Source organism: Paenibacillus marchantiophytorum (assembly GCF_014640555.1).
Taxonomy (GTDB): Bacteria; Bacillota; Bacilli; order Paenibacillales; family NBRC-103111; genus Paenibacillus_E; species Paenibacillus_E marchantiophytorum.
Genome location: NZ_BMHE01000019.1, coordinates 57,672 through 115,342 on the forward strand (window position 1 = coordinate 57,672; position 57,671 = coordinate 115,342).

Consider the following 57,671-nt stretch of genomic DNA (forward strand, 5'->3'; position numbering starts at 1 on the left):
TCTCCATCAAGCATATTAATCACATGACTGCGATGTGCAACCTGCATGGCTGGGGCATTCGCGTAGCGGTCGACAGCGATCGTCTCAATGCCGAGGCGCTGTGCTTCAATCACCACTTCTTTGCCTAGTTCTCCTGAACCTAATAGCATGATTTTCTTAGCTTTATTCGATAACGGAGCTCCGTACATGACGAACATTTCCCCTTTCATTTTGCCCAATCTCAGATCTTCTAACAAAGACGCGCTATATATGTAGAAAAAAACGAACAACTCAGAGATACAGGGTACTTCTCCCTATCATTCATAAAATACCCTGATCTATTGTAATGGATTTCGACATTAAAAGATAGATTTCAGCAGAAGTTTACGCAAAACCGGCACTATTTGCTCATGCAGCTCATCGACATGCGGAACGACAATGCTGCTGCGTCCATACATATTTCGCATCATAATCCGCTGTGTTTCATGAATAACCCCACTCGCCAGAAAAATACTAATGACTTCAATGCCTAGGCGCCTCGCATTCATCACGGCCTCATAGGTATCGAGAATGCCGATATCGTTGTAATTGGCTGCCGAAGGCTCCCCATCCGAGAAGACAATGAGGATGCGCTGCCGCTCTGTGCGGCGCAGCAGCCGCTCGGTCATCTGACGGATTGCGAAGCCGTCGCGATTGTCCTGCTGCGGCTCCAACTGCATCAGAGCTGCTCCGCTGCCGGACGTGAGCGAAGAGGAGAAGTCAACGGCTACCTGGAACAGGTTCGGCGCCTCCTTGTCGGTAACACGGTCCGCGTCCTCCCAGAAGCCCACGATTTCATGCGGGATTCGCAGGGTGTGCAGCGTCTCGTGAAACAGCACGAGACCTAGCTTGGTTTCGTCCATTTTGTCGTACATGGACGCGGAGCAGTCGACGAGCAGCGAGAACGCTGCGTCGAGCTGCGGAACCGGCGCGCGCTTCTTGTAGAAGAGGCGCGGCATCTCTTGCGTGAAGGCTCGCGTCAGCCGCTTGTCGAGCCGCCCGAATAAGCGATCGCCGCGCGGGGCGATCCGCTTCTGCTCCAGCGTGCGCCGGATCGCACGCTGCAAAGGCTTCGCGAGCGGCGCTGCGCGCTCGCTCAGGCGCCTGTAGGCGGCCTCCTGCGCAGCAGTGGGCCGCCCTGGCGCAAGCCACGTCGCCGTCGCGTACGCGGCGACAGCGCCCGCCCCGTGCCCCGCGGCAGCGGGCACGGCAAGGCTCTCGCGCCGGCCGGAGGCGGCGCCGGTGCGCTGGGCGCGCAGCGATCGCCCCTGGGCGATGGCGAGCGCCTGGTCGGCGGCATCGCCCTCGCGGGGCGCAGACCCTTGCGCGGCGGTGCGTGAGCCGCGCTCCAGCTCGAACCGCAGCAGCCCAGGGCTGCGGTCACTGGTCTCGCGGTGCCAGGTCGGCAGACGCTCCTGGCCCGGTAATTGACGCTCCCCCTCCAACTCGGGGAGCACATCCTCATTGGCGAGCCGCTTCGCGCGCTTGAGCTCGCCTTTGTAGCCCGCAGGCAGCGGCTCCGCCACGCCGCTGCCGCGCTGTGTCCAGAAGTAGGCAGCCACAGCGTCACGGTCCACCCAAACACTCAGCGAGTCCAACATCGCCTCGCAGCAAGCTGCAACCTCTGCCGTATGTTCAGCTTCTTCCATTTGCTCTAGCAAAGGAAATAACTGGACCATTCGAGTGCTCACTTCATCTGCCTCAGCGAATTTCCAGTCTACTCCTGTAAACCAGCCATAAGTAAATAGCACAACAGCGTCAGCGAACTCGCTTTTGTTCAAATGCGACTTCAACTTATGCTGAAAATAAGCGCATAGAATCCGATGCCGATGAGCAAAAACGCGCGCAGTTCCCGGTCGCCGAGCTCGGCAAATACGCTCCAAGCGCATGTCTTCACATAGTGCGAAGAGACTGTTCGCGAGTTTAGGATACTTCGATTGCTGGCAGAATTGTAAATACGCTTGGACAGCCTCGGCTCCTGTAAACCATGCACTGCCAATCCCGCGCAAGTAAACATCGCTTTTCATGCCAGCAGCTTTATCGATCGGCGGATAGTCCCACCAAAATTGACTCACCTTGATACGCGCGGCTTCTTCCTCATAATCCGCATGGAAAGCTGATTCCACCTCAACCTCTTTACGCTTGGTAAACATCCTCGCCAAATCTACAAGCTGCATCTGCAGCATGGCGTCCACTTTATCGTCTAACAAACTCAATTTCCCTACGAACATAGGCTTAGAATAACGTTTCCGCCGCATTAATGACGGCAGCACGTTCCCTTTCATCCTCCAATTTATCTGCAATTGCCCGAGCAACTGCCCGCAAGGGAGGAATGTACGCTGTCAAATCACAAGCATCCAACAGGGCTCGAATAGAGCCCGCTTCATCAGGAAGCTGCCCCATCTCAATGAGCGTCAATAAATCGGCCGAAAGCTGCACAAAGGTTTTCAACTGCTTCTCATCTTGCAGAACAGATTTGCTTTTAAGCAGATGATATAAAGCATCTCCCTGCAAATAGGGAACATCAATCGTAATAAAGCGATTTTTGAGAGCCTCGTTGAGCGGCACGGTTCCCATATACCCTTCGTTAATAGCTGCAACGACCCTGAAGTCAGGGTGGGCGGTAACGACTTCTCCTGTAAACGGATTTGTTATCGATCGCCGGTAATCCAGTACCCCGTTAATCAAGGATAACGTTTCTGGTTTAGCCATGTTAATCTCATCTATGTACAAAAAGTGGCCTTTGGTCATCGCCTTCATAATTGGCCCTGGGATAAATACGATATGCGCTTTCCCCTGTTCGTCGTGCGCAAGCGTCTTAAATCCGAGTAAAGCTTCGGCATCCAAATCTGTTGAACAGTTCACAGCGTGCATCGGTTGTTCAAAAAGTGCGGACACATGCTCTGCAAGCTTTGTTTTACCTGACCCGGTAGGACCCTTGAGCAGCACATTTTTGTTCAGAAAGAGCGCAATCAAAGCATCGGCTAAAATATCTTCATTAGGTACTTCAAATGCGGCTGAACCAATCAGTTTACGTTCGTCCTCGTCAGGAATTGAACTTCTGCTTTGTATCATTTGTTCCAATTGCTCATGTATGATTTCGGGTACTCCCGCTGTCCTTAGCATGATTCATAGTCCTCTCCTGAAACTTTCTGTTGTTCCTCTTACTATTTATCAGGAAAGGTTAGCTTGTCAAGCCTTCTGCCTAGAATGCTAAAACCCCCAGCCATCAGCTGGGGGAGACCTTGTAGTTTGTTAAGGCAATATGTTTTTCTGTCCTGTCGAATAGGTTGGAAACGTATATTGAACCATCGTATTAAACTCATTCAAAAAAGGGTCCATTCGTTTATTGCTGCGTTGTTGACCGTCATAAAACAGCATCCGATTCACATAATGCGGGTTCGTAGAAATAAAAATGTTGGCGTCCGGATAAATCCGCGTCAGCAAATGCTTAATGGCATTCGAACTTTCGGCAGGCAATGGCTTGGCAGATAGCCAATCCAACTGTGAACCTGCTCCGGAACCGAATAAACCTGCTCCAATCTCGGGATCATTGGTTTTGCTCAACATTTTAACGCCATCATCGGCGCTCATCGCCTGCATACCGCCCATATCAACGGCTACATAGATGTTGTTGTCCGTAAGGGCAATGGCTGTTGAGCCTAGATGCGCTGCTTGGATAACTTGATCCGCCAAATCGCGGTTCATCGTCAGATGTGTGTTCGTGTGTGCTTTAATGTTATCGATTGTAGCCACCTTCATGGAAGGCTGAGGAGATTGGTTCACACTTTTAGCGCCAAGTGAGGCATTTTCATTATTTCTAAGACTCGTGTCCCAGCTTCCAGCATGGGGATTGGAGGAGCTTGCTCCAGCCTGATTGTGCGGACTAGCTGCCCCGCAGCCTGTTACTAAACCGATGAGCACCGCGGATGCGACGAATTTGAATAGCTTTTTCCTCATAAGAACCCCTCTTTCTAACGAACATCAAGCCTTGGCCGTTTCTTTGATCTCCTGGGTATACGCAATCAGAGCAACTTCATAACCTAACTCGTCCTTCATACGCGACTCGAGGCTGCGTAGATCTTCTAGGAGATCTTCCCGCGCATCCAGATTAGCAAATTCATACGAATCTATCGGCATGATTCCCACATTCCCCCCTTCCAGATCAACTGACATAACGTTAATATGGACATTTAACCTGATTTTTACCAAAGAAAAAAAGCCTGCTGCCTTTTTGAGGCCATGCAAGCTTTTGGATAACGATATTCGGTTGATTACTCTTCCTTTTTGCGTGTTTGATCAATTTCTTCAAGCAATTTACGAACCGCTTCCGGATCTGTCACGCCGTTTTCTTTGAAGGATCGCAGCTTCTGCATTAAATCAGCAGCTATCGCTTCATCTTCTGATGCCTGCAGTTCGTGAGAAGGATCAAACCAGATATAAAATCCTTCTGGACCGTTACGCAGAAAAGAGCTGCGCCAATGCTCCGGATACGCATAGCCCTGTTCGCCAACAATCATCCCAATAACGTCATCATTCACAATAGGCAGCAAATAATGAAAGGATTCCGGTTCCCCTGTACTCGAAAAGTCGCGGTGCATATAAGCATAATGGAGATAATGTTCGCCCGTTTCGACATCTTTGGATACTTCATAGAGGTCCAGCTCCGTTTGGAGCAGCTCCTTCACCGAAGTGATGCGCGCGGCAATCACCTCTGCAGAAATCTTGTGCATGGTGGACAATGATGCTTCCAGATGAACCCCCTCCTTCCTAGCTTTGATTCAAACTAATTTAGAACTCCGACCTACGCGTTCCTTCAGGTAATGCATTTCGCAATGAACGCTTTGGCAGCTTCCATTTGTAGAAGACAGAGAGCATTCGTAAGGTTACGATTAGAACAAAGAGTACGGCAAGCTGCCAAGTTCCTTGCATCCAGCCAAGCCCGACTAATGCACCCGCGAGCATTCCCCAAACAGCATAAATCTCATCCTTGAGAACGAGCGGTTTGCGGCCTGCCAGAACATCCCGGATCATGCCTCCGCCAATCCCTGTGAGCACGGCAGCTACGATAATCGCGCTGAGCGGATGCCCCATATTCGTTGCGTAGATAGCACCTTGAATGGAGAATGCAGCAAGCCCGATGGCATCGAAAAAAGCTTCCCACGTTTTCCACATTTTGATATATCGAACAGGCATAAAGAAAACAAGTGTCATTGCGAACAAGGCAATCTGGAAATACAACCCCTGCTCCCATAGAAGAACGATCGGCTTGCCAATTAATAAGTTGCGGATAATCCCTCCGCCAAAAGCTGTCACCAGACCGAGAACATAAACGCCTAATATATCATATTCCTCTTCCATCGCAACAATGGCTCCACTCACCGCGAATGCAATTGTTCCAATGATGCTAAATAACTCCCAGTTCACTTGCTGCAGCTCCTATCTACTCGATGTTCCAGTCCAGTTTCACTTCATTGCCGGTCTGCGAAGAACGGTAAATCGCATCCAGTATTAAATTGTTCGTATAGCCAGTCATAACTGACGTAATCGGCTGTAAGCCGCTTTCAATGCACGATAGGAAATGCCGGGCCATTCTGACGCGCGGACCTTCGTCAAGCTCCGGGACTGTAAGTTCAACGTCAGCTTCACGATCAAACATTTCTGCAAAAAGCTTGCCTTTTGTTCCGCGAATGGAAGCCCCGCCCTCGGTTCCGAGAAGCTGCACATAAGGCTGGCTATCTGTTTCAATAAGCGCTGCCCAGCTAACGTCAAGCGACAAAGTAGCTCCGTTATCTAATTTGATCAAAGCGGTTGCTAAATCTTCTACATCGTAATGACCTGCCCAATTCGGCGCTCCCCAGGAGCCAATGCCCTTTTTGCGAGGACCGAATTCCGCATAAGTCGCTCCATAGACGGAAACTGGCTTGGGATTGCCCATTAAATACAGCGATAAATCCAGCATATGGACACCAAGATCGATCAGCGGTCCGCCGCCTGATTTATCCATCTGGGTAAACCAAGTTCCCCAGCCTGGAATCCCTTTTCTTCTCAACCAACCAGCTTTTGCATGATAAATATGACCAAGCGCCCCTTTTTCCGCCTGCTGTTTCACAGCCATGGATAACGTATCCCAACGCAGTTGGTGAGGTATCATCAATATCTTGCCTGCTTTGCGCTCGGCTTCCACAATCTGTTTGGCTGATGCAAGATTCAATGCCATCGGCTTCTCCAGCATCACATGTTTGCCAGCTTCCAAAGCTTGTACCGCAATTGGAGCATGCCATTCATTTGATACAGCAATCACCACAGCATCGATAGAAGGATCCGCCAACAGCTTCTCTGTACTGTAATACACGCGTTCAATACCGTGTTCTTTGGCTCTTGCTTCGGCAAGCGGCAAATAGGCATCTGTAACAGCCGTGATTTGTGCCTCGGGCACTTTTTTCAATACTTCCATATGTACATTGCCTATATTTCCTGAGCCAATAATTCCTATGCGAATTGGTTTACCAGTCGTCATTATGCTAACCTCCAGAACTAGTTCAATACAATCTTATTTATTATAAGTGTCGTTAACTTTCCTCGCAACTGGAAAGTCCAATCCTTTTCAGAGGAAAGACATATTTATATATTATCTTGGAAAAAGGAGTTGAAACCAATGGAACGTACATTAAAATCAACCAAATGTATTCCACACCATAAACGTCATACGATTCGCGAAATCGCTCACAAAAATGTGGGGCGTATCGTCGTCGTCCAGTCATTAGCTGGAACGTTTACAGGCTGTATCGTGAGTGCTCACAACACTTTCCTTCGATTGCGAGTATTCAATCCAGTCATCGGACGATTCGTCATTATCCGAATTCCCTTTGCCATTATTATCCGCATCAGACTTTTCCCTTGTAAATCTTGTAATTAATCTTTGTGGAACTAGCCCACTTTGGGCGTTCCTTTACATATAATAAGTTGCTAAAACTTTTTTAATAGTTTGTCTCAAACATATCTAACATTTGAAATGTATGCTTACTATGTAGACCGGAAGTAAGAACGAATGCTTACTAGGTCAGTTTTCCTCCGGGAAAACGTGAAGGAGGGCTTAACATGCAAGCAATTCATATTAGATTCAAAAACAAATCCATCCCGGTTCATAATTTCACACATCGCCATTCCCACATAGAGATGCTGTCGAGTAAACTGAAAGAGTTTGAGCTTCATTTTGAATTTCGCAAGAAATTAAAAATGATCTCGATGATCGAGATCATTGGCGATGTGGCTATTTTCAAATATAACGATGGCACGAAATTATATCTGGAAGTTTCCTAATTTTTTTCAGGAAAATAGTCCTTTTGCAGCTGATCAAGCTCCTGCAGAGAGCGTCGCGACCATGCTTCCATGTCCGACAGCTTACTGATTTGCGCCGATAACGCTCTCTTCAGAGAATCTTGATACTCAGGCACGTTCCCCGCATATAGACGAATCGTTGAAATTGGCATCAAAGCAATCTCTTGGTTAGCCAGTGCTCTGCGCTGATGGAAAAAAGGCACGTTTGGATCCATCGGATTATGCAAATCTCCCTGTGTTGGATGTTCCTTTACAGCCAGGATACGGACAGCCGCTTTCATACTTGTCGTCAATTCCACAACTTCACCAAAATAAGTTCCTGTTTTGTATTCCGCGGTCACTCGATCTCCTATTTGAAAACTACTCATCGTTATCCATCCCTTTCATTCGTTCGTTATGCTTTCAATAATGGCAATAATCTGCGGTACAACTCATCTACCGACTGCATGCGATACATCATTTCTTTCTCTTTCCCTGCTTCTAAAATGACTATACACGGAACACTAGTAATTTGCCACTCACGGCTGATTTGCGGAAGAAAATTGATATTGCTTTTGACAAGCGGCAAAGCAGGCTGCATCGTCATAATAATTTCTAGCATTCGCTCCGTAATTTTGCAAGTACCGCAGAATGGTGTATACAGAAATACAGCAAAAGCGCCATCATCAAGGTTGTTGACTCGGTTCAATAACGCCTGCTGGGTCAAATCTTGCATCTTAATCCTCTCTTTCATCCAACCAAAACAGACTGTCAGCCGCATAGTTAATCAGGTCCGGGAAATCATCGATCTGGCTTTCATCCACTTTACGACCAAAAGACAATGTAATTTGATTGCTGTAATAACTCGCTTGGTTTCCATATTTGTATGAAATCAACTGGGTGATTTGCGGGCGATGCTCCCAGATCAAACCTAGTTCCTCTTCAATTTGCTTGCACGCCAAGGTCGGATCATTCACTTTGGTAAACAGCTTGATGGTTAACGTACAGCCAGGCTTGGCTGTTGGGTTTTCTAAAATTTCAGCCGCCAAATCGCTTAAATGAACCTTCAAATTTATTTCCGCTTTGCTGGGCTTATCCACTTTTCTGGCAAATTCAATCGCATAAGTGCGTGACATGGAAGACAAATCAACAAGATCTTCCCGCCTTGTAATTAAAATATGACCATCCAAATCGAGATCATAAACGGCTCCTTCCAACACGACTTTGATATTGTCATAGATCGTTGGATCAAACATCTGGGCACCTTCTTTCATCTTTTCGCTGATTCGATTATACTTAGAACATACCACGTAAAGAAGGTGTTCCTATGTCAGACAAGCCACAAGATCAACAAGAAGAACAACAAGGTCCCAAAAAAGTCAGTCTAGCTGATGCAATCAAACAAAAGCTCGCCCAAAAGAAAGCCGATCAAGCTGAGGCTAGAGCCAACCCGAAAGCAGCTGGAAATGGCAATCAAAGCGGTAAAAGTCAAATGACCAAAAAAGTCAACAATCAACGTCGTCGTACTGGCGGCAGCTAAATCACGCTTTGCATGCGTCAAAAGCGCCCTGAGAGTTTCACATCAGGGCGCTTTTTTATTGGCTTACGCGTATTGCGTTTCGCGTTGTTTCTTGACATCTTCACTTTCCAGATACTCATCATACGTAAGCATTTTGTCGATAAGACCTTTTGGCGTAATTTCCATTACGCGAGTAGCGATCGTTTGGATGAACTGATGGTCATGAGACACAAACAGCATCGTGCCATCAAAATCGACAAGTCCGTTATTAAGTGCTGTGATGGACTCCAAATCCAAATGGTTCGTAGGCTCATCGAGAATAAGCACATTGGCGCCGCTTAGCATCATTTTGGAGAACATACAGCGAACTTTTTCTCCTCCGGATAGGACATTTGTTTTCTTCAAGGCTTCTTCCCCTGAGAATAACATACGGCCCAAGAATCCGCGAATGAACGATTCGTCTGGATCTTTGGAGTATTGACGCAGCCAGTCTACCAAGTTCAGTTCCGAGTTGAAGTAATCTTGGCTGTCCTTAGGGAAATACGCTTGGGAAGTGGTAACCCCCCATGTAAATGTGCCTTCATCCGCTTCCATTTCACCCATGAGGATTTTGAAAAGCGTCGTTTTGGCAATCCCATCCGGGCCTACAAAGGCAATTTTGTCCCCTTTGTTAATCGTAAACGTCAAGTTATTCAACACTTTCACGCCATCAATCGTTTTGGACAAACTCTCAACGGCAAGCAGTTGTTTACCGGCTTCACGCTCACCTTTGAAGTGGATGAACGGGTACTTACGGCTCGAAGGACGAATATCTTCAAGTGTAAGCTTCTCGAGTTGTTTCTTACGGGACGTTGCTTGTTTGGACTTGGATGCGTTCGCGCTGAAACGTGCGATAAAAGCTTCCAACTCTTTGCGTTTCTCATCGGTTTTCTTGTTGGCATCTCTCGTCAATCGAAGCGCCAATTGGCTGGATTCGTACCACCAGTCATAGTTACCGACGTACATTTGAATTTTACCAAAATCAATATCTGCGATATGCGTACATACTTGGTTCAGGAAGTGACGATCATGGGATACCACGATAACAGTGCCTTCGAAGCGGGACAAGAAGTGCTCCAGCCAACGAATCGATTCCAAGTTCAAATGGTTGGTAGGCTCATCGAGGAGAAGAATATTCGGATTACCGAACAAAGCTTGCGCCAAGAGGACACGCACTTTCTCATTGCCATCAACGTCTTTCATTTTCGTATCATGAAGGCTTGTAGGAATACCCAGTCCGATTAGAAGCTCAGCGGCATCTGATTCTGCTTGCCAGCCATCTAAATCCTGAAATTCTCCTTCAAGTTCAGCGGCTCTCATGCCATCTTCTTCGGAAAAGTCATCTTTGGCATACAGCGCATCTTTCTCTTCCATGATTTTAAATAACCGCGAGTGACCCATTACTACTGTTTTCAAAACTTCAATTTCATCAAACTCATAATGATTCTGTTTCAGAACAGCCATACGCTCGCCTGGCGTAATGCTGACTTCACCTGTATTCGGCTCGATTTCACCGGAAAGAATTTTGAGGAAAGTAGATTTCCCTGCACCGTTTGCGCCGATCAGACCATAACAGTTGCCTGGGGTAAATTTAATATTGGCGTCTTCGAATAGGGCTCTCTTGCCGTAGCGAAGCGTCACGTTATTAACATTAATCATGTGGAATACATACCTGCCTTTATAGTAGTTTGTTCTATCATATCATAGATAGGGGTCTTAAATCGAAGATTAAACAATTACTTGCGTTCTATTTCTTCAACTAACTCGGATAAATAAGTCCATCTTTCCATCGCTGCTTCCAGATCAGCCGTGGTTTGCTGCTCTTGTTCATACAAATCACGCACCCGGTCAAAATCGCTGCCGGCTGATTCGATTTGTTGCTTCAAGCTCGCTGCTTTATCTTCCAAAGCGGCAATCGTCCCTTCGATTTCGTCCCATTCCTTCTGTTCTTTGAAGGAGAGCTTCTTAGGACGGTTCGATGAGGAAGAATTGCTTGTTGTTGGAGTCGTATTGGCTGCTGACGGCGCTGATTTCGCCGCACTTGCATTGCGAATGATTTCTTTGCGCGCCTGTTCCGCTTCTTCCTCTTCGCGCTTCTCCTCCAAATAGTCGGAGTAATTGCCGATGTAAGGCTCAATACGGCCGTTGCCGTCGAATGCGAATAGATGCGAAACCGTGCGATCCAAAAAGTAACGATCATGGGATACCGTAATGACGGCACCTGGGAATTGATCCAGATAATCTTCCAGTATGGTCAAGGTTTGGATATCCAAGTCATTCGTCGGTTCATCAAGCAGCAGCACATTCGGTTCGCCCATTAGTGTACGGAGCAAATACAGTCTGCGCCGCTCGCCACCGGAGAGTTTGCCGATGGGGGACCACTGCAAAGTAGGCGAGAATAAAAAGCGTTCGAGCATCTGGGAAGCAGAAATCGACTCCCCATCAGACGTGCGAATGACCTCCGCAGCTTCCTTGATGTACTCGATAACGCGCATTTTCTCGTCCATCTCGACGTTCTCTTGCGTGTAGTAAGCAAGCTTCACGGTCGTTCCCGTCTCGATCGTGCCGCTGTCCGGCTGGATGCGCCCAGCGAGCATGTTCAGCAGCGTCGATTTGCCGCTGCCGTTCGGTCCGATGATGCCTAGACGGTCTCTGGGCATCACGATGTAGCTGAAGCCGCTCAGCAGCGGCTTCCCGCTCTCGAAAGCTTTGGTGATGGCTTCCAGCTCCATCACCTTCTTGCCAAGGCGGCTGCCAGCCAGCGCCATGTCCATCTTCTCGCCGGGACCATCCACCTTGTGGTCCCGCAAATCTTCGGCGCGATGTATCCGCGCCTTCTGTTTGGTCGTGCGCGCCTTCGCGCCGCGACGGAGCCAGGCGAGCTCGCGGCGGAGTAAATTCTGCCGCTTGTCTTCGCTGGATGCTTCGGACTCCATCCGCTCTGCTTTCTTCTCGAGGAACGACTCATAGTTGCCCTCGTAGCTGTAGATCTTGCCCCGATCCAGTTCCAGCATGCGGTTCGTTACCCGCTCCAGGAAGTACCGGTCATGGGTAACGAGCAGCAAGGCGCCGCGCCACTTGCCGAGGAATTCCTCGAGCCAGATAGCGGTCTCGTTGTCGATATGGTTCGTCGGCTCATCCAGGATGAGCAGATCGGCGGGCTGAATAAGCACGCGAGCCATGGCGACGCGTTTGCGCTGACCGCCGGAGAGCTGGCCGACGGGCTTGTCGAACTGGCTGATGCCTAGCTTCATCAGCACAGTTTTGGCCAGGGTGCTGGCTTCCCAAGCACCCTGTTCATCCATGCGCGACTGTGCTGCGAACAATCGCGATTGTTTCTTCTCGTTGGCAGCGTCCAGCTCCAACTCGGCAAGTGCAAGCTCATAGTCGCGAAGCGTCTTCATGAGCGGTGTGTCACCGTGGAACACTTGCTCAAGAACCGTAGAGTTCGGATCGAACTCTGGGTTCTGCGGCAAGTATTCCACTCGGAAATGGTTCGCGTGCACGAGTTTGCCGCGATCCGCCGTTTCGAGCCCCGCCAGCAGCTTGAGCAGCGTGGATTTGCCTGTGCCGTTCACGCCAATAAGACCGATGCGCTGCTTCTCGTTCACCGTAAACGAGATGTCGTCGAACAACACTTTTTCGCCAAATGTTTTGGTTATGTTGACTGCACTTAGTATATTCATGCTTCTACCGGCTCCATGATGTAGGCTGCAAGCAGAGCTGCTGTGTTCACTACAGCATCCATATGCGTGCGTTCCATGCTGTGTGACGCATGAACGCCCGGTCCTATCAACGCGGCGCGAATATCGCGTCCGCCTCTAAGCGCAGCGGATGCGTCTGAGCCGTATCTTGGATATATATCGACGGCATAGCCAATTTCAAGCTTCTCAGCAAGCTCAATCATTTTCGAAGTCATCTGATAATCGTAAGGACCTGAAGAGTCTTTGGCACAAATCGAAACATCTCGTTCACTGCCGCTCAAATCATCACCCAGCGCGCCCATATCAACCGCGATAAAATCAGTGATATCCTCAGGAATGAAAGCCGAACCATGCCCAACCTCTTCATAATTAGAGAAAAACAGCTTTATGGTAAACCGTGGTTTCACGGCTGCTTCTTTTATCCATTTCAGCAAACCAAATATGGAAGCAACACTAGCTTTATCATCCAAATGACGCGACTTTACGAAGCCATTTGGTTTGATTTGCACGCGTGGATCGAAAGAGATGTAATCTCCAACACGGATACCCAAAGCCTGTACTTCTTTCTTGGATGTCACGAGTTCATCGATACGAACTTCCATATTCGCTTCATCCCGTTTAAATTCTCTCGCATCCTCATAAACGTGAACAGATGGACGTGATGTCAGAATAGTCCCATCGTAGGCCTGCTCATCGCGGGTATGAATCTGAACGTACTCATTTTCAATAGCCCCCATCATAAAACCGCCTAATGAGGTGATTTTCAAAGTGCCATTATCTTTGATCGATCGAACCATAGCTCCAAGTGTATCCACATGCGAAGATATTCCGATCACACGATCCTGGCTCGTACCAGGAATGGTGACAATACCGCAGCCTTTATTTGTATATGTAAGCTCATACCCGAGTTTGCCAACTTCTTGTTGAACTTTTTGCATAATATGGTGTGTATAACCTGTCGGACTTGGAGTCCGCAGCAGCAGCTCGAGGATATCTGTCATATATGTTTGATCAAATTTGGTCTTCACTTGGGATTCCTCCCTTTTCTATAAATTAATTACTGCCCTATAAACACACAAAAACAGTGCAGCTCTTCTAAGGATACTACACTGTTCCCTTATGTTTTTCAAACTCAATTAGCTTACAAAATCGACACAAATTGAAGTGCCATCAAGAACTGTCTTCATATGAGCCTTCACTGCTTCATGAACTGGATGCGTATCATAAGACTTTAAATCCTCGAGGGAGTCGAACTTCGTGATTAACGCAATATCATAAGAACGTTCCAAGTGAAGGATATCGGTTCCGACTTCAAGATGTCTCAGCACTTCAATTTTGCCTTCCATATTGGTGAGTACATTTTTCGTTATTTCTACGGCTTCCGGACTGCGGTCTTTCAACTTAAAAAATACAACGTGAGTTAACATGAATCAATTCCCCCTATGAATTTAATTAGTTACTTTAGCAGACCATTCTTCAACATCCCAAACTCTGGTTACCCAGCCTTCATAGAATTCAGGCTCATGGCAAACTAATAAAACAGTGCCTTTATATTCTTTTAAAGCGCGCTGCAGCTCTTCTTTGGCCACGACATCCAAATGGTTTGTCGGCTCATCGAACAGCAGCCAGTTGCTTTCTCGCATCAACAATTTACAAAGACGTACTTTGGCTTGCTCACCACCGCTAAGCTTGCTCATTGCACGAGTAATGTGCTCATTTTTGAGTCCGACCCGCGCAAGCGCCCCTCGAACCTCATTCTGCGTCATCGATGAGAACTCATTCCAGACGTCATCAATCGGTGTCATATTCGGTGCTTTAACCTCTTGCTCAAAATAAGCAGGGCTCAAATAATCACCACGAAATGTTTTGCCAGTGAATGGCTCAATTTTACCTAAAATAGTTTTGAGTAGCGTAGATTTACCTACCCCATTGCATCCGACAATGGCAATCTTCTCGCCACGTTCAATGGTCACATTCATCTCTGGCAACAAGGGGCGATCATAACCGATTTGCAGTTTTTCCGCCTCAAAAACGACCCTGCTGCTTGAACGTGATTCTTTGAACACAAAGGTTGGCTTCATAGCTGTCTCTGGGCGCTCAATTCGTTCAATCTTATCCAATTGCTTCTCACGACTCTTAGCTCGTGTAGAAGTTGATGCCCGCGCTTTGTTGCGCGCGATGAAATCTTCTTGCTTTTTGATAAACTCCTGCTGCTTTTCATACGCATCAATGTGCTGTGTTTTATTCATTTCAGCCATATCCAGGAATTTCTCATAATTCGCTGTATATCTAGTTAGTTTAGTAAATTCCAAATGATAGACCACATTGACAACTTCATTCATAAATTCCGTGTCATGTGAAATCAACATAAAGGCAAATGGATAATCTTTCAGATACATTTTCAACCATTCAATATGTTCGACATCCAAATAGTTGGTAGGCTCATCTAAAAGAAGTACTGTCGGCTTCTCTAAGAGAAGTTTTGCCAAAAGAACCTTTGTACGTTGTCCCCCGCTGAGGGAGGTAACATCACGATCAAGGCCAATCGCATTAAGGCCAAGTCCGTTACCCATTTCTTCAATTTTCACATCCAACAGATAGAAGCCGCCAATCTCAAGTCGCTCTTGGATTTCACCCATTTGCTCCAAGAGTACTTCAAGCTCGTCTGGCGAGGCATCTCCCATCTTCTCAGTGATGCTCATCATTTCTTTCTCCGCCTCAAAAAGCGGCAAAAAAGCGTCACGTAAAATATCCCGAATCGTTCTACCTGGTGTCAAAACGGAATGCTGATCCAGATAACCATAATGTACCCGCGGAGTCCATTCTACTTTTCCTGTATCCTTCAAAAGCTTTCCAGTCAATATATTCATCAACGTGGACTTCCCCACGCCATTCGCTCCAACAATACCAACACGTTCACCGGCTAGCAATCGGAAGGATACATTTTTGAATAATGTACGATCACCGAAACTGTGGCTTAAATCTTCAATTGTTAAAAGACTCATCTCGTAAACACAAACCCCTGTCTGTTAGAAAATAATCGCAACGATTCGCGACTTCTTATTATAACACTGCTTCTGCCAGACAGGAAGTAGTTAAATTGCCCTCGTAAGCGCATTCACAAGAAAAATACGGATTAATGCCTCTAAATAGGCTAAATACGAAATGCCATCTCTACTTTGACAATTCTAATTTCATCTCCATCCTTCAATGGATAGGATTGATAGGTCACGAGCGCTTCTCCATTTAAATAAGTCCCATTGGTTGATCCCGTATCTTGAATCTCATAGCCCTGATCTGTTTTCGTAATTTCTGCGTGGCTCCGGGAAACACCCGCTACTTCCACAGCATAGTCAACTTTAACATTGGCCCCACCTCTTCCTATTGTAAAATGTTCGCCAGGAATTAAAATCACTTTAACTTGGCCATTGATGGACTCTTCGATTCGCGGCCCCTGCGGCTGCAGCTTTGAATCCCCAAGAAATACGGTTTGATCTGGCTGCTTGTAAGCCAACAGCGCTGTGTGCCCTGGTAAATTCCGATAATAACTTTGTGCATCTAAGGGATCCACCTCTTGTTCAGGCTCAGGTTCCAATAACTGAGAAGAGATAGTGGGATTAGCCTGTTTGGAAGCAGCCCTGTTCAGCACTGGCTGCAACATACCCACACGTTTAAAACTCGGGTACCCAAGATATCGCAATACAAACCAACCATCAATTAATAAAATGGTAACACCGCATGTCATTTGCAATGTGCTGTTGGACAGATCCGTCATGTAATTTTGCCATAGAAATGCACACAATAAGAACAATAGGCCAATCGCAGCAAGATTCGTTTTGGGATTGATTGACTTCAAAGTGAGTGTTGATCCCGCAGCTTGTTCCTTTTCTTGTTCTTCAAGCTTCGACCATGCTTCTTCCTGGGCAGCACGTAACGTTTGCCAAGAAGAACCCAAATCATGTGAATGTGGTTTAGGCAAATTTTGGATTGGTTCTACTTCTTTTATTGGTGTTTGCACTGTGGAAGCAGCATCGCAATGAATGTTTTTATTTCCCATCAACATCAGTAAAAGTTCCTTGTAGGTTTGTAAACTTAGTTGAGATTGCAATTCACGATGATCCAAAACTGCCTTTACTGCTTCCCTTTCTTCCTCCTTTACAAATAATAAAAGCTGGCTCATTAACATCTCAAGCGAAGAGATGAAAGGGGTTTCTTCACTTAGAGTTTTTAAAGGCACATAAGTCAGACTAACATTTGACCAGTCACTTCCAATAAAAATGAAATTCTTATGGAGAACAAACCCCGATTCAACCAACATATAGTTTTTGCTTGTTTCCAAAGTACTAACAATAGAAAACAGGCACTGAGCAAATTGCTGCTTTGTCAGCCCTTCAACCTTCAAAATATGAGCTAACATCCGTTTCGCCGAAAGATTGTAGTACAAACTGATATCAAAATCTAATTCTTGTATCTCCAATGGCAAGAGATTGGGAATTTTATTGGTTTCAAGCATTTTGACTTGCAGCGATGACAAATCATTCGTGTTAAGGCCAGCATCATTGTACAGTTTCATATAATGACCATGCCGGTATACAAACTCATACCTAAGTCCAAAAACTTCCTGCGCCATGATTCACCTTCCTTATAAAAACGAATAATACCAAGTGAATACTGTGCTAGGCGCAACAGCATACATAAAAGGAAACTTGGTGTTGCTCTGGCGTTTCAAAGAAAATAGGCTGTCCAATTCTTGGCAAACTATTATTGTAAATAACCAGCCAGCTAACTTATTTCCTGTAGCTAACATTCGCTTTTGAATACAAAGTAAACCAAGACCAATCGCACCAGCGCACAATATCGCAAATACGGTCAATTGCAGAACGAACATGCCCCCCATAATTGCCCCTATTGCCGTAAAGAGTTTTACGTCGCCAGCACCTAACGCACCAAGCATATAAAGGATAAACAACATCATGAAACCTATCCCTGCACCAATTAGAGCAAAGACAAACCCGCTCCAGCCGGCTGTTGCAGCGTGGAATCCCAAGCCAATAATCGTTCCGCCTATAGTCAACTTATTTGGAATTATGGCGCACCTCACATCCGATATCAACGCGATTGCGATTACTATGAAAAACAGTAAATGAATGATGGTTTCCTCCACGTTAAACACCTACCCAGGCTCGCTCATAAGCTTTCTTTCTCAAAGTGATTGTGTGACTCATAAAAGGCAGCGGAAGCTTATACGTAATTTGAGCTTCTATTCCAATAAAAGCATCCCCTCCGCTTTCCATGCTTGGCAAGGTCATAGATGAAACCTTGAAACTATCTTTTCGGATGGTTCTACGATCACAAAAGGCATAAACAATAGGTGTAAACGCCGCATACATTCGCTCTAAAATTTGGTTTTCGTAGAGATCGCTCAGCTCAGCTCCAGCTTTGCTCTCCCCAAACTCACGCTTTTCTTTTTCCCAGCGTACTAACTCCATGAGGGAGTCGGGAATATACGCCGCGTACTCCTCCGCCAAGTCTTCAGTGTTCATAACCTGAGATCTGGCTGACTTCACACGTTCAATAGCTGAATTAAGCATCTCGCCACTTGAGCTTTGATCATATTTTGTTTTAGCTTCCAACATCAGGAGTCGAAGTGGGTATAACTGGCCTGCAAAGGTTTTAGTGGCTTCGGCCACCCCTGTTTGCAAAGCCAGTTCCAATAAAGCAATCTGGATACAAATGACCATCCCAACCACAAAAGCCAAAAAGAAAGGCAGCACCAAGGAGGCTTCCAAAACAATGCTGCCTCTCTGCTCTTTGCAAAAAAATCGCATCAATATAATCCCCTCATTTCTTCAGTACGAAGCGGCGGCTGTTTGTGTAAACCGACAGCGGTTACCCTGTACTTTGCAGCCTAATAATCCCGTCCCATCTATGGCCTTCATCATTTGTGGAATGAACCAAAGTTTAATTTCACTAGCCGCATTTCCCTGTACATAGGTTATTTCGTTCAATAAATCCTTGCCTGTGTTTAGTTCAATCAGAGCCTGCAATCTAGACATCAGTTTGGAGTTTGAGCTATGCAAAAGTAGAAAAATGCGCAAATAATCTTTATATGTCAGACTTAGAGCAGATTTAGTTATTTTTGCTGATAGTTCCACGGCTTCTCCTTTCGTAAGCTTCGTCATATCCTGAAAAGCCTTTAGTGCTCCTTCCACAGCAGCTACAAGAAGCACAAGCATCGGAGAACCCACATTTAGCAGTTCTTTTTTTGGATCCAAAAGTGCTTCTACCGCGCGAATCGCCATGCGGAAAGCGAACATTTCCGCATAAGCTGAGGCGATATTCGCCTTGCATGAAGAAAATCCATACAATAAATATTCCACTTCTTGATTTGCCAAAGGATGCGAGCCAGGATCAACCAGCTCATTGGAAATTTCCGCGTTTCCTGCCGCATCCAACTCTAGCCCATACGTACGGGAATTAAATTTGGTTAAGGCATATTCATTCACGTAGAGCTCGTCCCTCAGTTTCTCAGCTGCGTTATTAAAAGCCTCCAACATCCCCATTGCCTTTAAGCTCACAGGTTCAGATTTCTCAAGGTCATAAGCAATTTCGCTGCCAACTATTGCATTTTGTGCGTTTGCTTCCCGATATTTTTGATAATATCCCACTGTGCCTCCAGGCTGTTCACCCGTACCTTGAAGACGGTTGTACATAAAGGCATCATCCCCCGTTAACGAACATCCCCCAATTGCTTCTTTCGCTTGGTCCAAAACTGCTTGAATTTGACTTTGTTGTTTCTTCTTACTCGAAGCAATGGAAACGTTTCTGTCAATCCTCTTCTTTTCTAACAAACTTTGTTCACCATAAAAATCTGTTGATGCTTTAAAGAAAGCATCATTGGCCGAATTTGCTTTAACCGTTTGGTCAGGCGAATATAGATAAATCGAAGAAATGAGTTCTTGAAACGCCGCGAATAGTGCAGCAATACTAGCTACCGAAGTTTGAAATTTATAAAAGTAATCATCTCCGATGATCGGAATATTCTGAAACACCTCATTCACTTCATTCGCTGCTCCAACAACAGTATGCTCCTCATTTATTTTGGTACGTATCTCATCGTTTCGCTGTTTAGCTATCCTAAGATCAGATTCAATTGTTTGTTGCAACTGCCGCACTGTAAGTTCATTCGCCGACACTTCCAGCTTTGTTGCCATTAAAAGGGCGGTATACTCCATTATTAATTTCAATAACGTTTCTAGGTCATTTAATTTTTGATTAAGAATTTGCAGTTGCTCCCCAAGTTCACTTTTTGATGCATGGAGCGATTGGAGCTGAAGTTTCACATTCATTATCTCTTCTCTTACTTCATCAATCGTATGTATGCCAATTTGACCAGCCAAGCGATCTAATTCCGTCATTCGTGATTGATAATAAAGATGATAAGTTGAAGCCTTCTTAACTAGCTCTTCGCTGCTCTGCCAAGCATCATCCAGCGCAGCTTCCCGCTGTTCAATGAGTTTTTCCAGCTCAGCCGCTTGTTTCGCAAATTGCGACCCTAACTGAAACGGAGCTTTAGTTCCACTTTTGCGGAACTTGTCTGTAATCTCCAGTGTATATTCAATAGGGGCCTTGATTTTCATATCTTCAAGCACTTGCCTCTGGAAGATGTTATGACTAGCTAAAGAATAGACAGGAGTAACTTGCATACTTTGATCAACAGGGCGTGTATCGACATAATGAAAGGAACCTTTCGCAGCTGCAGACGACAAATTAGCCGTAAATACTTGCCGAAATAGTTCTTCACTTTCCGGTTGAGATATCCCTAAACCATAAAGTCCTAACGTCTGGATCTCTTGATCAAACGATGACATCACAGAACGTGTCGCTGCTTTCACCGCCGATTCACTCTCCCTCTCTGCTAATTTGATACGCGCAAAATCAATGAGTACCGCTTGAAACAAAAAGATAGGAACAATAATCAGAATTAAATAGACGGTTACGGCTCCATCCTCTGAATAAAAGAGTCTTCTCAAAAACTCCCCCCTTACTAGTTATGAATGACAATCACTATGCCTTTACTTTCCAATTCTTTTCGAAATGAACTAGATGGTATCCCCTTACCATTAGCCCCCTTTTTGAAAAAATGCCAAACCACGCCTTGAATTTGCGTACCTTGTTCAATCAGTTCAATATCCTTGGGCAATTGTTCCATGCGCAGTTGAAACTCTGTCATACTATAAAAAGCTTGATGTCCTATCCCTCGAGCATCCAAGGCATCTACAGTCCTGCTCTTACCAGATAGAGTCGTTAGCACAACTTCCTTGCCCCCTACCAGCGATCTCAAATAAGCAGCGGCTTGACGTTCAGACTGAATGGTTACTGAGGGCCCTGATAGGTCGGAGCGATCCGGTTCAACCAGAGCTTCCCTCGCCTTTTGCGGAGAAATTCTTCCTTTAATAGCTTTAAAATAAGTTCGTGTAATATCCGTTAAACGTATTAGCTCGATTGGCTCCACAACATGTGAAATCCCTTTTCCGGATGTAGTCTCCGCATCGAACCATTTTTCAATAAATACAGGTATCAAGAATGGCTTATTTAACTGCACCTCAACCTGTCTATCTAAGGCGTAATTTGTAAATTTGGCCGTCCCGGTGATGCCCTGTGGCAGGATCACAGCAGATTTAGCGAGTTTTCGTTCTACAAGATTGCTACTATCCGTAGCAGGTATTGCTATTTGTGTAGTACCTCCACCGACTAACAATCCGAATAAATCTGATATCTTGTCTTGTGTCAGCCTCCAGTAAAGCCCATCCGTCTCGTTTGGAGCATAATTGCCTGTGAGAATATCTTTGTGACTGTTATCCCAAGTAAATGCAAGCCGCTCTGCGATCGTTATTGCCGTCTGTTGGATATATACTCGCTGGTACATGTAAATACCTACAAATAGAAGCGTGATTGTGCATAGTAAAATGAAAGGAAAGACGAGTGCTGCTTCCAAGGTGAAACTCCCGCGCTCACTCGAAATCAGGCTTCGATGCCTTGAACTAAGGCGCACAACTAGTCGTTGGACTTGGCGCACAGGGAGCAACAGCACTGTTATCCTTTAAGTCAGTATTTGCGTCTCCAATAAGCTTTTGAAACCACGAGACTATCCATTTTCTAAAAATAATTGCTATCGCCACTAACACAGCTACAATCAATAAAATTTCCAATGTCCCCAGCCCTTCTTCATCTTCCCAAAAGCTTTTGAATCTCCTGCTGATTGTTTCCATCTATGTTCCTCCTAATATTGTTTCATCATGAGTAAGGCAGGCGCTGCAACGATCACCATAACAATTAAGAATATAAGCACCATGGGAAAGACCAGCTTTGATGAAGCTTCTTCACCTAATGTTCTCGAAACTGATTTCCTGCGCTGCCAAAGATCTAACGAGAGGGATTGGAGCGATAGGACAAATTCATGCCCTCCTCGTTTATGATTCAACAGCAGTGTTGATGTGAATAAGGAAACTTCATGAAGCGCACATCGCTTGCTAAAATCCTCCATAACTTTCGTGAACGATACATTCATCTCTAGCTCATGGACTGCTTGGGCTAGTTCCTTATAAAGCGGTGTATCACTTTCTTGAGGCCTTGCCTCCACGCAGCGTACCCAAGCGCGGTGAACCGTTTCTCCAGCGTTTACGAGCAATACAATCGTACTTAGAACCTCAGGCAATTCAAGAATGATCATTTGCCGTTTTTTGCGAATTTTCACGTCCAAATCACGAACCATTAACACAGGGATTATAGCGGATAGCAAATAACCAAAACCCAACAAAGACGCATCTTTGCCCGCTAGAACTGAAAGTAAAGTAAATGTCATACAGATTAACGTACTAGCTGAAATCATCTCTGTCATTAACCATTTACTGCCTTGTGCAGATAGGCTTCGCCCATGTAAAGCAATTAGTCTATGATGTAATTTCGCTGTAATGTCAGGCCATTTTTCCATGACACGCAGGGTATCTATGAGAAAATAACTGTAAGGTAGTAGTAACTTCAACCGATAGGGATATTGTATTTCCTTAAGTTGTTTGACATAACGCCAACTTCCCCATAAATAGATGAGTAAACACGTGCAAATTTGTACGATAAGCAACCATATCATCCACATGTTACACCTTAATATTCATGATTTTTTGAGTTAATAGAAAGCAAGCACCTAACAGCACTAGACTAACCGTCATGATCACAATTCCACTTCCGCTATACAATGGCACCATATATTCAGGCGATGAGAAGGCCAAAACGGCAACAATAGCAATTGGAGCAAAAAGCAGTACCCTTGACTCAAAACGTTTCTGGGCAATCATGACCGATATATCTTGTGAAATCTCAAGCTTCTCCCCAATGACTGTCGCCGTTCGTTTCATAACCTCTACCAAATTGCCTCCCGTTCGTTTGCATGTCATAAATACATCCATGAAGCTTCTTACATCTTCTAAATCACTTCGATCGGCAAAATTTTTCAATGCGACTTCCAGTGGCTCGCCATTTTCAACTTTGCGACAAATAATACTGAACTCCACTACAATAAAACAAGCAGGGTCGGGATAAAGCAGCCGCAGATCCTCTAACGCCTCTCCGAATGCCGTTTCTATCGACTTACCGACTGTCATTGAGGAAGACAGACAGCCAAGCGCTTGTTTAAACTGCACATATAGCTTATTTTTACGTATTTGAATCAGTTGCTGCTTGCGAACTCGTGGAAATAGGAAGCCAGTAACCGAAAGCGCTGTGGCGAGAATAAAGCTTTTGTAAAAAATATAGCCGATGACAAACGTTGGCAGTGCCATCATCAAGATGGCATACACTTTTTCTTTGGACGTTAATTGATAGTACGTATAATCAATTAATTGATTTATGGGGGCTATGGGAGTATTCACACGGGAAGATTCAGATTTCACGATTTGCTTTCTTCGTTCGAGGTAACCGAGGAATAGCCAGCTCAGAATAGCAACAATAATAAGTATCAGAATAATTCTCATATTGACTTGCTCTCATTCTGATAGGTGATCCACTCCGGCAATTTCTTTCCGGCCATTTGGGTTTTATGCCTATTCGTTAATTTGTTGCCTGTAAAGACAAGTTCGCCAACCACTTTCCCATCTGATGTTTCACCCTTTTCTTCAAAGAGGAATAAAGGATGAAGCTGAATCTCGCCATTTGCCAGCCCCAAAACTTCATGGATCTCAGTCACTCTGCGAGAACGATCACGAATGCGGCTAATATGAACTAAAATATCGAGCGCTGAAGCGATTTGTTTGCGGATAACTTCTACAGGGAGCGGCGCACTGCTGAGCACCATTGTCTCAAGACGACTTAACATGTCTAAGGATGTATTGGAATGCCCTGAACTGAGACTTCCATCATGTCCCGTATTCATCGCAGCCAGCATATCTAATGCTTCAGCCCCCCGGACCTCCCCTACAATTATCCGATTAGGCCGCATACGAAGCGACGAACGAATCAGGTCACGTATTGTGATTTCTCCCTTTCCTTCCGTATTTGCATTTCTGGTTTCCATCCGCACCAAATTGGGCACCGTTAGAATCTGCAATTCGGCAGAGTCTTCAATCGTAATAATCCGCTCATGAGAAGGTATCCAGGCACTCAGCGCATTGAGAAATGTCGTTTTACCAGATCCTGTTCCCCCTCCAACAAATATGTTGTAACCTGACTCAACTAAAACTTGCAAAACACTAGCCGCTTCTTGCGAGATGCTGCCCATTTGAATTAAATCTTCCATGAGCAGCGGTTTCTCCGGAAACTTACGAATGGTCAAAGTTGGACCACTTAAAGAAGCTGGAGGCAGTACGATATTTACTCTGGATCCATTCTGTAAGCGTGCATCAACAATGGGAGTTGATTGATTGACGATACGATTCACTTTGGAAACAATCATTTGAATTAAATCTTCTAATTTTTCTTCGCTCTCTAACACAACAGGGTATCTTTCAACAGCCCCTTTTCTCTCAAAAAAAATGTTCTTATGACCATTGACCATGATTTCCGTTACAGAAGGATCATCAACAAGCGGTTGAAGCACATCCAATCCTCGAAAAGAATCAAAAATTCGTTTGACCGCAAGCTGCATCTCATTGGATGTCCAGCTAATCTTAACCGCAGCGCTGAATACGGAGTCCTCTATAAGCTCTACTAACTTGGCGTCACTGACTGTACTTGATAAATCTAACCGCTCTTTAACTTCCTGCTTTAATGCAAGGAAAACCTCCTGATTCATGAAGCAGCAGCTCCTTCTAAGTGGGAAGCGGACTGCGAATAACTGCGACCAAGGATGACTAAAAACATTTCGTACACCTGACCCGAAAAAATAGCAGATTGCCACACCTGTTCAGGCGAACTTAAAGATTTCCATTCAGGAATGTAAGGCAATTTACATGTCAGCTTCTTATCCAAGGCTTGCAAATCATTCATTTGAGAACCTGTATATTTATTCATTACAAAATGCACATTTGACTTCAAACCCAGCTGCTTATACAGAGCCTTCGTTTTGAAAAAATCATTCAAATCATCCCGCACTAACCACAGAATGTAATCACTTAACTCTAAACTTTTCAAGATTCTAGGATAGATCGATGATTCCAAATCAATGAGGATAAAATCATAGGCATCAAGAGCGATTAATGCCTCAACGAGCAACTTGGCATGCTCACCGCTCATTTCGTACATTTCCCTAATCTGATCATTCGCTATTAAATAATCAAAGCGCAATCTGGCATCATGTGATTTGTATAATTGCAGTTTCGGGGCTAGTGAGTCTGGTGTCGATTTCAGATAATAGAGCAGTTGAGAAAATCCGCCCGAATCACCATTCAACCATAGTGAAGCCGCGCTTATGGACTCAAGACTTAAATAGAATACCCTTTCGCCTCGTAAAGAAAGTTGCTTGGCTAAGTGCAGAGCAGTTATCGATTTCCCACTGCTGCCGCTGCTGCTATAGAAAGAAAGCACCTTTGTTCGATTGGTGAGAGCTCCCACACAAGTTTGGCTCATCTCAGCGTAAAATGCTTGAAGACGCGAAAGCATTTGTTGCAGCGACTGAAACCGATAGAGAAATGGTACTTTCGTTTCAACGTCACTGGAATTCGCAATCGTTTCACTTAAAACCATTTTGCATAAACTCGTGTTCCGATGAATCATTATGGGGTAGTATGTCTCTGACATTAATAGCACTCCATCCAACTGCTGACTTTCCATCACATCTAGGATAAATTCCGGCTTGGAAAATAACTTCACTTGCCATCGATCAGCGAACTCCGAACATCGTATGAAAGCTGCGAGCCTATCGGCATATTCAGTATCATCGTCCAATATGTACAGTTGCATTTTATTCATAATTCCCTCCCTCTATTAGGATGTGAGCTTGGTATACATCCCGCTGCCAATTAAGAGCAGGCCTGTAATCATAAGCACAATGGCGATACGCTTAATTGTTTCAGTTGTCATATACCACCCTCCTTCAAGCTCCGGAAAACAAAAAAGCACCGCTGATGGAAGAGAACGAGTCTCCACGATCAGCGGTGCTTCCGCTTGTCCGAAAAATATGTACCCAAATTATACCACATGTGACAAAAAAGACAATCTTTTTATTCCCAAGGGTAATTTACCTTAAAAAAACCAGCTAATTTCTTGCTCTCGACTCTTCGCATGCGTCTCATTTCTGCTCTCTGTGGTGCCGACTCATGTAATTTCGTTTCTTCTTCCGTTTCGGGAACCACTTGAGGCACTTCAACGGGCACCTTATTATCGTCCAAAGCAACGAATGTTAAGAAGGATGTCGCGGCAATTTTTCTAGCTCCTGTTTTCAAGTCCTCTGTGACAACCTTCACGAAAACCTCCATCGAGCTTGTCCCGGTCCATGTGACGAAAGACTCCAAGCAGACAGAATCGGAAGTATGAATGGGTGACAGAAAGTCTACGGAGTCTGTAGAGGCCGTTACAACGGACCTGCGGCAATGCTTGTGGGCGGCAATCGACGCAATGTCATCAATGTAGGACATCAGCTTACCACCGAACAACGTATTGTGATTATTTACATCTGTTGGGAAAATACGCGAAGTCTTGAAGCAGCGAGATTCTCTGGCAAAGCGTTGTTCCATCTTTAATACCCCCAATTTGCATGAAAAATTCAAAATATGAACCATCATATCACACTTATTGTGCTAATGGTTATAACTTGGGACACGTGTGTAATATAGTAATACAAGCTTGATACATTCATATGGAGGTGTTGCAATGTTTACGTTTATCGTCGTATTCCTCATTACTTATGCGCTTTTTTCCATTTCAGGTGTCCTCTTCCCAACTGATCTTGCTTACTACAGTACATTGAAAAAACCGAGTTGGAATCCACCTGCGAAGTTGTTTGGAATAGCTTGGGGGATTCTTTATGCGCTAATCTCTGCCTCAGTAGCCATCGTCTATACCAAAACGGATGGTTTTCAAGAAGCTGCAACGGGCTATGTACTTATTTTGCTCATCAACTATTTAGCTAATCAGGCATTCACCTTTTTTGAATTTAAATTAAAAGATCGACGTCTTGCCTTTATCGATACAGCTATCGTAGCAATTACCACCTTCTTCTTAATAATTGCTACGATACCCTACTCCAAATTAGCAGCATGGCTGTTAGTTCCTTACTTATTGTGGTCTTGCTTTGCTACCGTATTGGCTTGGTCGATTTATCAGCTAAATAAGGATGCTAACCGTGCTTTTTGAATTTGGAAAACCAAGATTTGGAAGGATTCACTGCTTTTTCTTTGTGTAAAATAGCCGGTGGTACAATGTGAGTAAGCAAAGGAGCTAGCGCGCGGTTGAGCTCGTCTACTATCTCAGGTTGGTCTTGGATGAACTGCCCTTTCCAAACCTGATGCCGAACTTCATCACGCGGGAGATCAGGTATCGTACATAGAGGAGCAATCGGTAGGCTTTCAACCCATTCCTGACTAACTTTGCGAGGTAAATTCCCGTTTGCTACAAAGTGAACCCTTTTTCCCCTCTTCTGATAGGTCTCAAATTTCTCCAACAAGAATCGAGAACGAGGACGATTGCATTTTCCGGGAGAACCATCAAGAACGACTATAATTTCATCCGCACTGTGACATAATTCTTGAACGGAAGCTTCTTCCCAATGAGTCGATACGTCCCAAATGACGATCGGCTTTTTAATTGTGTGTAAGAGTTTAAAGGAGTCTGCAGATTGCCAAGTGTCCGCTAGGCCATCCGGATGAATGGGAACCCAGGTCGAATAACCATCGGTCCACTCAGTTGAAGTCGGTGCCTGTTGATCCTTCACTAAGCTGTGGCTGAATTGATACCCTTTTGGCGCCTGGGTATCTCCATAGAGGAGCATGTAAAGGTCTGGTTCGATAACGGGATGCTCTACCAAGGCGTTCGGGATTCGCAGGGTATGCAAGAGCCTGGAAAGCGAAATTGCTGCAAATGTCGAACCGACACCGGCAAATAAACTGCCGATAATAATTAATTTTTCAGGGATCGCTGTCTGGTCTGCAACGTCATTTTTCGCAGGATTTGGTGTAAGAATCGTGGTATTCGGAGAATAGGTTCGAAGTCTCATTTTCACTTCCATTGCGGATTGGCAGCGATTGTGAGGTTGTTCCTGAAGTAGAAGTCCAACTGTTGAGGTTATCACTTCCGGTAAGTCAGGACATAGAAGTTCAAGAGGTTTCTGAGTAAGATAGGCAAATTGCCCACCTGAGAATAAATAGTAGAGCATCGCGCCTAGGGTAAATAAATCTGAGCGTGCATCCGTTTGAACGCCTAGAAATTGCTCCGGAGCAGCGAAACCGAGTGTACCCATTTGCACCGTATCCGACTGCTTCTCATGATGGAAATGGCGGGCTACGCCAAAATCAATTAATCGAACTTGACCGTGTTCATTCAGCATGACATTGGAGGGCTTGAGATCTCGGAAAATAATTGGCCGCGGCTGAAACGAGTGTAAATAATGAAACAAATGACAAAGCTGAAACGCGATATGCACAATTTGGGAAACAGGCAAGACCCTGCCCTTTTCTTCGAATAAGTCTTGCAAAGTAGGTCCTTGTATATAGTCCATAACCAAGAAGCCTTGCCCTGCCTCTGTCATAAAATAATCGACTAATTGCGGCAGCTGTGGATGTTGAAGTTGCGCCAGCATCTCAGCTTCTTCCAGAAAATTCGTCCTATCTTCTTCCATGGAAAAGCATTCTTTCACAGCCCATTTCTTTCCTTTGAGTTTCAAATCTTCGGCCAGATACACATGACTCATTCCGCCTTGTCCAAGCAAGGCCTCTAATTGATACCGCCCCTCTAAGCATGTACCCAGCAAATTTTTATGGCTTGTCACAATAGATAAAAGCCCCCTATCAGGTAAGATTTACCTTGATTATAAGAGGGCTTCCTATAAATATCTACCTATTTTTCCTAATTCTACGTCTTTTGTAAGTATAGTGTAAATTCTTCTCGATTGTGAAAAAGCTGTTTGGCTTTAATCAGAAAAAGCGACGGTTCCAATATGCGTAAAATATCCTTCACCGTTTGGAACGGCTTCTTATGCATCAATTTAACCGTTATAATCGCTGTTCCGCCGCTCTGCAAGGAGTACAACAAATCAGCGACCAGACGCCCCATCTGGCGTGGGTCCCAACTCATATCACAAACAAGTAAATCAAACTCATTGTCTTTAAGCTTGACATCCCCTGCATTCTTCTTGTAAATCTTCAAATTGGGATTGCCAAGAAGCCGCGGACTCATAGCAGCTGGATCAATCGCCGTGACACGCAAACCGCGTTCTAACAATAACGATGTCCAACCCCCAGGAGCTGCTCCAATATCTAGCGCTGTTCTTGCCACACTAAAATCAATGCCGAATCGTTGTTCAGCTTCAAGCAGTTTAAATTTTGCTCGGGAAATTTGATCTTCTTCTTTCATAAAACGAATAGCGCCACCAGACCAGTCAGACAAATTATCCGCAGGCTTGGAGAGCCCAACGAACACTTTGGCAGCACTGATATACACGGAAATGATGAAATCCGAATAACGTACCACAGGCTCTGATTGAATCTCGCCGACAATAATGTCATCCAAAGCAGCTTTAATTGTAAAAGGTGCATAAGGTACATTAGCACGCTCTTCTTTGCGAACTTGAGTCGCAATTTTCTGACCGGAACCTATGAGCCCGGCACGATACGCTTCCCTAAGCCACTCTTTCAGATTTTCAATGTCCGCATCTGTGCGGCTTAATTCCCACACCTGATCGACAGGTTGAACATGCCGAAGAAACATGGGTTCCTGCTCTTTCAGTGCTGTTAGTGACTCTTCTGCACCCGCAGGTATTTCAAACAAAAACACTTCGGTAGGCACCAGCAAATAAAACTTGGTCATCGGGAATATTTTACGAATTTCGTCTTGCGCATATTGGGCGAACCCATGATTCGAGGTGCCAATATAGGTAGTTGTTTGTGTCATAGCCGCATCCTTTATGTAAACTGCAATTTCTAATCAATAACTTTGATCCAAGGCCGATCTTGATACCATTCCAAAGCGATTTGCACGTCAAAAGCCTTCTGAATATTGGTTGGGGTCAATACATCTTCTTTACGTCCAGCCGCAATCAATTCACCTTGTTCAATAATAGCAACATGCGTAAATAAGGGGATAATTTCTTCAATATGATGAGTCACGTAAACGACGGTAATATTCTGCTTGCTTAAATCATTAACATCCCTCAAGAAACGCTCTCTCTCATACAAATCCAATCCAGCCGCGGGTTCATCCATGATCAAAATGGAAGGTTTCATCATAAGAGAACGAGCCAACATGACTTTTTTGCGCTCCCCTTGCGATAAACTGCCCAGTGGCTGATCAGCCAAATGCGGGATACGAACACGTTCCAGCATCACTAGCGCTCGATCTTTCACTTCTTGCGGAATTTCCTGATAAAAACGCAAAAAGGCATATTCACCCGTAGCGACTACCTCAAGAACAGGATCATTTAAGTTCATTTTCTCGAATAAGGATTGCGAGATATAACCAATCTTCTTGCGTACTTCCCTCACGTCGCATTGCCCATAGCGATTTCCCAGTACATCTACCGTCCCCCGGCTTGGGAATTCGTATCCATTCATCATCTCCAGCAAGGTCGTTTTGCCCGAACCGTTGCGTCCTAGTAATACCCAGTGTTCACCTTGTGCAATGTGCAAGCTAACATCATTAAGAATATGACGTTCGCCACGTATAAAGTGAATATTAGATAAATGTATCATATAACAGTAAGATCCTTTCTTATTCCTGATCCTGCCTATACGTCCCTTGAGATATTTGTATAAGCACTTCATCCGGGATACGGTTCGGGTATAAGCCCATCCCCTCCGGTTTGGCTGTATAAAGCATTTGAAACATAGCGGTACATGCGGAAGGACTAGAGGTATGAATATAAATGGTTCGTGGAAATTTACGCTTCTGGAGAAGCCAAATAACAACATCCATGCCCGTTTGTGCCGATGTCCAGCCTAAGTCATGATCTAGCGATAAAATGTCTACTTCAAACTCATCCAATAATAATTGACACTCAAGGACGTTCCTGGCTAAAGAAAATCCTTGGGGACAAGGGCGCAAGTCATCTAAGTATACATGAATCATGATCTTATTTCCTTTCCTGTTCATGTTGAGTGCCCATTACGGATCCTGGATCAACGATTTCACGAGAGCAATCTCCTTTAAATGGGTCCCGTCCGTTCCGGAAGCTGTCTCTAGCACAATGGGCATATGGTTAAGGTATGGGGACTCAAGGAACTCTTTGAAATGAGCCAGACCAATAAATCCACTTCCAATATTGGCATGACGATCTCGTTTTGACCCATAAGGATGAAGCGAATCATTGAGATGAACGGCTTTGAGATGTGGAAGATAATCAAGCTGCAAGCCCTTTGACTCCAAATCCCTCCAATTATGCCCCTGCCAAAGACCACTTGCAAAAGCATGGCAAGTATCCAAGCAAAAACCGACCTTGTCCGGATGCTCACAAAGCTTGCGCACCTGAACCATCTCTTCCATTGTCAATCCAAGCTGCGAACCTTCTCCTGCTTGATTCTCCAGTAAAATCACCGCTGAACCCTCATAACCCTGAGTCGCACTATTCAAACATTGTATTATATTTTTATAACCTTGTAACGGGTCTTTTCCAATATATTTCCCAAAATGCACCACCAAACCAACTGAACCACAAGCATCAGTGATTTCTAGGCCACTTTTTAAAATACTTACCATCAAATCGCGTTCGACTTCATCAGCTGCCGGATTAAGCGGGTAAGGCGCATGACCAATCGATACTAGGCCATTTTCCTGACATAATTGCGCGCAAGCTTGCGCATCATGAACGTTCACTTGCTTCGTTGAGAGCCGCCGCGGATTCATTGGAAAATATTGAAAAGCACTCGCCTGGATCGAGAGAGCCATTTTGGCCGCACCTGAATACCCTTTGCGTGTGCTGACATGAGCGCCAATAAATTTTGTTTGCTTTGTCATGATTGACAATTCACGCAATAAAAGCATTTGCGACTTGAAACTTCGGTCTTAATCAGAGCATGACCGCAGCGTACACAAGACTCCCCTTCTCGATCATAGACACGACATTTGGCATCAAACTGCCCCGTTAGACGGTCTCCTACGAATAAGGGCTCGTCAATATAACCACCGAACTGAATAGCTTCGAGCAGGACGGACCTCATCGCTACAAACAGTCGATGTTGCTCCTCTTCGGTTAATGACGGCAGCTTACGAAGCGGTAATAGGCCCGCATAAAAACAAATTTCATCCGAATAACAATTTCCGATTCCGGAAAGAAAAGCTTGATCGACCAATGAAACTTTGAGATTGCTTCTTTTGCTTTTCAACACTTTTTGGAACTCTCCAAAAGTAAAATTCGGTGCTAAGGGTTCTGGTCCAAGCTTCGCAAAAAGCTTCTCTGCTTCTGATAATGCGTGCAGATGCAAGTAACCTAAGCGCAAACCTATAAAATATAAATTCCGCATCCCAAAGCGAATCACAACTTGTGTAGTTCGTTCAGGCTTTTCGGCTTCTGAGCCATAAAACATCCAACCGCCCAACATTAAATGCAAGACCAAAACTTCACCTGATCCCAGATGAAATACCAAATGTTTGGCTCTGCGATCTAGTCCAACAAATTGATTGCCAACTAGCTTATGGATAAACAGATCAGGATCCACATTCAAGGATTTAGGACGCTCCACCTCTACGCCGGTTATCACGTTCCCTAGAATCAAACGCGACAATTGTTGTCGATATGTCTCCATCTCCGGAAGTTCAGGCATGGCATTCCCTCCTTGCTGTTTTCTTCTTTGTATATCCAAATCTAGGACAAAGTAAACAACGCCGAAGAGGGGCTGACCCTCATTTCGATGATTAAATTAACCCTTCGCTGACATAGATCGGTTTGGCTTTGCGCGTGGATTGCGGGGAAGCTGTCTTGCTCAGCTTAGCTTTCAAACGTCGGATGCGTTTCTCCAATGCTTCTTCAACCTCATTTTGCTTTTTGTCTCCGCGATGCAGGGAGCGGCGGCGCCACAGTTTGGCCCATGCCTCTTCCGCATAATATATGGCCTGCTGGATGTTTCTCTCCCGATGCTCATAATACATAGCTAACTCCAGATATGCATCTATTTGCAGAGCAATACTTGCGTTTCTGATCTCGATCCACCGTATCCACAAATCTACCGCAAGCTGATATTGCCCATTTTTCTTATAAAAGGCAGCCAATTGCAAAAGAGCGTTTTCTTGCTCTGTGGAGTTGGCCTGACTAGCGCCGCTCATTAACTTGTGAAATAAAGCATCAAAGTAAGATTGGGCTTTCGCTGTGCGGTTCATTTTGTCCAGCCATTGGCCTGTTCGAAACAGCTCTTCAAGTTCGGAATGATCCATAACCGCAGCATGTTCCGTATCATCAGTTAACAAATTGCCAAAATGAGTAGCTAGCGCTGCCATCGTTACGATATCATGCTCATTATGAATAAAAACACCTTCAAGGATTGCTGGATTTTTCTCCGCCAAATATTGAAAATATAACGTAGGCGCCATGGAACCTGGCACATCGTCCACTCGCTCAAAGCCCAGTCTGCTTTCTTCGACCTTGCTCAAACGACAGGATGGCAGTGTATTGCGCCATATACTGCGTGAGGGATACAGAAGATCTAATTGCAGCAGATCAGCATCGTCCAATTGAAGACGATTCAGGACGTAACGATTCTTCAGAATCGGCCAGTCAAATGTGCGTCCATTATAGGAAACAATATGCGTAAAGCGTTCGAGCAGCGTTTGCAAATAAATGAGCATCGCCTGCTCTTCCGCAGGATTGCGAATCAGAAGCTGTTCCACAGTGAAAGACTCCCCTGTGTAATAGCCGATGCCGACCATGAACGGCACGTTGCCTGCACCGACGCCGAGTCCGGTCGTCTCGGTATCGAAGAACAGCAGATCTTCGTGCCGGACGACGGCGTCATGGTCGTGAAAGCAGGACAGCTGCTGCGCAACATCGGACAGCTCCCGCAGCCGATATTTGCCGTGCGTGCTGTCCGCGCCGTACAAACGGCGCCGCATGATGAACGAGCCCGCCGGGCTCGTGTGGACATGGGCGCCGATCTGCGCCCACTCGCCGTCTGCCGGAGGCAGCGGCGGAGGTGTTACCTGCGCCGCCGTCGGGCCTTTCAGGCGGCCCAGCCTTTCGCGGAGCCCGCTCATCGGGCACCGCCTGGATAGCGGTCATAGAAAAACACAAACGGCAGCTTATTATGCACCGCCCTTACCTGCGGAACGACCCGAATGTCCATCGGATCGCACACAGGACAAGAGCATATGTTTTCGTTAGTCCTTAACCGAATTTTAATTAAGGATCGTACAGAACCACGCATTTATAACCCCTCCAGTAAAAGAAGGGATTTTCTCTTTGCGTCCCTCCCTTCTATTTCAGTTCCAATACATGAAGGACAGCCGTCCTCACATGGACATTTTTGAATTAAGTTCCTGGCCGCTTCTTTTATTTCGTCGAATCGCTTATATACGTCTTCCGCTAATCCAATACCGCCGGGGTAATGGTCGTATATAAAGATAGTAGGCAGCTGTGAATGTTCGGCCCTTATTTGGGAAACTACATGAATGTCGCTGCGGTCACACATTACATGAATGGGTACGATATGCCTTATCACATTGGATATTCCCATTAATAGTTGCTCTAGCGTTTTTGTTTCTAATGTGGGGTCAATCTCAGTTATTTCTACCCAGGTCGCACTGGTATGCAGTTCTTCTTCGGGAAGCTTAATTGGCCCGTATCCGATATTTTCGAAACTCGTCAAACGGATTTTTTTAAACATCGTTGCCATAACATTTACGGCTACGTCGCCATGATTTAACGACGTTGTTCGCCTTTTTTTCGTTAGGTCAGTAGATAAGACTTTTAGCTTAACTGCCAGGTTCGCATCGGTGTAATATTCTACATCGACTTCCCGTACGTATGCTTTCTTATGTTCCCAGTCTAACTTTTCGACTTGAAACTGTACGCCTTCATGCAAGTAGATTGCTTCGTCATGTAAAAGGGTCATAGCGCTAAATCTGTCCATCTCGCCGATAATTTTTACGTTTGCTATGTCCGATTGGTCGACAATTACTACGTTTTCCTGCGCTGCGGATCGCAGACTTACTTCATGGGCGGGGAAAGATTGATTTGCCCAGTAAAACGAATCGCCAGCTTGAGTAAGCACCCTTTCTTCTACCAGGTATTCCAGTATATCAGTTATCTCCAACGGGCCAAATTCTTCCCCGATTTTTACGGGAAGTTCATACGCTGCACAACGCAAATGATCTACCAGGATTAACAAATTTTCAGGGTTAATTCTCGCAGATTCCGGGGAACGCTCGAAAAAATATTCAGGATTTTGGACTACATACTGGTCTATAGGAGTATTGCTGGCTACCATAACTACTAGGGCTTCCCCATGCCGTCTACCAGCCCGGCCTGCTTGCTGCCAGGTGCTGGCGACGCTGCCAGGATACCCTGACATAATGCAGACTTGCAACTGCCCAATATCTACACCAAGTTCTAAGGCATTCGTACTTACTACCCCCAGTATTTCCCCGTTTCGTAAGCCCCGTTCAATTTCCCTCCGCTGATTCGGTAAGTAGCCGCCCCGGTAGCCCCTTATGGACTTAGTCCCTAATTCATTTTTCACGATTTCTTGTAAGTGACTTAGTATTAACTCTACCCTTACCCGACTGCGGGCAAAAACGATTGTCTGTACGTTATTCGTTAGGAATTCTTTAGCAAGCTGGTTTACTTCTACCGTCGCGCTTTTCCGAAGATTTAGCGGCTTATTTACTATAGGCGGGTTATAAAAAGCAAAGTGCTTCCTCCCCCTTGGCGCGCCGTTGTTGTCAATCAGTCGCATAGGTTTACCTGTAAGCTGTTCGGCCAGTTCCTGAGGGTTCGCAATCGTAGCAGACGTACAGATAAAAAGCGGATCGCTGCCGTAAAATTTGCAAATACGCTGCAGCCTACGGATTACGTTTGCTACATGGCTGCCGAATACACCCCTGTACGTATGCAGTTCATCAATGACTATATATTTAAGATTACTAAATAAGCTTACCCATTTCGTATGATGTGGCAGAATGGCTGAATGCAGCATATCCGGGTTCGTAATAACGATATGGCCGACGTTCTTCACTATTTGCCGAATGGCTGGAGAAGTATCTCCGTCGTAGGTAAAGCTTTTTATGTCGATACCCATTTCATTAATGATTTCGTTTAATTCGCTTTTTTGATCTTGCGCCAGGGCCTTCGTTGGGAACAAGTAAAGCGCACGGCTGGCGTCGTCTTCGGCGATTGCCTGTAGAACAGGAAGGTTATAACATAACGTCTTGCCCGAAGCAGTCGGCGTTACAGCTACGACATTTTCGCACTTACGGATAGTTTCATATGCAGTATGCTGGTGAATGTATAACTGTTCAATACCTCTTTTAGCCAAGGCTGCTTGTATCCTGGCGTCTACGCTTTCGGGCATGGGTCTTGTTTTTGCTTCTGTGGGTTCAACTTCGTGCCAATTTACTATATTTTCATTACTTTTTAATCCGTTTATTAAATCCGAAAGAGATTTTTTTCTTATCATATCTTCAACTCCGTATAGAACGATTGTTCCCCTATTATATACGTCTAATACAAAATAAAAAAGCCCCTTTACGAGAAAGGGCTTAATATGAAAAATCTTGGGATCGCGCGCGGGTATGGCGAATCTCCTTACTCATTTCGTTTCTTCTATTTCACAGAATATACGTTCGTATGTCTACATCAGATCAGAGGAATCATCGTAATCATAGCGAACACCGTCTAGATCTGCACTGGCCAGATGCGTGTCAACGTGGAGGGCATGATTGGCACTCTCTTGCATTTTAAGCAAAACCTCTTGATAATCTCTTGAACGCAGTTCTTCTGCTTCATACTTCATCGCTGTTCGTAAAGCTCTTTCAATTATAATGACATCATGACTAGTAAAATTCATAGTTTCCGCACCTCATCTTGGACCTCAGTTTCCTACAAACTAGTTTTGCCACAATTGATAAAACCCATACTTTACAAGGTATATTTCAAAAATTCGTAATCCACGTTGATTTCAGTTAAAATTAGGAAGATTACACAAATGAGGAGGAATTCATAGTGACAACTTCTTTACCGACCGAAATCGAAAGCAATCGCCAGCCTGATCACGAAATCAATCCACAGTTCCTTACCCGGTGGTCACCACGCTCATTTACGGATCAAGAAGTAACCGAAGATGTACTCCTAAGCTTATTCGAAGCAGCAAGATGGGCTCCATCCGGCAGCAATTTGCAGCCATGGCGTTTCATAATTGCAAGAACAGAAGAAGAAAAAGCCAAATTCTATGACTTTATCATGCCGGCCAATCGCGAATGGTGTGAGAAAGCTCCCGTTCTTACACTAGTTATCTCCTACACCAAAACATCAAGAGGCGATAGCAATCCCAGCCATCAGTTCGATGCTGGCACAGCATGGGGATATCTGGCTCTGGAAGCTAACAATCAAGGTTTAGTTACACATGCAATGGGCGGATTCCATCGCGATCAAGCTCGGGAAGCTCTGCAAATTCCTGAAGATTATGACATTCATGCTGTCATCGCCATTGGTCACCGTGGACCGGTAGACGCATTGTCAGAGAAATTCCAGGAACGTGAAGCGCCGTCAACAAGACGCCCGATTAATGAGCTTCTGTTTGCAGGAGAATTCGGTAAATCACTTTAAAAAAAGAACACTCCATCCCATATCAGCATGGGTTGAAGTGTTCTCTTCTTTTAATACGGCGTTTCCACTTTATCTACCTTCGCTTTATAGGAGGGGTCGAAGAAAGCCGTAAAGGTGAGATTAATCGTAATTTTGCGTGTCAAATCCTTTGGCAAACTGCCGTAATTAACCGTATCTACCTTAATTAATCGAGGCAGAGCCTGCAATTGGGTAATAGCATCTGAGATCTCTTTAAAAGTTCCCGCTACGGATGTGGTAACTTTTACCTCTCGCACATTCGGGTAGGCCGTTTTCTTCGCCGCATCTGTTTGCTGTTGTGAACTCTTCTCGCTGATCGAATACGTAATTGAATTAAAACTTACATCAGTATCTTTTTTAATTTTGTTCAAATCCAGTGTGATTTGCTCCGTATTATCCCATAAAGGCAATGCCGCTTGCACTTCCTTCATGGACGGGCCTATGACCGCATTCTGCTTTTCACTCACTTTTTTGTTGAGCAACTGGACTTGTTTATTCAGTGTTGCTAGTTCACTTTCCTGCGCTTTAACCTTATCGGAAGATGGCATTTGCAAAAAGTAATAAAAAGCGAAAAGACCGAGAAACAACAAGGCAGCTCCGAATAACAGCAATGTCTGCGTATTATTTTTGTTGGACATTCGCTTTATCCGCCCCTTTCGTTTCCGTTGCTGGTTTTGCAGCTATATCTTTCTTAAATGAAACTGTGTAATTGACTGTATACTGCTTCGGTGCAGCAATGGGAGTAGGCAAAATTGGATTCACGACTTCCGTGTTCGGCGCTTCTATAGTTCTCGTCGTATCCGTGTTGGCGATTGGTACGTTCCCATACGTATTTGAAGTTGTTGTTTCAGCAATCGATTGAAGCAATGTATTCTCACCAAATGGCAATCTTCTGAGATCGTACAAGTAACGGGCGGAATCTTCCATCTTGGCAAAGAGAACGGTTAATGTTATCTGAGACTCTGAAGCATAAGCAATTGCACTGAGTTGCGCATCGACAGGCAGCGGTTTCTTCAGATCGTTCACAATGGCAACGACATCTTTGCGATTTGCTTTGGTAGTGGCAATGAATGATGCTGGATCGCCTTGCGCCTCCGGCTTTTTAATCAATTTGGCTTCTGCTGCTGATCTCTCCTGATTCAGTGCGGCAATCTTTGTTGTATTTTGCGTTATTGCTTTTTTGTTATTAAAATAAGTTACGCCGCTTAGCGCCATACAGCCAATCCAAGCTGCCAAAAAGATAACAAGCAGGAGCAGCTTGATCTTGGTCTCTGTCTTCCTATGCGGCAATAAATTGATAAGGGCACTTCGTTTGGTCATCATCGATACACCGACCGCGATGCGGTAGGCATTGGCATTGAAATCTTTGGAGCGACCATTCGTAAAGACGTCAAAATCAACCGTTTCTACCCGTATTTCGGATAACGATTGCTGAAGTTCTCGATGCAGCTGCACTCTCCCTATATTAGCTCCTGTAACGATAATATGTGAGATACGGCTCGAACTTTCTTGAATACTATATTGATAGAAACTAAGCATTCTTGAAATTTCTGCAATAATTTCTCCTATTTGATCCGACGTGAGTTCCTCTTGCGTAGTATGTTCGTGTTCAACAAGGGTGATTGTACGCATAAAAATAGGATTTCCATTTTGCAGCATGTACACTTCAATTGAACCTTGATCAAGGGATACTAACATCGTTTCTTCAAAATACTCTTCATGCTGTGCAGCAATCGCCCTTGCCAATGCTGTGGCAGAGATTTCAGCAGCTTTCACATGGATGCCGGCATCCTCAAAAATTTTCACATAATTCATGATCAATTTCTTAGGTGCGGCAAAAACGAGCACTAACGTACTCTCATCGTCATGACTGACTTTAATGAAATCATAGACAGGATCTTCAAAAGGCAAACGCAGCGCCGTTTCTACCTCAAGTTCAACAAGCTGACGGAGTTCCTGCGCTTTGATGCTGGGAATTCTCATTTTACGAATAATAATTTGCGAAGTTGGGATTGCTATCGTTGCCGAAGCTCCCCTTAATTTTTCGGATTTTACCCATTGTTTCACTTGAAGACTCAAAGATTCCGGATTCACAATTTGATCTTCTACAATGATACCTGGCGGTATCGGCAGGAAGCCACTCGATCCGATCTCCCATGACTTCTTTCTCTTTACCGTCACATAACGGACGCCCGTGGAATCAACCGTTATCCCAATTCGCTTCAATCCTAGTCCAAACATGCCTATCACATCCTGCTATCCGAGTAATGTTACGTACATCTTTATCAGATCCGATCCATAACCATATGAAATCAAAATGCCCAAAGCCAAATAGGGGCCAAATGGAATCGGTTGTTTTCGTTTAATGATTTTTAACATCAGCAGCAACCCGCCAATCAGAGTTCCTATCAGACATGCTAAAATAAATGCCACAACAATATGAGCTAGTCCTAGCACTAAGCCGCAAACTAGAAGGAGTTTGGCATCCCCCATCCCCATACCGCCGCGTGAAAGGATCGAAATTAGGACAATGAGCCCACAACCAATAACAGCACCCAGTGCGTAACTCCACCAAGTCTGTTCTCCTGGGAAAACAAAACGCAATCCCGCAAGAAAAGGCAAGAAAAAGAGTAAGATTTTGTTCGGAATCAGCATTGATGTTAAATCAGAAACTGTAATTATGATTAATAAACTTACAAGCAGCAATGCAAGGATAGCTTCTGGATGAAAACCTACATGCAAGTAAACCCATACAAATAATAGTCCGGTTACTAGTTCCCCTAATGGATAGAGCAAGGAAACTTTGGAGGCACAGTAGCGGCACTTTCCTCTTGTCCAAAGGTAGCTGATTACAGGCAGCAAATCTCTTGATTTCAGCTGTGTTTCACACTTAGGACATGCGGAAGGCGGTCTGATAATGGACTGTTTGGCCGGCACGCGCAGCGCGACTACGTTGAAGAACGAACCAAGGACAAGACCAACGATGAAGACATAAATTACGATTAGAATCGTCATGTTTGAGGGTCGCTTTCTTTGATTTTGTGAAAAACGGCTTAGTTGCCCTATGAGATGAGTGTCTTCATAACAGTTTTCAACAAACTAGCGGATCCTAGTTCCCTTTGGGCTTTACAATGACAGAGAGCGTCGTGTGAAAAGGAACTATGATCCTCTATATGGCGGGAACTGGGGTAAACGTAGCATGAACGGGAACTGAGATCCGCTATTTAAGCGGAACCTGCTGATTCCAACCGGAAAATAGTGAAATAGCGGATCGTAGTTCCCTCTGGCATGGAATATGGCGCTTTTCAGAATTATAGCGTACTGTAGTTCCCTCAAACTCGCTATCATGACACATTTTCCTACAATCGCGGCTTGACTTTCCCTTATCTCCGCACGATTGCAAAGCTAGAGGATCTCATTCTGCCAAATAGCTTGTTTATACCTCCAAACCAGCAGCCATTCGAACAGATACGTACGTTCACAGCTAACTCGTTCTCATCTCATTGAACCACTCCATCGGGAAGGGGGGGCCTGCAACCCAAGGCTAGAGACTGGAGTCAATCTCCAACATTTAAATTCTGAGCAAGCTTCACTCTCCCAAATATCGACATGTCTCTTAGACATGTCGATGGTAGACTTGAAATACGTCCTCAGACAAGACCCTGCTCCACTCTTCCATTTCTGCTCTTGAACACGTCGTGGGGAGAACTCCTTAAATCCAGACCACCAAGCGTGCTAATTTGCTCCGTTTTCTTCCTTACTCTGCGTATCGTAGGCAGGTACTCAAAAACTAATAAATTCTATTTTAAAAAGGAATCGGAATGAACCGATTCCTTTTTCGAAAAAATATTTTATGATTCTGATAAATAATCCGTAGCTGCAGCGGTTTTTTTACCTTTACCAACAACAACATCATTTACCGGTGTAATTGTATAAGTATCAACTGATGTAGTGAGAACAATATTAATAATGGCACCTGTTGACGTATTGTACTCAAGTTTACCTGCTGTTATAGCATCTTTTGTACTAGGCATAACAAGACCAGCTTCTAAATATTTTCCTCCGACTAAATCCGTTAATACCTTAACAGTTGCAGGTGCTGAACCAGCCTTTTCAGAAGTTATGTACAATCTAGATGCTTCATAAACCTGATGGAAGAATGCAGCATCTGCGTCATCTTTTGACTTAGTAATAACCCCCAAAATATAAGGAACAGCAATCGCCGCAATAACAGCCAAGATAACAATAACAGCAAGCAACTCAATCAGCGTAAAGCCCTTCTCTTCTTTTTTTAGGCGATTCATCATTTTCAATATCATACTAGTAACCTCCAAATAGTTAGTTTAACTTAGATTCGAATACATGCTAAACATCGGCAGCATAATGGCTGCAACAATTCCACCAACAAGTCCTGATAGGACAACAAGCAACAATGGTTCCAGCAGCGACTTCAACCGATCCACCGTATTCTCTACATCCATCTCATAAAAATCAGCAATTTTCTCCAACATCTGATCCAAAGCGCCTGTCTCTTCACCAATGGAAATCATCTGCGTTACCAATGGCGGGAACACCCAGGCTTGCTTCAACGGTTCAGACAACGGGTTCCCTTGCCTTAATGAATCTGCTGATTTTTTAATAAAACCACCGATGACTTTATTGTCTACAACCTCTTCGACGATGGCCAAGGATTGAAGAACTGGAACTGCACTGGAGTAGAGGGACGAAAGCGTCCTCGTCATTAAGGCAATAGCGCCTTTTTGTTTCAATTTACCAAAAATAGGTATTTTCAATTTCAAATAATCAATGATGTAAGCACCTTTTTCATTACGTTTGGCCACTTGATAAATGACAATAATGGCCAGCAAACTAAAGATCCAAGTAACCCACTGATGTTGAATGCTGTTGCTCAATTTTAGAACTATTCTAGTAATCAAAGGAAGCTCAGCATGCAATGACTCAAAAGTGCTGACAAATTGAGGAACCACTGACTTTAACAAATAAATCACTGCCACAATGGAAAGCCCTCCAACCGTAGCGGGGTAAGTCATGGCTGACTTAATCTTCTCTCTCGTCACATGCTCTTTCTCAAAAAATTTGGCTAGCCGCTCCAATGTCCCTTCCAGATCCCCAGTCTCTTCCCCAGCCCGAACCATGTTGATAAACATTGGGGGAAATATCCGCTTATGCTCCGAAATTGACTGTGAGAATGAGACGCCTTTGGAAATACTAGATGCAACATGGACAAGAGCATTCCTCAAAGCTTTACTCTCCGTCTGCGCAGCCAAAATACTCGTTGCTTCGACGATATTAACTCCAGCTCGAATTAATGTAGCGAATTGACGGCAGTAAATAATGAAATGAATCATTTTAACTGGATTGCCAATGTAAATATCCTGTCTTAAAGCTTTGAACTGCTCCTCTTTCAAAGAAAGGACCACATACCCTTTTCGCCTAAGATCATCGACCGCAGCTGGTTTATCCGAAGCAGATATTTTCCCCTTTAACAGCTTTCCTCCACTACCTCTTACCTCGTAGAGAAACTCTGCCATTACATGCCACCACCTTCAGCCAGATATGCTCTTGCTGTGATTGGATCGATTAGTCCCATCTGCATCTGTTCCTTAATGGACATATCCAGTGTATGCATGCCTTGATTTTTGCCGGTGAGCATCACACTTTTGATTTGGTGAATCTTCTCGGTTCGAATCAAATTGCCTACCGCTGGCGTGTTAACCATGATTTCCGTTGCGCAAGTGCGGCCTTGCCCGCCTGGTTTAGGCAAAAGTCGCTGCGAGATGACAGCCACAAGGACCGCTGCCAGTTGGACGCGAATTTGACCTTGCTGATGGGCGGGGAAAGCGTCAATGATACGATCAATCGTTTGCGGCGCGTCGGTTGTATGCAGCGTTGCAAAAACCAAGTGTCCGGTTTCAGCCGCCGTTACTGCAGCCGAAATGGTTTCAAGATCACGCATCTCGCCAACTAGGATGACATCTGGATCTTGGCGAAGTGCTGCTCTTAATCCATTGGAGAAGCTCTTGGTATCACTTCCCACTTCACGCTGATCAATAATGGAAGATGCATGTGTATGTAAGAACTCAATTGGATCTTCTAAGGTGACGATGCGCTTCTTCTCTTTGCGATTGATGTAGTCAATCATTGCCGCCAAGGTCGAAGATTTCCCGCTTCCTGTAGGTCCGGTTACCAAGACAAGTCCTTGCGGCTTCAAGGCAAGTGAACTTATTATCGTTGGCAACTGCAGCTGCTCCAACGTCGGAATTTGGGCTGGTATCGTACGAATCGCTACGCTTACCCTGCCTCTTTGACGATAAGCATTGATCCGATACCTCGAATATCCTTCCAACTCATAGGAGAAATCCAGTTCTCCAGCCTGGTTGAACCGCTCAATCTGATCTGGACTGAGAATAGCCTCCGCCATAGATCTTGTATCTACCGCTTGTAAAACTTCGCTGCCAACTTGTTGTAAGCTTCCATGCACGCGAAGAATCGGAGGTGATCCAACGGATAGATGCAAATCTGATGCTTTGGATTCATGCGCCTGTTTCAATAAACTTACCATGCGTTCTAGCGAATCAGACATTTCTCTACCTCCTTCCACTTTAATGAGCGACCGTTTCTCTGATTACTTCTTGTAAGGTGGTAATTCCCTGTATGACTTTATCAATGCCATCATCCATAAGTTGGATTAACCCTTGTTCATGGGCGGCTTCGCGCATCTCTTGGACAGAGGCCATATCACTGATAAGCTGTCTCATTTTATCATTGACAACTAAAATTTCGTGAATAGCCACCCTTCCCCGGTAACCCGTTCTGTTACAAGCGCCGCACCCTATCCCTTTATGCAACTTCTCAACTTGTATGCCTTTGCTTTGCATGAAAAATTGTTCCTGCTCCGTTGGTGCATACGCCGTTTTACATTCATGACAGATTCTACGCACCAATCGCTGTGCCACAACACCAATAAGGGACGAGGCGATCAAGTAAGGTTCAATTCCCATATCTCTAAACCTGGTAATCGTACTGACGGAATCATTGGTATGCAAGGTAGAAAGCACCAAGTGTCCAGTTAAAGAAGCTCGAATTGCAATCTCTGCGGTATCCGCGTCCCTGATCTCCCCGACCATGACAATGTTAGGATCTTGACGCAAAATAGAGCGAAGTCCCGCCGCAAAGGTAAGGCCAATCGTCGGATTCACATGGACCTGATTAATCCCTTCAAGTTGGTACTCTACAGGGTCTTCAATCGTAATAATATTGGCGTTTTCTTGATTCAAATGACTCAGTGCAGAATATAACGTCGTCGTCTTACCGCTTCCCGTCGGTCCTGTGATCAATAAGATCCCATAGGGCTGCTCAATCATTTCCCGGAATACGTTCAAATTACGTCCGCCAAGACCTAACTGATCAATCGGTTTTACACCTGTAGACAAATCTAGCAGACGTAATACGATCTTCTCGCCATGAATCGTCGGCAACGAAGATACACGAATATCGACATGTTTGTAATCCACTTGCATTTTAATGCGACCATCTTGAGGCAATCTGCGTTCTGCAATATTCAGCTTCGCCATAATTTTCAAACGAGCCGTAATAAATCCTTGCATTTGCTTGGGGATAACCCGCTCCGTCCGCAGATGACCGTCAACCCTGTATCGGATGACCAAGTTCGTTTCGCCTGGATCCACATGAATATCCGAAACTTTCAGTTGGACGGCCTGTTGAATCATCTGATTAACCAATCGTACAATTGGCGAATCCTCATCCGTAATTTCAGTTTCCTTAATATCATCAGTTGTTGGCATGTCGGTCATCATCTGGCTCATCGAATCCTGAAGACCATAATGACGCGCGATTGCACGCTGCAATTCATCTCTGGTGGTAATCGCCGGTTCGATGCGGTACCCCGTACTCATACGCATTTCTTCTATTGCAAAATAATCAAGTGGATCGGCCATCGCAACCATCAGCTTTCCACCTTCTTTATGAAGAGGAATCGCTTGATAACGACGTGCCATGCTTTCAGGAATAATTTTAGTGATTTCAGGATCTATCTGATATTTGAACAAACTTACGTGTGGAATACCCAGTTGAAATTCCAATACTTCAATTAATTGCTGCTCAGTAATGTAACCTTGCGTGATTAACAGATCTCCAAGCTTTTGTTTCGTTTTACTCTGTTCTTTCAGAGCTTCCTGGAGTTGAGCTTCAGAAATAATTCCGCTCTCTACGAGCAAGTCTCCTAATCTTTTTCTTACCAGAGCCATTCTAGATCAACTCCATCGCACTAATCATTTTCGAGAAAATAAGCTAGGACTTGCAAACCAATTAGGTAGGACTTAATACCCACCTCAAATCACAATAGATTTCATTATACAGCATGTAAATAAATAATGGTATAGCTAAAAATAAAATTTGTAAAATCTTATAAACATCAGGTGTGACAAGGTCTTTCTTTACAGATTCTCCAACTGTCATCTAATTTCCTCTGAAAAAAAACACAGAATGCCTAGTATTTTTTTCCTAATTTTTTTCGATAAAATATTCACAAACTGTATCTTTCTTATAGTCATAAGTAGTAAAATAGTCTCATAAGCAAGATACAGACATTCATACTTCATAGGAGGAAAGAAAATGATACGAACCAAACAAACTAAGATCAGTCTCGTACTGATCGCTTCATTGGCAGCATCTTTGTTCGGGTTTGCGGGTATTGCGCCTAGCCCTGTGTTAGCCGCTTCTGGTGATAGCCGTACAATTGCCTTAAAATCCGTAGCAACCGATAAGTACATAACCGCTGGTTCTTCCGGCGCTACCGAACTGAAAGCCAACGCAGACAAGGTTTGGTCTGGCGAACTCTTCGAGATGATCGAGCAAACGGACGGAGCTGTAGCTTTGAAATCGAGAGCTAACAACCGCTATGTAACAGCAGGTTCGAGCAGCAGTTCAGCTCTCATAGCAACAGCGACGAGTGTCGGAGCGAGCGAGAAATTCGTTAAGATCACGAACGCGGACGCAACCGTTTCTTTTAAATCCAAATTTAACAGTTACGTTTCCGCTCCAGACCTATCTTCAACGATCACGTCTGCCAAAACCGAAATGAGTACCGCCACCAAATTTCAATTCACTTCCTTTGACTTTACGAAGCCGTTAAAAATTCTCGAGATCAAAGATCTAGAGAAACCTGCCAGCGGTGAGGCTAATTCTGTCGTTTCTGATCTCTCGTCTTTGCTAAGCACGAACTCTGCCTTTCAATTAGAGACGATGAGCATTAAGAAATTCGTAGCTCTGCGAGATGAGCTTGACGGGAAATACGATGCTATCTATTTCGGTAGAAGTTTATTCAATCCCACTTCAGAAACCGGCAGTAATCACAATACGCGATATGAAGAGAATGATATTACGCCTCTTAAAGCGACGGAAATTACTGAAAAGTACATAAACAAAGGGCTTCCAGTTATCGTATATAGTGATTCAACGCAAAACCGCGGGGCTCTTTATCAAGGTTACCTGAACAGCAACAACAACTGGACAAGTCTTCGCGGGAATTTGTATACCTTGTTTAAACCTTTTCAAACGACGCCTAAGAGCAACGTCATATTCATCAACAAAACGGATATTGACACAGTCAGCGCTTTTGTGGCCAAAACGAATTTAGTAGAGATTTCAAATGTCAGGCCGCAATTGAATATTACGAGCAGACCGGACGATTTCACGCTTAGCGCTAACCGGGAGAAGAAGTACAAAGCAGGAGACACGCTTACCTACACATTTGATGTTTCCAATGTAAGAAATTTGAGTCAACGCAATCTTGTTGCCAATCTTTATCTCGGGATCGACAGCGTGCTTAAATTTGACGCCAAAAATCTTGTACAATCGGTTCCCGTCACATCACTGACTGGCAATACAATTAGCTTCCCTCTTCCCAAAGGTTATTCAGGCTTATACTACTGGAGACTTGAGTTGGTGGATCAAACGAGTGTTGGTAAATTGAAAGATTCTGCTTCTGGTGTTTTTCGATATAAGGATCAATCTCCAACCATTCAGGTACTTCAAGTAATTCCCGACTCGCAATCAGCCAACCAAACAAGCAGCTTGCTGTTGGAAGCTAACTTGCGACAAAATTATTTACACTCAACTGACTACGAGATTGCCATTAAAGTGATTGATTTCAGCACATTTAATTCAACCGAATTCAAAACTTTAAACAGTAAATATGACATGCTGATCTTTGGCTTTAATGATTCTTATAATGGCACGGCCAAAATCTCTGATACGGCTGCAGACGCCGTCAAAGCTTATATTGCAACAGGGCAAGGCGTTATGTTCACGCATGATACGGTTTATCAAGGCAATCAAACATGGATCACTAAGTTCCAAACGGATACTGGACAAATCGGACCTATGACTAACATGGGGCTCAATGCACCCAATACGTCAACCTCAACGGTAAAAATTAATGAAGGATTACTTACAGAATTCCCCTTCTATATCAGCGAAGAAACGCCGCAAGTGGCAACTACACATGATCAATACTTCAGGCTGGATCTTAACGATCCCAAAGTCATTCCATGGTATAACATCAATGGCAGCGCTCGCGATGTAGAAGATAGCTGGAATCATTATTATACCTACTCCAAAGGAAATGTGACGTATTCGGGCACAGGACATAATTTTGTTAATACAACAAGAAATAGTTCCTTCCCCGATTGGGAGCAGAAGCTATTCGTCAACACGATGTACCGTGCTTTCATTGGTTCGAATCATAAGCCAACCTTGGAAATATTAGCGCCCGTCCCCTTTTCGAGCAGCAGCAAAAATTATATGTCTGCCAACAGCGATATTTCGGTCAGTTTCAAAGCAGATGATCTAGATCTTTCTGATAAAACGACGGTTTCGTCAATCAAGTTAAAGTACAAAAATGCAGATGGCACCGATCGTGTGGACACCGTCCTTACAGGGCTGGAAAAACCGAAAGGTGAGACAGTTACTAGACCATTCCCCAATCCATTAGCTAACCGTGGTGGCGATCTGACCATTTCAGTTACGACTGCCGATCAAAGTGGCGCCTTGGAAACGAAAGAAGTCCTTGTTAAAGTCATTAAATCTACAGGACTCAATCCTACTCGGACATTATCCAATGATCGCGTAGAGAAGAACACGCCAGTGACCATTAACTATGTAGTAAGCCCGATCGCAATGGATTACAATGCAGCTTTTAACGTTGATGACCTTACTATTCAAAACATACATTACAAAGAAACCTTGCCCGCAAACCTTGAAATTATTTCATTGCCAGAAGGTTTTACTAAAACGAAAGACGCTGCGGTCGGCTATACCATTGAAGGTAATATCACGAACATCCCTTACCGCCAAGCCGGTAATAAATTTATCGCGGATCCCAAATCTTTCAATATCATCGTTAAGCCATTGGCCAATGGCGATTATGCCCTTTCTGATGCAACCTTGACGTTCAAAGATTATAGTACCGTTTCAGATCAATCCATCCTTTTTACAAATCGACTGATCACGGCATTTACGAAATTAACTACTTTGAAATTGGATAATGTGACAATTGCCAAAGATGACACGACCAAATTGATTCCTAAATATGCGCCAACCGATTCCAGCTATGTTCGTGATACGGATTTCACATGGGTCTCCGATACCCCATCTATCGTAACTGTCGATAACACAGGCGTAGTGACTGGCAAAGCAGCCGGCGTCGCCAAAATCACAGCAACATCCAAAGATGGCAGCGGATTGTCTGCCGTATCAACGGTATCCGTTATTATCCCAGGACTCAATATTACTGGCCCATCAACGGTCAATGTCAATGAAATCATCCATCTTCAATCCTTGCTTGTTAAAGCAAGCGATAGCGAAAAGATCACGTCGATTCAATGGATTTCTTCGAATGAAGCAATCGCCAAATTCACTAGTAACAACACAGATATTGGTGTTTTACAAGGTCGCTATCCTGGGCAGATTACCGTTACTTTAATTATCAATACGGATAAACCCAAACAATATACACAAACCTACACAGTAAGCGTAGTTGCGCCAATTACGAGCTTAGCGCTTGATGGCGATAAGAAGCTTGAGGTTGGCGATCAAATTACACTACATGCGGCGTATTCACCAGGTTATGCGACGAACACATCTTTAAATTGGTTATCTACAGATACGTCCAAAGTATCCATTACAACTACAGGATTAAATGCAAGCATTCCCGAAGGATATTCGACAATAAAAGCCTTAGCAGCAGGAACATCGCTAGTCCGAGTTCATTCAGGCTCGCTAACAGCAGAATCCAAAATCGACGTTATCCTGCCAGCTATTAACACTAACAGCACCACTACAATCTACTTAGGTGACGAACCTTCTAAACTTGATGTTAGTAATAACTTTCTAAACCCTGAGTTGCAGGAAATACGTTGGAAAACATCGGAAGAGAGTCAAAACATTGTGCGTCTGCAAGCAGATGGCACCATTACCGCCCTAAAAGTGGGAGCAATTACAGGCACAGTCACGGTAACATACAAAGGTAAATTGTACGAAAAAAACTTTACAGTTCTTGTAGAAAACCCGGTAAGATTAGTTAACATTGAAAGAAAGGATAAACTGGATGCAGCAGATACGAATGCGTCAATATTCATTGACAAAGATTCGTCGGTTGCTTTAACAGCTATTATCCAAAGACCTGATGCTATCCACACTGGATTTCAATGGTTCATTATTCAAGAAACTGGACAGGCAACCCTAGACAAGAATACAACGCAAGATGTTACGTTAACAGGTACAAGCAAGGGAACGATCAAAGTCAAAGTTTTAGTGGGGGGCAAAGAAGATATAAGAAATGTGACGATCACTCAGAACTTGACCAACGTTGCACTTCCAGATGGCCCTATTCGTTTAATTTTGAATACCAATACAAGCTCCTACGATCTTTGGCCACAAACAGTCATATCCCCAATTAAATGGAGAGATGAACTCAAGGGACGTTTGGAATGGAAAAGTGATGACCCTTCGATTGCCACAGTAAGTGGTAACGGTCTTGTTCAAGGATTCAAGCCTGGCACTACAACCGTAACACTGACCTACAAAGATGACCCAACGATCTTAGATACCGTCAGAGTTATCGTGATTAAACAGTTTGACAATCGCTATTAAATAAAAGAGGCTGCCTGCAAGTCATTTATATGACTTGCAGGACAGCCTCTTTTTATTTAACTAACACTTTTTTGCCTCTATACAAGTTAATACCTTTAACACGAGGCAGCGAGGATAACTGATGCGTAAAAATGTCTTTATTATATTCAATAATAAATCTGGACTGCTTTTCATTTAAATTTTCTTGCCCTGGAGGTACCAGCAATGCGGTTAAATCAGCGGATTCAATTGTGTTCCCTCTTACCGCATTGATTGTGAGATCATTTTTAGCAAAAAAACCGCCTCTAATCCAAAATACTGAGCCTACACCATATAGCTCCGCATAAGAATCCGTGTAAAAGAAAGCATCAAGTCGTGTGATCGAATCATTCGTCACTTTATCAGGATCATAACCACCCATCGGCAAAGGTTTAAATGAGTTGACACGAGAAATAAGGATTTCACCCTTTGATAATAGAACTAACTCTTTGGGATCACCTTTCAGATCAGGCAAACCTGTGATACTCGCATCTAAAATGTTCGTACTTCCTAATGAAAATATGGTAGCATCCATCTGAACATTGCCTTTAATATTTACATCGCCAGTAACGAGAATATTGCCCTTAACTTTCAGCGGATAGGTATCCGTGTTTTCTATCTCCAGATTTCCGTTAATAATAAACCAATAACTCGTGTAATAATTGGCTCCTGGCGTCACTGGAACTCTAGTAGATTTGGCTTCCTCTGAAAATACTAATTGCTTGATCTCTTCCCCGCTGCCCATCTTAAAATTACCGTTATACAGATAAGATTGTTGCGGCAGCTCTCTCTCATTAATAAACTTGATATCTTTTTCTCTTTGATTCAGATACACTTTCCGCTGCTCTTCGGTATAAGTAGCCAGTTCTTCTATCACGGGATGCTGCAGCTTGTCAGTTCTGGCTTTCAAATAATCTTTAAAGCTCAGGCTACCTTTTTTATATTCTTTACTGATATCTAAGCGTTCAAAATTATTGCCGCTCAAAGACTCCGTTACTTTATCAATGAAGGACTCATCCATATTAAGTTCAACGAAATCATCCTTTGATTTTAGTTCGACCTGATCTTTGTCAATGCCCAGAACACGAGGGATCGTCGTCATCCCTTTATCCGTTGTTTCATTGATACTTATGAAATCTGCTTGACTCGGTGTATCACCACAATAAGGAGTAACTTTGCTATTACAGTAAACAAAGTTATCGAGAGATTGCACAAACGCTCTCCCTTCTAACTGTGAATACCTGCCAACATTGGCTAGACTCTTAAAACCATTTTCATTGTTATAGATGTACTCAGCTTGATTTTTGATCTTCAGTTTCTTCCCCGCGTACAAATCACCTCCGCGGAAATAAGGCGACCCGTTCAGAATTAAATCTCCTTCTGAGCCTGCTGCGTAATTAAGCACATCAGGGAACACATTGATGCCAACATTCTGTTCCAACTTTCTCTTTACACCGTCGATATTGGCTGTGACGATAATTTTAATTTGTGGAGTACCCGATGAAGTATCTAGACTCACTTCTGTAATTGGTTTAATGAGAAATTCGGTCTCGACCTCATTTTCTGTTAGCGCCGGAAACATTTCAGTTAATTGTTCCCCAATTTTATCTGGATCAATATCATCTTTGTCATCCAACGTTGCCTTAATCCTTGCAACAGCCTCGTTCAGCGCCTTTTCAGCCAGATGTAAGCTCTGTACATCCTTTAACTTGGTTTGACTTCTTGTCGCCCCCCCAATACTTGCGCTTAACACAGCAAGACCTAGTAACGTAAACACGATAATCATGAATAAGACGATTAAAAGAGCAGATCCTTTTTCTTCTTTACAATGTCTCATTGCTTGTCTCCCTCAAAATCCGAATCTGCTTTCCAACTTGAGTTGATGTTTGATTTGCTTCTTATCCTCTTGTTCTAAAACTAATGTGACTTTAATTAAACCATCTCGGCACGCGCTTGCATTGCCACAATCAAGCTGAATGGAAGATCCATCCAATAGAATGGATTTTAAATGATCTATTTTCCCCGTACCATTAGACGCGGTTGAATTAGCAATAAACAGTGCTGACTGATTGATTTTAATTTGCTTTTTGGGGATGATTTCATTGTGAAGCGGTGCTGTTCTTGTAAGTTCAATGCCATTTTCGTTTGCAATATTCGAAACGTATTCTGGACCAAAAGTATATAACTCCGTCATCACGGATGACATTAATATATCTGCTTCGTCCCGTAAAGAGTTCTCGACAGTGACTTTATTGTAGGAGGTGAAGCCAAACGTTATAACGCCATAGATGGAGCCCATCACCAAAGATAAGATAGATAATGAAGCAATTAGCTCGATAAGAGAGAATCCATCTTCTTTTTTATACAGGTCAGCGAATTTTTTCATTAATTACATATCCTTCTACAAAGATTTGTTCCCTCGAGCCTTGGGCAGCACCAAGCTGCATGATACTCACCTTAATTGGAATTAAATACTGACTCATATTAACCTTAGGGTCATTCTTTTCACTTTTCTGCTGGTACGTTACGGTTATCTCATAATCTCTCTCATTCACACTGGGACGCAGCACATGACCTATTCCCGCAAAATCATTTAAATATTTTTGTTTGTCTGGAGATGTACAGCTCAGAAACCCAGACTCCTGCACGAATGCACAATCTTTTAGAGAGATCACAGGATTTGCGCCCTCAAATTCGATATCTTTCTTAAAATAATTTTCTACATTGTTAAAATTCTGTTTCTCCATATAAAACAATGCATTGCGAGCCAAGTTCACCATAACGGTCTTATTCTGATTCCCTTTGTTATACGACATCGCATTAACGAAGAACGCCATCATGGCCATGGAGGCTACCGACAAAATCACCACGGCCGCCAAAACCTCGATGAGTGTAAAACCTTCTTCACGTGGTTCTCTTTTTTTCATATAGGCTTACTCCCGTTTTTGAATATAGGACTATTGTACCATATTTTCGTCAAGAGAAGCGAAATAACCTTTATAAAAAATGACAAACTCAAATAGCAAAAAAGCCCAGCTCCCGAAGGAGCTAGACTTATTTTCCATTTAAACATATGGCGGATCCCACGCCTTCTTATCCCAACCTAACGTGTCGCTGACAACGTTCATATCGCGGTCCAGCAGTACGTTGACGCCGAATGACAGCTTTTGTCTATACCAGAAACGCACATCGCGCCACTGCACTTCGTAGCCGCCATTCTTCTCGCTCCAACTGACATGGATACGCTGCGCAAAGTGCAGAAAAGCTCTGACTCCATCCGTCGTCATTGTCGCCTTCACAATGGGATGTGTAGATTCATGTGAGTAATTAGAACTACTATACTCTTTCTCAAGAATCACATTCCCATCACGAATCTCACCCAAGTAGTATTGATGATCCCCCTCGATGACGAATTGCCACTGGAACCAGTTAAGGCTCGGAATTAAATGACAAGTACCTTCGGCCAGGTTAAGTTTACTCTGAACTAACTGAATATTTCTCTTGCGCTGCGCAGCTCTAATCGCGATATAGAAGAAGCTAACCGCGTATATGAGGGCAAACATCTCCCCAATGTGAGCACCTCCAGCACCTCCCCAAACGAATAACCAAATCAGAAGCCCTGCACTATGAAGTCCAAATAAGAAAGGTTCATACAGACTAAGCGTATCCAGATGAAACCATTTCTTCGAGAATGGGCGCAAGCATTGAACCCCGTAAACGTTAAATAAATCGAGCGCAACATGAAGGACAACAGCCGCTAAGATCCAAGCATATAAGCTAAACAGATGCTCCCAAACGCCAAACATCGCCGCTAGCGGAAGGCTGATCAGTGCCGGCCAGATGAACAAGGCTGGCAGTGAATGCGTGAATCCCCGATGAACACGCAAATACGTTGCATAGCCTCTCAGGCGAGCCAGCGTATCGAAATCCGGGGCATGTGAACCAATTAGCGTACCCGCAAGTACGGCATGCGCCAAAGCAGGATCTTGTACAATCGCCGGTTCCAAACAGGCTAATCCTGCAAGGGTGACACCGAATAATAAGTGACTTCCTGTATCCATTTACTCATCACCAGTCCTTTGGATCAATATGTGCTAACCCGCTTCCGCTGTCGTCAAAGGCTTGCTGTCTTGCAAATCGGTGAAATCTAATTTGTGTGCACCCGCGTTTTCCCAGCGTTCATGCACATTAAACCAATAAAACCAAGAGGCTGGTTGTTCACGAATGACCTGTTCGATAAAAGAATTCAGAACGACGTTAGCCGCGGCACGTTCTTTACGTCCTGAATGCTCAAATTGCTTATATAATTCAATCGGAGTACCAAACACAAGACGATGATGGAATCCCTTCATCCGATAGCCGTAGAATGGAACCACAGGCACTTGAAGCTCCAGAGCTAGCATAGCTGCGCCTTCCGGGCTCCTCGTCAGCTTGCCGAACAGCCTGGTTAAGGAAAAGTTCGGCCGCCAGAAGTCACCGAGGATGAACACAACGCCGCCACGGAGCACGTGCCTTCTGAGCGTTCGGTACATTTCAAGCTGCGGCACGCTGTCATAATCCAATCCTTTGCAACCCAAAGCTGCGAACTTTCCATACAAAGGTTTGAGTTCCGGACTGCCGGCAGAGGCAACGGTCAGACAGTCAAATTTCTGACTCAAATACCAATAATAGAAGAAAAAGTTCCCGATATGCGGCGTGTAAACGACCATTCCCTTCCCCATCGCAAGACGATAAGCTTCCTCTAGATGCTCCTCCCCCTGAACACTTAGAAAGGCCTTCGAATTTGCTTGCAGCTGATCCGAACGGAACAAAATTTCGTACAAGGTAAACACAACATTTTGCAAATATTTCCTTGTAATTCTTGTGTAAGAATCGCCAGGCATTTCTCCCAAAAGATCGCTCAAATTTGACTTCATTCGTCTCAGAAAGGTCGTGCCTACAGCTGCATACAGGATCAGCGACAGGACTGTACAACTATCTGCCATCAACCTATCCGGAAACATGCGCAAACCTTTTTCAATGCGAGCAAGATTTCGTTCATTTGAGGTCAATCGTCCAATCCATTCGTACAACGTACAATCCTCCCTACTGCTTATTCCGCTAAAAAGTGCCGCTTATAACGCTTAGTGATCCGATCTTTTTGCAGAACGATGAAGAAGTCTACGGTTTTGAATAACGCATCATACGCCGGTTCTCCGCCAATTTCAGCACCAAGCCATTGATAGCCTTTCATCAGAGGAGGCAGTTTGCGAAAAATATCCTTATCATGACTGTCAATTGGAATTTGCGCTATGCCTTGAATGAGATGAGTCGCGAGTGGTTTAATTCCGTATCGATCTGTAATCATTTGTTTTTGTAAAAGTAAGGAGTAGATCAAATTGAGTTCCTCGATCTGGTGAACATGTACGCTCGCGCATCCAATTAGATGGCTATAATTTCGCTCTGCAATATATCCGGCAATGCCTTCCCATAGCAGCTGAATTGCCCTTCCTCCACGATATTCAGGCGCTATGCAGCTTCGTCCTAGTTCAAGCGATTGTTTTTTATAAGTCGTATAAGAAGTCAAATCAAATTCCGTCTCTGAATAAAACCCAATGCCTGTCAAAGCGCGATCCCCAGGCAGCAAACGGTACGTGCCTATCACTTTATCCATGTCCAGATCTTTAACGATCAGATGGTCGCAATAAGCATCATACACATCTCTTTCGAGCCCATCCTCATTGTGCAGCAGCATGTTGTTCTCTTCTTCTACGAAAACCTGATACCTCAATCGCAGAGCTTGTTCAATGTCATTTGTATTGCTTGCTAGCATGACCGATAGATTCGTTTGCCGGGGCGCTGTATTCAGAAGTAATCCACTCAACTTCCTCACACCTTTCAACTGGAGTCTCACTCCTTCAAGGTTAACAGAGGTTTATTAAGTGTTTATTTTCGGGTTGTTAATATTTTATTTTGTTTCTTTGCCCAAATGTAAACAGACCGTCATTCGTCTTTACAACGAATGCGGTCTGCGGATTAATTAATAAAATGCATATAGACCAGAAGTCTATTCAGCATGACTGCCGCTTGAGCTCTGGTCGCATTCGCATGCGGGTCCAGTTTAGTTGCGGTTACCCCTTGAACGAGCCCATTCTCCAGAGCAAATGCCATTGCTTCACGAGCCCAATCCTTAATCATATCATGATCTTTAAATGGGGTTAGCACGGCTTCAGCGGAAGCGCTTACCGCTGATTGACCTGCACGCTGAATCGTTCGATTCACCATTGCTGCCATCTGCTCGCGGGAAACATGCTCGGATGGACGGAAAGTCCTATCATCATAGCCTTGTATGAGTCCAGCTTTCGCTGCCGTATTGACTAAACCAGCATACCAGTCTCCCTTGAGAATATCCTTGAAGGCAGAATCTGCTGATGGCTCGGAGTTGTCAACCTTCATACCTTGGGAGCGAATC

The 57,671-nt window shown here is 44.3% G+C and carries 56 protein-coding genes (2 of these 56 cut by a window edge); 6 read left to right on the forward strand and 50 right to left on the reverse strand.

What is annotated here, in order from left to right:
* The 8 genes from purT to IEY34_RS18540 all read right to left on the reverse strand — a co-directional run.
* Positions 1–188: the 5' end (the start) of a formate-dependent phosphoribosylglycinamide formyltransferase gene (gene purT, locus IEY34_RS18505; protein ID WP_189013987.1), read on the reverse strand. Its footprint begins 991 nt before the window's first position; only the first 188 of its 1,179 coding nucleotides appear in the window; the start codon lies at positions 186–188; the stop codon falls past the left edge of the window.
* Positions 189–338: 150 nt separating this feature from the next.
* Entirely contained in the window at positions 339–2,303 is a 1,965-nt protein-coding gene (locus IEY34_RS18510; protein WP_229757718.1) for a vWA domain-containing protein, read from the reverse strand.
* Positions 2,254–3,144 carry an ATP-binding protein gene (locus IEY34_RS18515; RefSeq protein WP_189013860.1) on the reverse strand — a complete coding sequence of 297 codons (891 nt, stop codon included), beginning with the start codon at positions 3,142–3,144 and terminating at the stop codon, positions 2,254–2,256. The genes IEY34_RS18510 and IEY34_RS18515 overlap by 50 nt, the downstream gene beginning before the upstream one ends.
* 129 nt (positions 3,145–3,273) lie before the next feature.
* On the reverse strand, positions 3,274–3,978 hold the full coding sequence (locus IEY34_RS18520; protein WP_189013861.1) for a hypothetical protein: 705 nt from the start codon (positions 3,976–3,978) through the stop codon (positions 3,274–3,276).
* Positions 3,979–4,002: 24 nt separating this feature from the next.
* Positions 4,003–4,158, reverse strand: coding sequence for a hypothetical protein (locus IEY34_RS18525; RefSeq protein WP_189013862.1), 156 nt, complete (start codon positions 4,156–4,158; stop codon positions 4,003–4,005).
* Between the two features lie 134 nt (positions 4,159–4,292).
* Positions 4,293–4,751, reverse strand: a complete 459-nt coding sequence (locus IEY34_RS18530) for a hypothetical protein (RefSeq protein ID WP_189013863.1) — start codon at positions 4,749–4,751, stop codon at positions 4,293–4,295.
* 58 nt (positions 4,752–4,809) lie between these two features.
* Positions 4,810–5,445 (reverse strand): trimeric intracellular cation channel family protein, encoded by a 636-nt coding sequence (locus tag IEY34_RS18535; RefSeq protein ID WP_189013864.1) that lies wholly within the window; start codon positions 5,443–5,445, stop codon positions 4,810–4,812.
* 16 nt (positions 5,446–5,461) lie between these two features.
* Complete coding sequence (locus IEY34_RS18540) at positions 5,462–6,538, reverse strand: Gfo/Idh/MocA family protein (protein WP_189013865.1); 1,077 nt, start codon at positions 6,536–6,538, stop codon at positions 5,462–5,464.
* A gap of 138 nt (positions 6,539–6,676) precedes the next feature.
* Between IEY34_RS18540 and IEY34_RS18545 the strand changes: the two genes are divergently transcribed.
* Both IEY34_RS18545 and IEY34_RS18550 read left to right on the forward strand, forming a co-directional pair.
* Complete coding sequence (locus tag IEY34_RS18545) at positions 6,677–6,937, forward strand: hypothetical protein (RefSeq protein ID WP_189013866.1); 261 nt, start codon at positions 6,677–6,679, stop codon at positions 6,935–6,937.
* A gap of 182 nt (positions 6,938–7,119) precedes the next feature.
* The gene (locus IEY34_RS18550; protein ID WP_189013867.1) at positions 7,120–7,341 is read left to right on the forward strand and encodes a hypothetical protein; all 222 of its coding nucleotides are present in this window, start codon (positions 7,120–7,122) and stop codon (positions 7,339–7,341) included.
* On the opposite strand, the gene kapB is transcribed toward IEY34_RS18550, so the two are convergent.
* Genes kapB through IEY34_RS18565 form a run of 3 tightly spaced genes read right to left on the reverse strand, consistent with a single transcriptional unit; the run spans position 7,338 to position 8,594 of the window.
* Positions 7,338–7,727: a kinase-associated lipoprotein KapB gene (kapB, locus tag IEY34_RS18555; protein ID WP_189013869.1), complete on the reverse strand. Its 390-nt coding sequence runs from the start codon at positions 7,725–7,727 to the stop codon at positions 7,338–7,340. The genes IEY34_RS18550 and kapB overlap by 4 nt on opposite strands.
* Positions 7,728–7,753: 26 nt before the next feature.
* A complete protein-coding gene (locus IEY34_RS18560) occupies positions 7,754–8,074 on the reverse strand; it encodes a thioredoxin family protein (protein ID WP_189013871.1) in 321 nt (106 codons plus the stop codon).
* A gap of 1 nt (position 8,075) precedes the next feature.
* Positions 8,076–8,594 carry a hypothetical protein gene (locus IEY34_RS18565; RefSeq protein ID WP_189013873.1) on the reverse strand — a complete coding sequence of 173 codons (519 nt, stop codon included), beginning with the start codon at positions 8,592–8,594 and terminating at the stop codon, positions 8,076–8,078.
* 71 nt (positions 8,595–8,665) lie between these two features.
* Here IEY34_RS18565 and IEY34_RS18570 point away from each other — a divergent pair, with 71 nt between their 5' ends.
* A complete protein-coding gene (locus IEY34_RS18570) occupies positions 8,666–8,878 on the forward strand; it encodes a hypothetical protein (RefSeq protein WP_189013875.1) in 213 nt (70 codons plus the stop codon).
* Positions 8,879–8,941: 63 nt separating this feature from the next.
* Here IEY34_RS18570 and IEY34_RS18575 read toward each other — a convergent pair whose 3' ends face one another.
* The 16 genes from IEY34_RS18575 to IEY34_RS18650 all read right to left on the reverse strand — a co-directional run bounded on the left by IEY34_RS18575 (position 8,942) and on the right by IEY34_RS18650 (position 26,765).
* Entirely contained in the window at positions 8,942–10,555 is a 1,614-nt protein-coding gene (locus IEY34_RS18575) for an ABC-F family ATP-binding cassette domain-containing protein (protein WP_189013877.1), read from the reverse strand.
* Between the two features lie 77 nt (positions 10,556–10,632).
* Positions 10,633–12,582 carry an ABC-F family ATP-binding cassette domain-containing protein gene (locus tag IEY34_RS18580; RefSeq protein WP_189013879.1) on the reverse strand — a complete coding sequence of 650 codons (1,950 nt, stop codon included), beginning with the start codon at positions 12,580–12,582 and terminating at the stop codon, positions 10,633–10,635.
* Positions 12,579–13,628, reverse strand: coding sequence for a M42 family metallopeptidase (locus IEY34_RS18585; RefSeq protein WP_189013881.1), 1,050 nt, complete (start codon positions 13,626–13,628; stop codon positions 12,579–12,581). Before IEY34_RS18585 ends, IEY34_RS18580 begins: the two co-directional genes overlap by 4 nt.
* A gap of 108 nt (positions 13,629–13,736) precedes the next feature.
* On the reverse strand, positions 13,737–14,027 hold the full coding sequence (locus IEY34_RS18590) for a Dabb family protein (RefSeq protein WP_189013883.1): 291 nt from the start codon (positions 14,025–14,027) through the stop codon (positions 13,737–13,739).
* 21 nt (positions 14,028–14,048) lie between these two features.
* Positions 14,049–15,605: an ABC-F family ATP-binding cassette domain-containing protein gene (locus tag IEY34_RS18595; protein ID WP_189013885.1), complete on the reverse strand. Its 1,557-nt coding sequence runs from the start codon at positions 15,603–15,605 to the stop codon at positions 14,049–14,051.
* Between the two features lie 149 nt (positions 15,606–15,754).
* Positions 15,755–17,230 carry a DUF6382 domain-containing protein gene (locus IEY34_RS18600; protein WP_189013887.1) on the reverse strand — a complete coding sequence of 492 codons (1,476 nt, stop codon included), beginning with the start codon at positions 17,228–17,230 and terminating at the stop codon, positions 15,755–15,757.
* 12 nt (positions 17,231–17,242) lie between these two features.
* Positions 17,243–17,764 (reverse strand): A24 family peptidase, encoded by a 522-nt coding sequence (locus tag IEY34_RS18605; RefSeq protein ID WP_189013889.1) that lies wholly within the window; start codon positions 17,762–17,764, stop codon positions 17,243–17,245.
* 1 nt (position 17,765) lies between these two features.
* Positions 17,766–18,389 carry a pilus assembly protein gene (locus IEY34_RS18610; protein ID WP_189013891.1) on the reverse strand — a complete coding sequence of 208 codons (624 nt, stop codon included), beginning with the start codon at positions 18,387–18,389 and terminating at the stop codon, positions 17,766–17,768.
* A gap of 60 nt (positions 18,390–18,449) precedes the next feature.
* Positions 18,450–20,633, reverse strand: a complete 2,184-nt coding sequence (locus IEY34_RS18615) for a hypothetical protein (protein WP_189013893.1) — start codon at positions 20,631–20,633, stop codon at positions 18,450–18,452.
* A gap of 14 nt (positions 20,634–20,647) precedes the next feature.
* Positions 20,648–21,598: a hypothetical protein gene (locus IEY34_RS18620; protein WP_189013895.1), complete on the reverse strand. Its 951-nt coding sequence runs from the start codon at positions 21,596–21,598 to the stop codon at positions 20,648–20,650.
* A gap of 46 nt (positions 21,599–21,644) precedes the next feature.
* Positions 21,645–21,872, reverse strand: coding sequence for a Flp1 family type IVb pilin (locus IEY34_RS18625; RefSeq protein ID WP_189013897.1), 228 nt, complete (start codon positions 21,870–21,872; stop codon positions 21,645–21,647).
* Positions 21,873–21,883: 11 nt separating this feature from the next.
* The gene (locus IEY34_RS18630) at positions 21,884–22,750 is read right to left on the reverse strand and encodes a type II secretion system F family protein (RefSeq protein ID WP_189013899.1); all 867 of its coding nucleotides are present in this window, start codon (positions 22,748–22,750) and stop codon (positions 21,884–21,886) included.
* A 7-nt stretch (positions 22,751–22,757) separates the two neighbouring features.
* Entirely contained in the window at positions 22,758–23,630 is an 873-nt protein-coding gene (locus IEY34_RS18635) for a type II secretion system F family protein (RefSeq protein WP_189013900.1), read from the reverse strand.
* Complete coding sequence (locus IEY34_RS18640; protein WP_189013902.1) at positions 23,627–24,886, reverse strand: TadA family conjugal transfer-associated ATPase; 1,260 nt, start codon at positions 24,884–24,886, stop codon at positions 23,627–23,629. Before IEY34_RS18640 ends, IEY34_RS18635 begins: the two co-directional genes overlap by 4 nt.
* Entirely contained in the window at positions 24,883–26,001 is a 1,119-nt protein-coding gene (locus IEY34_RS18645) for a P-loop NTPase family protein (RefSeq protein ID WP_189013904.1), read from the reverse strand. The genes IEY34_RS18640 and IEY34_RS18645 overlap by 4 nt, the downstream gene beginning before the upstream one ends.
* 251 nt (positions 26,002–26,252) lie before the next feature.
* Positions 26,253–26,765, reverse strand: a complete 513-nt coding sequence (locus tag IEY34_RS18650) for an acyl-CoA thioesterase (protein ID WP_189013906.1) — start codon at positions 26,763–26,765, stop codon at positions 26,253–26,255.
* Between the two features lie 136 nt (positions 26,766–26,901).
* Between IEY34_RS18650 and IEY34_RS18655 the strand changes: the two genes are divergently transcribed.
* Entirely contained in the window at positions 26,902–27,384 is a 483-nt protein-coding gene (locus IEY34_RS18655; RefSeq protein ID WP_189013908.1) for a TspO/MBR family protein, read from the forward strand.
* Here the strand turns inward: IEY34_RS18655 and IEY34_RS18660 are convergent.
* The 9 genes from IEY34_RS18660 to IEY34_RS18700 all read right to left on the reverse strand — a co-directional run bounded on the left by IEY34_RS18660 (position 27,368) and on the right by IEY34_RS18700 (position 37,232).
* Complete coding sequence (locus IEY34_RS18660; protein ID WP_189013910.1) at positions 27,368–29,014, reverse strand: serine/threonine-protein kinase; 1,647 nt, start codon at positions 29,012–29,014, stop codon at positions 27,368–27,370. The two genes, IEY34_RS18655 and IEY34_RS18660, sit on opposite strands and share 17 nt — an antisense overlap.
* Before the next feature lie 83 nt (positions 29,015–29,097).
* Positions 29,098–30,135 carry an SAM-dependent methyltransferase gene (locus IEY34_RS18665; RefSeq protein WP_189013912.1) on the reverse strand — a complete coding sequence of 346 codons (1,038 nt, stop codon included), beginning with the start codon at positions 30,133–30,135 and terminating at the stop codon, positions 29,098–29,100.
* A 29-nt stretch (positions 30,136–30,164) separates the two neighbouring features.
* On the reverse strand, positions 30,165–30,932 hold the full coding sequence (locus tag IEY34_RS18670; RefSeq protein ID WP_189013914.1) for an ABC transporter ATP-binding protein: 768 nt from the start codon (positions 30,930–30,932) through the stop codon (positions 30,165–30,167).
* A gap of 19 nt (positions 30,933–30,951) precedes the next feature.
* Positions 30,952–31,308 (reverse strand): cyclic-phosphate processing receiver domain-containing protein, encoded by a 357-nt coding sequence (locus tag IEY34_RS18675; RefSeq protein WP_189013916.1) that lies wholly within the window; start codon positions 31,306–31,308, stop codon positions 30,952–30,954.
* A 36-nt stretch (positions 31,309–31,344) separates the two neighbouring features.
* Entirely contained in the window at positions 31,345–32,193 is an 849-nt protein-coding gene (locus IEY34_RS18680) for a deoxyribonuclease IV (protein ID WP_189013918.1), read from the reverse strand.
* The gene (locus tag IEY34_RS18685) at positions 32,190–32,999 is read right to left on the reverse strand and encodes an Fpg/Nei family DNA glycosylase (RefSeq protein ID WP_189013920.1); all 810 of its coding nucleotides are present in this window, start codon (positions 32,997–32,999) and stop codon (positions 32,190–32,192) included. Before IEY34_RS18685 ends, IEY34_RS18680 begins: the two co-directional genes overlap by 4 nt.
* A gap of 91 nt (positions 33,000–33,090) precedes the next feature.
* On the reverse strand, positions 33,091–34,422 hold the full coding sequence (locus IEY34_RS18690) for a ribonuclease H-like domain-containing protein (RefSeq protein WP_189013922.1): 1,332 nt from the start codon (positions 34,420–34,422) through the stop codon (positions 33,091–33,093).
* Between the two features lie 170 nt (positions 34,423–34,592).
* Entirely contained in the window at positions 34,593–36,839 is a 2,247-nt protein-coding gene (locus tag IEY34_RS18695) for a DEAD/DEAH box helicase (protein WP_189013991.1), read from the reverse strand.
* Between the two features lie 177 nt (positions 36,840–37,016).
* Complete coding sequence (locus IEY34_RS18700) at positions 37,017–37,232, reverse strand: hypothetical protein (protein ID WP_189013924.1); 216 nt, start codon at positions 37,230–37,232, stop codon at positions 37,017–37,019.
* A gap of 155 nt (positions 37,233–37,387) precedes the next feature.
* On the opposite strand from IEY34_RS18700, the gene IEY34_RS18705 reads away from it, so the two are divergent.
* Positions 37,388–37,990, forward strand: a complete 603-nt coding sequence (locus tag IEY34_RS18705) for a nitroreductase family protein (protein WP_189013926.1) — start codon at positions 37,388–37,390, stop codon at positions 37,988–37,990.
* A 50-nt stretch (positions 37,991–38,040) separates the two neighbouring features.
* Here the strand turns inward: IEY34_RS18705 and IEY34_RS18710 are convergent, their stop codons facing one another.
* The 7 genes from IEY34_RS18710 to IEY34_RS18740 form a co-directional block, all read right to left on the reverse strand.
* Complete coding sequence (locus tag IEY34_RS18710) at positions 38,041–38,646, reverse strand: hypothetical protein (RefSeq protein WP_189013928.1); 606 nt, start codon at positions 38,644–38,646, stop codon at positions 38,041–38,043.
* A complete protein-coding gene (pilM, locus tag IEY34_RS18715) occupies positions 38,630–40,249 on the reverse strand; it encodes a pilus assembly protein PilM (RefSeq protein WP_189013930.1) in 1,620 nt (539 codons plus the stop codon). The genes IEY34_RS18710 and pilM overlap by 17 nt, the downstream gene beginning before the upstream one ends.
* A gap of 15 nt (positions 40,250–40,264) precedes the next feature.
* Positions 40,265–41,023 carry a prepilin peptidase gene (locus IEY34_RS18720; protein ID WP_189013932.1) on the reverse strand — a complete coding sequence of 253 codons (759 nt, stop codon included), beginning with the start codon at positions 41,021–41,023 and terminating at the stop codon, positions 40,265–40,267.
* Positions 41,024–41,859: 836 nt separating this feature from the next.
* On the reverse strand, positions 41,860–42,327 hold the full coding sequence (locus tag IEY34_RS18725; RefSeq protein ID WP_189013934.1) for a type II secretion system protein: 468 nt from the start codon (positions 42,325–42,327) through the stop codon (positions 41,860–41,862).
* A 24-nt stretch (positions 42,328–42,351) separates the two neighbouring features.
* On the reverse strand, positions 42,352–43,560 hold the full coding sequence (locus IEY34_RS18730; RefSeq protein ID WP_189013936.1) for a type II secretion system F family protein: 1,209 nt from the start codon (positions 43,558–43,560) through the stop codon (positions 42,352–42,354).
* Positions 43,560–44,612, reverse strand: coding sequence for a type IV pilus twitching motility protein PilT (locus IEY34_RS18735; RefSeq protein ID WP_189013938.1), 1,053 nt, complete (start codon positions 44,610–44,612; stop codon positions 43,560–43,562). The genes IEY34_RS18730 and IEY34_RS18735 overlap by 1 nt, the downstream gene beginning before the upstream one ends.
* 19 nt (positions 44,613–44,631) lie before the next feature.
* Positions 44,632–46,296, reverse strand: a complete 1,665-nt coding sequence (locus IEY34_RS18740) for a GspE/PulE family protein (protein WP_189013940.1) — start codon at positions 46,294–46,296, stop codon at positions 44,632–44,634.
* 367 nt (positions 46,297–46,663) lie between these two features.
* Here IEY34_RS18740 and IEY34_RS18745 point away from each other — a divergent pair, with 367 nt between their 5' ends.
* Positions 46,664–51,202 (forward strand): DUF5057 domain-containing protein, encoded by a 4,539-nt coding sequence (locus IEY34_RS18745; protein ID WP_189013942.1) that lies wholly within the window; start codon positions 46,664–46,666, stop codon positions 51,200–51,202.
* A gap of 52 nt (positions 51,203–51,254) precedes the next feature.
* Here IEY34_RS18745 and IEY34_RS18750 read toward each other — a convergent pair whose 3' ends face one another.
* The 7 genes from IEY34_RS18750 to IEY34_RS18780 all read right to left on the reverse strand — a co-directional run.
* Entirely contained in the window at positions 51,255–53,057 is a 1,803-nt protein-coding gene (locus IEY34_RS18750; protein ID WP_189013944.1) for a hypothetical protein, read from the reverse strand.
* 12 nt (positions 53,058–53,069) lie between these two features.
* Positions 53,070–53,606, reverse strand: coding sequence for a PulJ/GspJ family protein (locus tag IEY34_RS18755; protein ID WP_189013946.1), 537 nt, complete (start codon positions 53,604–53,606; stop codon positions 53,070–53,072).
* On the reverse strand, positions 53,590–54,147 hold the full coding sequence (locus IEY34_RS18760) for a type IV pilus modification PilV family protein (RefSeq protein WP_189013949.1): 558 nt from the start codon (positions 54,145–54,147) through the stop codon (positions 53,590–53,592). Before IEY34_RS18760 ends, IEY34_RS18755 begins: the two co-directional genes overlap by 17 nt.
* A gap of 138 nt (positions 54,148–54,285) precedes the next feature.
* The gene (locus IEY34_RS18765) at positions 54,286–55,281 is read right to left on the reverse strand and encodes a metal-dependent hydrolase (RefSeq protein WP_189013951.1); all 996 of its coding nucleotides are present in this window, start codon (positions 55,279–55,281) and stop codon (positions 54,286–54,288) included.
* Between the two features lie 33 nt (positions 55,282–55,314).
* Complete coding sequence (locus tag IEY34_RS18770; protein WP_189013953.1) at positions 55,315–56,292, reverse strand: lysophospholipid acyltransferase family protein; 978 nt, start codon at positions 56,290–56,292, stop codon at positions 55,315–55,317.
* 20 nt (positions 56,293–56,312) lie between these two features.
* Positions 56,313–57,083, reverse strand: coding sequence for a GNAT family N-acetyltransferase (locus IEY34_RS18775; protein WP_229757719.1), 771 nt, complete (start codon positions 57,081–57,083; stop codon positions 56,313–56,315).
* 152 nt (positions 57,084–57,235) lie between these two features.
* Positions 57,236–57,671, reverse strand: the final stretch of a protein-coding gene (locus IEY34_RS18780) for an S-layer homology domain-containing protein (protein WP_189013955.1). Its footprint extends 2,819 nt past the window's final position; 436 of the gene's 3,255 nt are visible here — the last part of the coding sequence; its start codon lies beyond the right edge, outside the window; its stop codon occupies positions 57,236–57,238.

Bases quoted from the DNA above. Each gene is read 5' to 3' on its own strand.
- IEY34_RS18720 (WP_189013932.1), bottom strand. From the start codon at position 41,023: ATGACGATTCTAATCGTAATTTATGTCTTCATCGTTGGTCTTGTCCTT.
- IEY34_RS18685 (WP_189013920.1), bottom strand. From the start codon at position 32,999: ATGCCTGAACTTCCGGAGATGGAGACATATCGACAACAATTGTCGCGT.
- IEY34_RS18625 (WP_189013897.1), bottom strand. From the start codon at position 21,872: ATGGAAACAATCAGCAGGAGATTCAAAAGCTTTTGGGAAGATGAAGAA.
- IEY34_RS18565 (WP_189013873.1), bottom strand. From the start codon at position 8,594: ATGTTTGATCCAACGATCTATGACAATATCAAAGTCGTGTTGGAAGGA.
- IEY34_RS18635 (WP_189013900.1), bottom strand. From the start codon at position 23,630: ATGAGAATTATTCTGATACTTATTATTGTTGCTATTCTGAGCTGGCTA.
- IEY34_RS18540 (WP_189013865.1), bottom strand. From the start codon at position 6,538: ATGACGACTGGTAAACCAATTCGCATAGGAATTATTGGCTCAGGAAAT.
- IEY34_RS18510 (WP_229757718.1), bottom strand. From the start codon at position 2,303: ATGAAAGGGAACGTGCTGCCGTCATTAATGCGGCGGAAACGTTATTCT.
- IEY34_RS18745 (WP_189013942.1), top strand. From the start codon at position 46,664: ATGATACGAACCAAACAAACTAAGATCAGTCTCGTACTGATCGCTTCA.
- IEY34_RS18650 (WP_189013906.1), bottom strand. From the start codon at position 26,765: ATGGAACAACGCTTTGCCAGAGAATCTCGCTGCTTCAAGACTTCGCGT.
- IEY34_RS18645 (WP_189013904.1), bottom strand. From the start codon at position 26,001: ATGAATAAAATGCAACTGTACATATTGGACGATGATACTGAATATGCC.
- IEY34_RS18655 (WP_189013908.1), top strand. From the start codon at position 26,902: ATGTTTACGTTTATCGTCGTATTCCTCATTACTTATGCGCTTTTTTCC.
- IEY34_RS18580 (WP_189013879.1), bottom strand. From the start codon at position 12,582: ATGAATATACTAAGTGCAGTCAACATAACCAAAACATTTGGCGAAAAA.
- IEY34_RS18560 (WP_189013871.1), bottom strand. From the start codon at position 8,074: ATGCAAGATTTGACCCAGCAGGCGTTATTGAACCGAGTCAACAACCTT.
- IEY34_RS18760 (WP_189013949.1), bottom strand. From the start codon at position 54,147: ATGAAAAAAAGAGAACCACGTGAAGAAGGTTTTACACTCATCGAGGTT.
- IEY34_RS18550 (WP_189013867.1), top strand. From the start codon at position 7,120: ATGCAAGCAATTCATATTAGATTCAAAAACAAATCCATCCCGGTTCAT.
- IEY34_RS18640 (WP_189013902.1), bottom strand. From the start codon at position 24,886: ATGAATCAGGAGGTTTTCCTTGCATTAAAGCAGGAAGTTAAAGAGCGG.
- IEY34_RS18600 (WP_189013887.1), bottom strand. From the start codon at position 17,230: ATGGCGCAGGAAGTTTTTGGACTTAGGTATGAGTTTGTATACCGGCAT.
- kapB (WP_189013869.1), bottom strand. From the start codon at position 7,727: ATGAGTAGTTTTCAAATAGGAGATCGAGTGACCGCGGAATACAAAACA.
- IEY34_RS18595 (WP_189013885.1), bottom strand. From the start codon at position 15,605: ATGAGTCTTTTAACAATTGAAGATTTAAGCCACAGTTTCGGTGATCGT.
- IEY34_RS18740 (WP_189013940.1), bottom strand. From the start codon at position 46,296: ATGGCTCTGGTAAGAAAAAGATTAGGAGACTTGCTCGTAGAGAGCGGA.
- IEY34_RS18765 (WP_189013951.1), bottom strand. From the start codon at position 55,281: ATGGATACAGGAAGTCACTTATTATTCGGTGTCACCCTTGCAGGATTA.
- IEY34_RS18515 (WP_189013860.1), bottom strand. From the start codon at position 3,144: ATGCTAAGGACAGCGGGAGTACCCGAAATCATACATGAGCAATTGGAA.
- IEY34_RS18525 (WP_189013862.1), bottom strand. From the start codon at position 4,158: ATGCCGATAGATTCGTATGAATTTGCTAATCTGGATGCGCGGGAAGAT.
- IEY34_RS18680 (WP_189013918.1), bottom strand. From the start codon at position 32,193: ATGACAAAGCAAACAAAATTTATTGGCGCTCATGTCAGCACACGCAAA.
- IEY34_RS18725 (WP_189013934.1), bottom strand. From the start codon at position 42,327: ATGATATTGAAAATGATGAATCGCCTAAAAAAAGAAGAGAAGGGCTTT.
- IEY34_RS18590 (WP_189013883.1), bottom strand. From the start codon at position 14,027: ATGTTAACTCACGTTGTATTTTTTAAGTTGAAAGACCGCAGTCCGGAA.
- IEY34_RS18670 (WP_189013914.1), bottom strand. From the start codon at position 30,932: ATGATACATTTATCTAATATTCACTTTATACGTGGCGAACGTCATATT.
- IEY34_RS18710 (WP_189013928.1), bottom strand. From the start codon at position 38,646: ATGTCCAACAAAAATAATACGCAGACATTGCTGTTATTCGGAGCTGCC.
- IEY34_RS18755 (WP_189013946.1), bottom strand. From the start codon at position 53,606: ATGAAAAAATTCGCTGACCTGTATAAAAAAGAAGATGGATTCTCTCTT.
- IEY34_RS18700 (WP_189013924.1), bottom strand. From the start codon at position 37,232: ATGAATTTTACTAGTCATGATGTCATTATAATTGAAAGAGCTTTACGA.
- IEY34_RS18570 (WP_189013875.1), top strand. From the start codon at position 8,666: ATGTCAGACAAGCCACAAGATCAACAAGAAGAACAACAAGGTCCCAAA.
- IEY34_RS18545 (WP_189013866.1), top strand. From the start codon at position 6,677: ATGGAACGTACATTAAAATCAACCAAATGTATTCCACACCATAAACGT.
- IEY34_RS18750 (WP_189013944.1), bottom strand. From the start codon at position 53,057: ATGAGACATTGTAAAGAAGAAAAAGGATCTGCTCTTTTAATCGTCTTA.
- IEY34_RS18690 (WP_189013922.1), bottom strand. From the start codon at position 34,422: ATGAGCGGGCTCCGCGAAAGGCTGGGCCGCCTGAAAGGCCCGACGGCG.
- IEY34_RS18675 (WP_189013916.1), bottom strand. From the start codon at position 31,308: ATGATTCATGTATACTTAGATGACTTGCGCCCTTGTCCCCAAGGATTT.
- IEY34_RS18530 (WP_189013863.1), bottom strand. From the start codon at position 4,751: ATGCACAAGATTTCTGCAGAGGTGATTGCCGCGCGCATCACTTCGGTG.
- IEY34_RS18520 (WP_189013861.1), bottom strand. From the start codon at position 3,978: ATGAGGAAAAAGCTATTCAAATTCGTCGCATCCGCGGTGCTCATCGGT.
- IEY34_RS18630 (WP_189013899.1), bottom strand. From the start codon at position 22,750: ATGATATGGTTGCTTATCGTACAAATTTGCACGTGTTTACTCATCTAT.
- IEY34_RS18665 (WP_189013912.1), bottom strand. From the start codon at position 30,135: ATGACACAAACAACTACCTATATTGGCACCTCGAATCATGGGTTCGCC.
- IEY34_RS18730 (WP_189013936.1), bottom strand. From the start codon at position 43,560: ATGGCAGAGTTTCTCTACGAGGTAAGAGGTAGTGGAGGAAAGCTGTTA.
- IEY34_RS18575 (WP_189013877.1), bottom strand. From the start codon at position 10,555: ATGATTAATGTTAATAACGTGACGCTTCGCTACGGCAAGAGAGCCCTA.
- pilM (WP_189013930.1), bottom strand. From the start codon at position 40,249: ATGTTTGGACTAGGATTGAAGCGAATTGGGATAACGGTTGATTCCACG.
- IEY34_RS18735 (WP_189013938.1), bottom strand. From the start codon at position 44,612: ATGTCTGATTCGCTAGAACGCATGGTAAGTTTATTGAAACAGGCGCAT.